The organism is Nonomuraea sp. NPDC026600 (assembly GCF_040638335.1).
Lineage (GTDB): Bacteria > Actinomycetota > Actinomycetes > Streptosporangiales > Streptosporangiaceae > Nonomuraea.
In genome coordinates, this window is record NZ_JBEZYD010000001.1 from 735768 (window position 1) to 793122 (window position 57355).

A 57355-nucleotide genomic window follows, 5' to 3' on the forward strand; every position below is an offset into this window, starting at 1 on the left:
ACCTCGAGCCCGCCGACCTGGAGGAAGCTGTCCAGCTCGACGAACTTCTCGATGGTGTAGCGGGCCATCTCGGTCATGGTCTTCGATCCGTTGATCTGGAACACCAGGCCTGGGGCATGGGAGGAGGAGCCGCCGGTGGCGGGCACGTCTCCCTGATCGACGACCGTGACGCCGGTCCAACCGCGGGCGGACAGCTCGTCGGCCAGAGCCGCGCCGACCACACCCGCGCCGATGATGACGACGCTCGGGCCCGTCATAGCCACCTCCGTTGTTGCCTAATATGCAACCAAACGCACTTTCCGCAACAAGCGTCGCTCGCCGCGTTCCGGGTGTCAAGAGTGCGTTGTGTCTTATTCCCTATGGTTTGTACGGCCGCGACGAACCGCCTCCAGACGCGCATGCGCCCGGCCCGATCGACGAGCGTCGACCGGGCCGGGCGCATGCGGATCTCAGCCGGCGGGCAGCCAGGCCTTGACCTTGTCGGGGTTGTCGGCCACCCACTTGGCGGCCGCCTCATCGGCGGTCATCTTGTCCTCGGCGATGTACTTGGCCACGAGGTTCTGGTCGTCGTTCGTCCAGGTGAAGTTCTTGACCAGGGTGTACGCGGGACTGCCGGAGTCCGCGAACTTCTTGCTCACGATCTTGTCCAGCTCGTACGGCGGGTAGTCGCACGCCACCTTGGCCGCGTCGGCGTCGCAGCCCTCGGTGTAGGCAGGCAGGTTGACCTTGACCAGCCTGAGCTCCGAGAGGAACCACTGCGGCTCGTAGAAGTAGCCGAGGATCGGCTGCTGCTGCTTCTCGGACTGGCGGAAGGCGGTGATGAGCGCGGTCTCGCTGCCGGCGTACACGACCTTGTAGTCGAGCTTGAGGTTCTTCACCAGGGCGGCGTCGTTGGTGACGAACGACGGGTCGCCGTCGAGGAACTGGCCCTTGCCGTCGGACTCGGAGGTCTTGAACAGCGAGGCGTACTTGTTGAGGTTCTTCCAGTCGGTGATGTCCGGGTACTTCTTGGCCATCCACGGCGCCACGTACCAGCCGATGACGCCCTTGTTGCCGGTCGGCCCGGCGGACACGGCGACCTTCTGGTCCTCGATGTACTTCTTCTTGAGGTCGTCGTGGGCCCAGTTCTCCACGACCGCGTCGACCTCACCGGTGGCGAAGCCCTGCCAGGCCACCTCCTCCTTCAGGTTCTTCTTGACCACCTTGCAGCCGAGCTGCTTCTCGGCCACCTGCGCGATCACCGCCGCGTTGGCCTCGTAGCCCACCCACGGGTTGACCGCGAGATTGACGGTGCCGCAGCTCTTCGCGCCACCGGCGCTGCTGCTCGTGGCGCTCTCGACCTGCCCGACCTTCGCCCCTCCGCACGCGCTGAGCAGGAGGCCGGCGCCGGTCACGAGCACGACGGCCCGGACCTTTCCACTCCTGGTTACTGCCACCTGGTCCTCCTGTAGTTCCTCCGGCCGGAACCGGCCGGTGTCGTTCACCTTTGATGAAGCCCGCCGTGCGCGGCGGCGTCCGCCCGCTCGGTGGCGGCCCGCGTGACGCGGTCGAGCACGATGCCGAGCACGACGATCGCCAGCCCGGCGGCCAGCCCCTTACCTCGCAGCTGGTGCTGCGAGAACCCGGCGACGACGTCGTAGCCGAGCGCTCCCGCGCCGACCAGACCGCCGACGACCACCATGGAGAGCACGTAGATCAGCCCCTGGCTCGTCGCCAGAGTCACGGCGCTGCGTGCCATCGGCAGCTGCACCTTGGAGATGAGCTGCCAGACGCTCGCCCCCGCCGAGGTCGCGGCCTCGACGGTGGTGGCCGAAACCCCCCTGATGCCCTCCGCGACCAGCTTGATCGCGACCGGCGCGGCGAACACCACGGCCGCGATGATCGCGGTGAACCGCGTCGGCCCGAACAGGCCGAGGATGGGCACCAGGTAGACGAAGGCCGGCATGGTCTGGCCGGCGTCCAGCACGGGGCGGAGCAGGGTGTCGACCCGGTCGCTGCGGCCCATCCACACCCCGACGACCATGCCCAGCAGCATGACCAGGACCGTCGCGACGAGCGTCGAGGCCAGCGTGACCATGCTGTCCTGCCAGAGCCCGAGCAGCACCAGCACCAGCAGCCCGATCGTGGCGATCAGCGCGGCCCGCACGCTGCCCACCAGCAGGACGACGAGCACGGCCACGGCGGTGACCAACCACCAGGGCGAGCCCGTCAGCAGCGTCTCGAAGGGGTTGAGCAGCGCGTTGGTGAGCAGGTTCTTCAGCGCGTCCGTGTAGGTGACCAGGCTGTCCTGCACCCACATGCTCGCGGCGTCGGCCGCGCGGCGTACGTATGAGCCGAGGTTGGCGTCGGCGGGGAACTCCGCCGCCCAGAGATAGGTGTAGGACAGGTAGGCGAGCACGGCGGCGATCCCGAGAACGCCCGCCACCTCGACGCGGCGCCCCCGCGGGGTGCGCAGCCGCCCGGCCCGGCGGGCGACCTCCACGCGGCGGCTGGCCGCCGAGGTCACCCGGTCGAGCACCACGGCCATGATGACGATGGCCAGCCCGGCGTTGAACGCGGTGCCCACGTCGAGCGTCTGCAGCGCCTTCAGAACCGTCTGGCCCAGGCCGGGGGCGTCGATGAGCGCCGCGATGGTGGCCATGGACAGGGCCGCCATGATGGTCTGGTTCACCCCGACGATGATCGTCTGCTTGGCCATGGGGAGCCGCACGTGCCTCAGCGCCTGCGCGGGCGTGGCACCCAGCGAGGTGCCGGCCTCCAGTGTCTCGGACGAGACCTGCCGGATGCCGAGCGCGGTGATCCGGATGGCGGGCGGGATCGCGTAGATCATCGTGGCGACCGTCGCGCTGGCCGGGCCGATCAGGAAGAACAGCGTGAGCGGCGCCAGGTAGACGAAGGTCGGCATGGTCTGCATGAAGTCCAGCACCGGGGTCACCAGCCGGTGGAACCGGTCGCTCAGCCCGGCCCACACCCCGAGCGGGATGCCCACGGCCAGCGACAGCACCACGGCGGTCAGCGTGAGCGCCAGCGTGTCCATGCTCTCCTGCCAGAGGCCCAGGACGCCGAAGGAGAGGAACCCGGCGGCGGTGAGCAACGCCACTTTCCTGTTGCCGTACAGCAGGGCGATGGCGGTGGCCAGGCCGGCCACGCCGAGCCAGCCGAGCACCGGCACCGGCCGGTCGAAGGACGGCTGGCTGATCAGGGCCTGGACGAACCGCACGGCCTCGTCGATGAAGAGCCGGATGTAGTTGATGAAGTAGAGGAAGAACGGGTTGCTGTTGCGGCTGTCGTCGATGGCGTCCATGCCGGTGTTCAGGCCGCCGTGCAGCGGGGTGAGCTCCGCGCCGCCGAGCGCCAGCGTGTCCCGTCCGCGCAGCAACGCCCAGCCCAGCACCCACACCGCGAGCGTGGCCGCGACCAGGTAGCCGCGGGCCGGCAGCCTGGCGGCCACCCGCGCCGCCACCACGGACAGCGTGCTCTCCTTCGCCGGTTTCCTGGCCACGGTGCCGTGGCTCTTGATGACGTCACCGCGTCCGGTCATGCCTGCGGCCCTCCGGCGATCACTTCGAGGATCTCCGCGCTGGTGACCACACCGAGCAGCGTCTCCCCGTCCATCACGCGCACCGGCCGCTCGGCCGAGAGCACGGCGTGCACGGCGTCCCTGATGACCACGTCGGGGCCGAGCGCGGGACCGTCGAGCGGGTCGCCGGGCTGGGCCGGGCGCATGATCCAGCGGAGCGTCAGCACGTGCGAGCGCGGGACGTCACTGACGAAGTCTCTGACGTAGTCGTCGGCCGGCGCGCCCACCACCTGGTCGGGCGTGCCCATCTGGACGAGCTCGCCGTCGCGCATGATGAGGATCCGGTCGCCCAGCTTGAGTGCCTCGCTGAGGTCGTGGGTGATGAAGACCATGGTCTTGCCGACCTCGTGGTGCAGCCGGATGACCTCGTTCTGCATCTCGCGCCGGATCAGCGGGTCCAGCGCGGAGAACGGCTCGTCGAACAGGAGCACCTCGGGGTCGGCCGCGAGCGCCCGCGCCAGGCCCACACGCTGCTGCATGCCGCCGGAGAGCTGGTCGGGGTAGGAGTTCTCGAAGCCGTTGAGGCCGACGAGCTCGATCACCTCGCGGGCCCGCGTGTGGCGCTCCCGCTTGGAGACGCCGCGGATCTCCAGCCCGAGGGCGACGTTGTGGAGGACGCACCGGTGCGGCAGCAGCCCGAAGTGCTGGAAGACCATGGCCATGCGGTGCCTGCGCAGCTCGCGCAGGCTGCGGTCGTCGGCCTTGAGCACGTCCTCGCCGTCCAGCAGGACCTCGCCCGCCGTGGGTTCGATCAGCCGGGTCAGGCAGCGGACCAGGGTGGACTTGCCCGAACCGGACAGGCCCATGACGACGAACACCTCGCCCCGCCGCACCTCGAAGGAGACGTCGCGGACGGCGGCGACGCAGCCGCTCTGCTGCTTGAGCTCATCGCGGGTGAGCGTGCTGCCGACGACGCTCTCGGCCTTGGGACCGAACACCTTCCACAGGCCGCGCACGGCGAGGATGGGAGGTGCGTCGATGTCGGATGCACTACGTTCGGCCACTGACGGCACAGTCATGACCACCTCTTGGTCGTCGGAGCGTCAGTTCGCTGGGAACCACCGCTGGGGTCGCGGGCGGATGTTCTGCCATACATGTTTGATCTCGCGATATTCGTCCAGGCCGGTCGGTCCGAGCTCGCGACCGATACCCGACTGTTTGAAGCCACCCCATTCGGCCTGGGGGACGTAGGGGTGGTAGTCGTTGATCCATACCGTGCCGTGCCGCAGCCGTCCCGCGACCCGTTGCGCCTTGCCGGCGTCCTGGGTCCACACGGCGCCCGCCAGGCCGTACTCGGTGTCGTTGGCGAGGCTGACGGCCTCGTCCTCGGTGGTGAAGCGCTCGACGGTCAGCACGGGGCCGAACGACTCCTCGCGCACCACCCGCATGCCCTGCTTGCAGGCGTCGAGCACGGTCGGCCGGTAGTAGAAGCCCTCACCGGCCGGCCGGTGGCCACCGCAGCGCAGCACGGCGCCCTCGGCGAGCCCGGCCGCCACGTACTCCTCCACCTTGGCCAGGTGCGCGGCGGAGATGAGCGGGCCGGTCTGGGCCGCCGGGTCGAAGGGGCCGCCGAGACGGATCAGCTCGGCACGCCGTACGACCTCGTCCACGAACGAGTCGTGCAGCGAGTCCTCCACCAGCAGCCGGGCACCGGCCGAGCACACCTGCCCGGAGTGCAGGAAGACGGCCGTGAGCGCGAAGTCCACCGCCGTGTCGAAGTCGGCGTCGGCGAAGACGATGTTGGGGTTCTTGCCGCCGAGCTCCAGCGCGACCCGCTTGACCGTGGCGGCCGCCGCGGCCATGATCCGCCGCCCGGTGGCCGCGCCGCCGGTGAAGGAGACCAGGTCCACGTCGGGGTGCTCGGCGAGCGGCGCGCCCGCGGCCGGTCCGGCGCCCAGCACGAGGTTGGCGACGCCCGCGGGCAGGCCCGCCTCCTCCAGCGCGCGGATCAGCAGGATCGCGGTGCTCGGGGTCAGCTCGCTCGGCTTGAGCACGAAGGTGTTGCCCGCGGCGAGCGCCGGCGCCACCTTCCACGTCGCCTGCAGCAAGGGGTAGTTCCACGGCGTGATCAGGCCGCACACGCCGACCGGCTCATAGACGACCCGGCTGATCGCGTCGTCACGACCGGTGTCGATCACCCGCCCCGCGTCGGTGCCGGCGACGCCGGCGAAGTAACGCAGGCTGGACACGGAGTCGTCGACGTCGTACTCGCTCTCCACCAGCCGCTTGCCGGTGTCGGACGACTCCGCGTGAGCGAAGGCCGCTTTGTCCCGCTCCAGCAGATCGGCCACCCTGTACAGCAGCGCACCGCGCTCGCGGGCCGGCGTGCCGGGCCAGTCGCCCAGGTCGAAGGCGCGCCGTGCGGCCAGGATCGCGGCCACCGTGTCGGCCGCGGTGGCTTCTGCGACCGTGGTAACGAGGCTGCCGTCGGCGGGGCAGCGGATGTCGCGTTGTCCACCGTCGGCCGGCTTGGTCCACGCGCCGCCGATGTAGAGATCGGTCATCGGCACACCCCTGATCGTTGCGTATGGCGCAAGACAATGCTTAGTGGGGAACAGCATTGACGGGCTTGCTCGGATAAGTCAAGGGGTGGCCGAAATCACAGCCGAAATCCTTGCCATGTGATTTCCGCAGGTTCTCTTGACTGAACGGCATCCAGAGATACACCCTGTTGCGCATACATCACCGCTTTGCGCTATACGCAACACTAGGAGGTGTGATGTCTCCCCGGCCCGATCCTGGACGCGAGTTCATCCTCACGGTCTCCTGCTCCGACAAGCCAGGCATCGTGTACGCCGTGACCAGCTTCCTGGTGCAGCACGGCGGCAACATGCTGCAGAGCAAGCAGTTCAACGACCGCCAAGGCGGCGGTTTCTTCATGCGTGTGCACTTCGCGGCCCAGCACGGGCTCGAGGAGCTGCGCGCCGGCTTCACCTACGTCGCCGAGTCCTTCCAGATGACCTGGCAGCTCAAGGACGCCGCGACCCCCACCAGGTCGCTCATCATGGTGTCGAAGTTCGCTCACTGCGTGAACGACCTGCTCTTCCGCCGCCAGGTGGGCGGGCTGAACATCGACATTCCGGCGATCGTCTCCAACCATCCCGACCTCGAACCGCTCGCCGCCTCCTACGGCGTGCCCTTCCACCACGTGCCTGTCACGCCCCAGGGCAAGGCCGAGGCCGAGGCCAGGGTGCTGGAGCTGGTGGCGGAGTACGAGGCGGACCTGGTGGTGCTCGCCCGCTACATGCAGGTCCTGTCGGACGACATGTGCAAGCGGCTCGAGGGCCGTGCCATCAACATCCACCACTCGTTCCTGCCGGGGTTCAAGGGCGCCAAGCCGTACCACCAGGCGCACGAGCGCGGGGTGAAGCTCATCGGCGCGACCGCGCACTACGTCACGGCCGACCTCGACGAAGGGCCGATCATCGAGCAGGACGTGGCCAGGGTGGACCACGAGCTGGACCCCGAGGACCTGATCGCGGCCGGCCGGGACGTCGAGGCGGGGGTGCTCGCCCGGGCCGTGAAGTGGCACAGCGAGCAGCGGGTGCTGCTCAACGGCGACCGCACGGTGGTCTTCCGCTGAGGACCCGCTGAGGATTCAGCCAGAGGCGGTGGGGGCGTGCGGCGGCCCCCACCGCCTCTTTTCAGCTGCCGGTGGGGGCCGTGCCGCATCTCCTCACGCGCGGTGCCGGTAGAACTCGGTCGTCTCGGGCGCCAGCGGGGTGTCGCCGAGGATCAGGTCGGCCGCCTTCTCCGCCAGCATCATGACCGGCGCGTAGATGTTGCCGTTGGTCACGTAGGGCATGGCGGAGGCGTCCACCACGCGCAGCCCGTCCAGGCCGTGTACGCGCATGGTCTCCGGGTCGACCACCGACATCTCGTCGGTGCCCATCCGGGCCGTGCACGAGGGGTGCAGAGCCGTCTCCGCGTCCTTGGCGACCCAGTCCAGGATCTCCTCGTCGGTCTCGACGGACGGCCCGGGTGACAGCTCTCCGGTGCTGAACTCGGCCAGGGCGGGCGCGCCCAGGATGGCGCGGGTCACCCTGATGGCCTCCACCCACTCCCGCCGGTCCTGCTCGGTGGACAGGTAGTTGAAGCGCAGGGCGGGGTGCTGCCGCGGGTCGGTATTCCTGATCTTGACCGAACCGCGGGCGTCGGAGTACATCGGCCCGACGTGCACCTGGTAGCCGTGCCCGGCCGCCGGCGCCGAGCCGTCGTAGCGCACGGCGATGGGCAGGAAGTGGAACATCAGGTTGGGGTAGTCGACGTCGTCGTTGCTTCGGACGAAGCCGCCCGCCTCGAAGTGGTTGGTCGCCCCCGGCCCCCTGCGCGCGAACAGCCACTGCGCGCCGATCCAGGGATGGCGCCACTTCTGCAGGTTCGGCTGCATGGTGACCGGCTTGGCGCAGCCGTGCTGGATGTAGACCTCAAGGTGGTCCTGCAGGTTCTCGCCGACGCCCGGCAGGTCGTGCATCACGTCGACGCCGAGGGCGGCCAGCTCCCCCGCGTTGCCGACGCCCGACAGCTGCAGCAGCTGGGGCGAGTTGATCGCGCCGCCGGAGAGGATGATCTCCTTGGCGCGTACGGTGCCGCCGTCGTACTCCACCCCGACCGCTCGCGTGCCCTCGAAGAGGATTTTCGTCACGAACGCCCGGGTCTTGACCGTGAGGTTCGGGCGCTTCAGGACAGGGTGCAGGTACGCCCGCGCGGCGCTGAGCCGGCGGCCCCGCCGGATGTTGCGGTCGAAGCGGGCGAAGCCCTCCTGGCGGTAGCCGTTGACGTCGTCCGTGAGCGGGTAGCCGGCCTGCTGGACGGCCTCGAAGAACGCCCCGAACAGGGGGCTGCTCGCGGGCCCGCGCTCCAGCGCCAGCGGCCCGTCGTGGCCGCGGAAGGGGGTGCCGGGGTCGGCCAGGCAGTTCTCCATCCGCTTGAAGTAGGGCAGGCAGTGCGCGTAGTCCCAGCTCTTCATGCCCGGGTCGGCGCCCCAGCGCTCGTAGTCGAGGGGGTTGCCGCGCTGGAAGATCATGCCGTTGATGCTGCTGGAGCCGCCGAGCACCTTCCCGCGGGCGTGGTAGATCCGCCTGCCATGCATGTACGGCTCGGGCTCGGACTCGTACCGCCAGTCGTAGAAACGGTTGCCGATGGGGAAGGGCAGGGCCGCGGGCATGTGGATGAACACGTCCCACGGATAGTCCGAACGGCCGGCCTCCAGGACCAGCACCTGCGTGGCGGGGTCCGCGGAGAGCCGGTTGGCCAGGGCGCACCCCGCCGAGCCGCCCCCGACGATGACGAAGTCGTATTGCTGTGGCGTCATAGTGCCTCGTCTCATCACACGTTTCACCAGATCGTAGCGCTATACGCACTGCGTTTCACTAGTCGCAACAAAAGATCTTTTTGTCATGCGGATCGACGGAGTTCCCTGGAGCACTTACAGTTTCGCTATGAGCAACGATTCGGGCAGCGGAGGCGTGCAGTCAGTCGACAGAGCGATCAGTGTGCTGGAGATCCTCTCCCAGCGCGGCGAGGCCGGCGTGAGCGAGGTGGCCGCCGAGATCGACGTGCACAAGTCGACGGCCTTCCGGCTGCTCGGTGCGCTCGAGGCCCGCGGCCTGGTGGAACAGGCCGAGGACCGCGGCAAATACCGTCTGGGCTTCGGCATCATCCGGCTGGCCGGCGGGGTCAGCACGCAGATGGACATCACCGGCCGCGCCCGGCCGATCTGCCACCGGCTGGCCGCGGAGATCGGCGAGACGGTGAACATCGCCGTGCTCCGCTCCGCCCACGCGGTCAACCTCGACCAGGTGCGCGGCCCCTCGGCGATCACCACCTACAACTGGGTCGGCCAGATCACCCCCCTGCACGCCACGTCCAGCGGCAAGGTGCTGCTCGCCTACCTGGACGACGGCGAACGCGCCCGGCTGCTGTCGGACGGCGAGCTGGAGAGCTTCACCCCCAAGACGATGGTCGACACCGACGCCCTGGAGCTGCAGCTCGCGCAGACCAGGCAGACGGGCTACGCCTTCTGCCTGGAGGAGCTCGAAGAGGGACTGAACGCCATGGCCGCGCCCATCCGCTCCTACCACGGCGAGGTCGTCGCCGCGATCAGCGTCTCGGGACCGGCCTACCGCTTCACCGTCGAGCGCATCCACGAACTCGCCCCCGACCTCATCAGCGGAGCCGACGAGATCAGCCGCCGGCTGGGCTACGCGGACCGGTCCTGAGCAGCCGGATCACCACGCTCTTCGAGGTCGGGGTGTTGGACGTCTCGGCCACCGAGTCGAGTGGCACCAGCACGTTCGTCTCCGGGAAGTAGGCCGCGCAGCAGCCTCGGGCCGTGGGGTAGGCGATCACCCTGAACCCCGGGGCCGTGCGCTCGCCGTCGGGCCACTCGCTGACCAGGTCCACCAGGTCGCCGTCGGCCAGCTCGCGCTCGGCCAGGTCGTCCGGGTGAACGAAGATCACCCGGCGGCCCGCCTTGACCCCGCGGTAGCGGTCGTCGAGCCCGTAGATCGTGGTGTTGTACTGGTCGTGGCTGCGGACGGTCTGCAGCAGCAGCCGGCCGGGAGGCACCCGCAGCACCTCCAGCTCGTTGACGGTGAAGTTGGCCTTCCCCGTCGCGGTCGGGAAGCGGCGCTCGTCCCTCGGCGCGTTGGGCAGCGCGAACCCGGCGGGCGCCCGCGCGTTGAAGTCCTCGAAACCGGGGACGACCCGCGCGATGCGGTCCCTGATCACGCCGTAGTCGCGCTCGAACTCCGCCCACGGCACGTGCGGGTCGTCGGCGAAGAGCGCGCGGGCCAGCCGGCTGACCACGGCCACCTCCGGCAGCAGGTCCGGGGAGCCGGGCTTGAGCCTGCCCCGGGAGGCGTGGACGAGCCCCATCGAGTCCTCGACGGTCACGTAGCCGCCGGGATCGCGCTCGGTGCGCCCGAGCACCGGCAGGATCAGCGCCTCCTCGCCGCAGACCGCGTGGGAGCGGTTGAGCTTGGTGGACACCTGCACGGTCAGCCGGGTACGCCGCAGCGCGGCCTCCGTCACGTCACTGTCGGGCGTGGCCCGGACGAAGTTGCCGCCCATGCCGAAGAAGACCTTGGCCGCCCCGTCACGCATGGCACGGATCGCGTCGACCGTGTCGAGGCCGTGGCGGCGGGGCGGCTCGAAACCGAACTCCGCACGCAGCGCGTCGAGAAAGGCCGCGGACGGCTTCTCGTAGATGCCCATCGTCCGGTCGCCCTGCACGTTCGAGTGGCCGCGCACCGGGCACACGCCCGCCCCGCTCCGGCCGACGTTGCCGCGCAGCAGCAGGAAGTTGACCACCTCCCTGATCGTCGCCACGGAGTTGCGGTGCTGGGTGAGGCCCATGGCCCAGCAGACGACCACCGAGCCGGCCGTACGGACCTCGCGCGCCGTCTCCTCCAGCTCCGCCCGGGTCAGGCCCGTCGCCTGGCGGACCTTCTCCCAGTCGAGCGCGCGGAGGTGCTTCTCCCACGCCTCGAACCCGTAGGTGTGCTCGTCGATGAAGGCCCGGTCGGCACTGTCGAGGAGCAGCAGGGACAGCGCCTGGAACAGCGCCATGTCTCCGTTGAGCCGGATCTGCAGGAACCGGTCGGCCAGCGCGGTGCCCGCGGCCAGTCCGGAGGGCTTCTGCGGATTCTTGAAGCGCAGCAGGCCCGCCTCGGGCAGCGGGTTGACCGCGATGATCCGCGCCCCGCCGCGCTTGGCCCGCTCCAGCGCGGTGAGCATGCGGGGGTGGTTGGTGCCGGGGTTCTGGCCCACCACGAAGATGAGCTCGGCCCGGTGCAGGTCCTCCAGCGACACCGTGCCCTTGCCGATTCCCAGCGTCTCGGTCAGGGCCGAGCCGCTGGACTCGTGGCACATGTTGGAGCAGTCCGGCAGGTTGTTGGTGCCGAACCTGCGCACGAGGAGCTGGTAGGCGAAGGCCGCTTCGTTGGAGGTGCGGCCGGAGGTGTAGAAGACGGCCTCGTCGGGGCTTTCGAGGGCGCGCAACTCCCTGGCGATGATCTCGAACGCCCGCGACCAGGTGATCGGCTGGTAGTGCTCCGCGCCGGGCGGCTTGTGCATCGGCTCGGTCAGCCGGCCCTGCTTGCCGAGCCAGTGGTCGCTGCGGACGGCCAGGTCCGCCACCGGATGCGCGGCGAAGAACTCCCGCCCGACCCGGCGCGTGGTGGCCTCCTCGGCGACGGCCTTCGCGCCGTTCTCGCAGAACTCGGCGGTGCTGCGGTGCTCGCCCTCGGGCCAGGCGCAGCCGGGACAGTCGAAGCCGTCCTTCTGGTTCACCCGCAGCAGCGTGCGCGCGGTGCGAGCGGCGCCCATCTCGCGATGGGCGATCTGCAGCGCGTGCCCCACGGCGGGCAGCCCGCCCGCCCACTCCTTGGGCGGGCCGACCCTCAGGTTCTCGTCTTCGTTCTCGCCCGTCATCATCACCCGATCCGGTCCTGGACCCACTCGTGGAAGGCCCCGATGTGGTGCTCGCTCGGCACCAGTACACCGCCCTCGCGGTACGTACGCGAGCTCATGGCAGGCTGGCAGCGCTCGCAGGCGTCGAAGTCCTGCTCGTTGACGCGGTGGAAGAGCTCGACCGACTTGTCCAGATCCTTGCCTCCGGCCACCACGTCGGGCAGGTAGAGCCAGTCGCATTCGACCACCGTGCGATCGACCGCGAGCGGGAACATGCGGTGCAGGATAACGTGATCGGGCACCAGGTTGATGAAGACCTGTGGCTTGATGGTGATGGCGTAGTAGCGCCGGTCCTGGTCCTCGGTCACGCCCGGGATGCGGTTGAGCCCGGCCGAGCCGTCGACGGTGAAGCCCTCGATCCGCTCACCGAACTCCGCGCCGTGGCCGACGAAGTACTGGGCGGCGAACCCGTCGGCGAACTCGGGCAGCACCTCGGTCAGCTCGGGGTGGATCGTGGCGCAGTGGTAGCACTCCATGAAGTTCTCGACGATGAGCTTCCAGTTGGCCTTGACGTCGTAGACGATCCGCCGGCCCACCGACAGTCCGGCCACGTCGTAGTTGTCGATCAGGTCCAGCGAGCCCAGCCGCTCGGCCACCGCGCCCTGCACGTCCCGCTCGAACGGCGGCGGCTCGTCGGCCAGGCAGACCCACACGTAGCCGAGCCACTCGCGCACGTGCGCCTTGACCAGCCCGTACTGCACCCGGTCCAGGTCGGCCATCTTGGTCAGGTTGGGCGCCGCGATCAGCTTGCCGTCGAGGTCGTAGGTCCACGCGTGATATGCGCACTGGAAGGCCCGCTTGACCTCGCCCGACTCCTCGGTGCACAAGGTGGCGCCACGGTGGCGGCAGACGTTGAAGAAGGCGCGGACCGACCCGTCGCGTGCCCGGCTGATGAGCATGCTCTCGGTGCCGACCTGCACCGTCTTGAATGCGCCCGGTTTGGGCAGGTCGGACGAGCGCACCGCGCAGAACCACATCGTCTCGAAGATGTTCCGCTGCTCCAGCGCGAAGATCTCCGGATCGGTGTAGTAGCGGCCCGGGAGGGTGGGGATCACGCTGGAGGTGGTTGAGGTGGTCACGGGACTACTCCTCTGTATGGCGGGCCGGGTCAGTGTCCTCGGCGAATCCAGTCCTCGAGCTGCGGAGCCTCGGCTCCGATGCTGGTGTCGTCGCCGTGCCCCGTGTGCACCACCGTCTCCGGGGGCAGCGTGAGCAGGGACCGGCTGATCGACGCGATGATCGTGGGGAAGTCGCTGTACGACCTGCCCGTGGCCCCCGGGCCGCCGTGGAACAGAGTGTCACCTGAGAACAGCACGCCATGCTCGGGAACGTACAGGCACACCGCTCCCGGGGCATGCCCCGGGGTGTGCAGGACGTGCACGGCCGAGTCGCCGATCGGGATGATCTGCCCGTTCTCCAGCGTCCCGTCCGGCACCACGCCGATGTGCGCCAGCTTCCACAGCGGCTCGTCGTCCGGGTGCAGGAGCACCGGCGCCCCGGTGCGCCCGGCCAGTTCGGGGGCGGCGTTCACGTGGTCGTCGTGGGCGTGCGTGCACACGATCCCGGCCACCCGGCGATCGCCCACGGCCCGCGCGATCGCCTCGGCGTCGTGCGCCGCGTCGATCACGAGGACCTGGTCGTCGTCACCCAGCAGCCAGACGTTGTTGTCGACCTCCCACGTCCCGCCGTCCAGGCTGAACGTGCCCGAGGTGACCAGGCGCTCGATCCGCATCACAACACCACCACAGAGCGGAGCACCTCGCCGTGGTGCATCTTGGTGAAGGCGTCCTCGACGTCGCCCAGCCCGATGGTCTCGGTGACGAACGCGTCGAGGTCGAAGCGGCCCTGCAGGTAGAGGGAGATGAGCGTGGGGAAGTCGCGGCTCGGCAGGCAGTCGCCGTACCAGCTCGACTTCAGCGCGCCGCCGCGGCCGAAGACGTCGAGCAGCGGCAGCTCCAGCGTCATCTCCGGGGTGGGCACGCCCACGAGGACGGCGGTCCCGGCCAGGTCGCGGGCGTAGAACGCCTGCTTGAACGTCTCCGGCCGGCCCACGGCGTCGATCACGACGTCGGCGCCGAAGCCGCCGGTGAGCTCCCTGATCCGCTCGACGGGGTCGGCCTGCCCGGCGTTCACGGTGTGGGTCGCGCCGATGCCCCGCGCCCAGTCGAGCTTCCTGTCGTCCACGTCGACGGCGATGATCGTCGTGGCGCCGGCCAGCCGCGCTCCGGCGATCGCCGCGTTGCCGACGCCACCGCAGCCGATGACCGCGACCGAGTCGCCGCGGCCGACCGCACCGGTGTTCACGGCGGCGCCCAGCCCGGCCATCACGCCGCAGCCGAGCAGCCCTGCGGCGGCCGGGGAGGCGGCCGGGTCCACCTTGGTGCACTGCCCCGCGGCCACCAGCGTCTTCTCGGCGAACGCGCCGATACCGAGCGCCGGGCTGAGCGGCGTGCCGTCCGCCAGCGTCATCTTCTGGGTGGCGTTGTGGGTGGCGAAGCAGTACTGCGGGCGCCCCCTCAAGCAGGACCGGCAGGACCCGCACACCGCCCGCCAGTTGAGGATCACGAAATCGCCGGGCGCCACGTCGCTGACATCGGGGCCGACGGCCTCGACCACTCCGGCGGCCTCGTGGCCGAGCAGGAACGGGAAGTCGTCGTTGATGCCGCCCTCGCGGTAGTGCAGATCGGTGTGGCAGACGCCGCAGGCCTGCACCTTGACCAGCGCCTCGCCGGGACCTGGGTCCGGCACGAGGATCGTCTCCAGGCTGACCGGCTTGCCCTTGCCCATCGCGACCACGCCGCGTACTTCATGAGCCATGATTCACTCCTGTTTCAGCCGGTCTGGACCGGCGCGGTCTCCAAATGGCGGCGCCAGCGGGTGAACAGCCGGACCTGGTTGACGCCCAGCACCGCCACGAGCCGCTCCCCCTGCCGGTAGGCGGCGAGGAAACTGTGGTCCGCCGGGTCGCCCTCCTCCACGGTCACCGTGTCCGCGTCGCCGGCGTGCCCGATGAACTGGATCTTCACGTCGAACTGGTCGGACCAGAAGTAGGCCGGGCGCGCGGGCTCGGGGCGGGCGGTACCGGCGGACAGCAGCGTCGCCGCCGCGACCGCGGCCCGCTGGCGGGCGCCGGTCCAGTGTTCGACCCGGTGGTGCCTGCCCCACGCCGGGTCGTACCAGGCCGCGCAGTCGCCGACCGCGACGATGCCCGGCACCGAGGTGCCGCCGCCCTCGTCGCAGAGCACCCCGTCGCCCAGTTCGACACCGCTTCCGTGGAGCCAGCCGGTGCTGGGCACCGCGCCGATCCCGACGACCACGACATCGGCGGGCAGGTGCGTGCCGTCGGCCAGCCGTACGCCGTCGGCCCGGTCCGTTCCGGTCACCTCGGTGACGTAGGCGTGGCGTACCAGCCGGACGCCGCGCCGCTCGTGCAGGCCGGCGATGACGCGCCCCATCGTGAGGCCGACGACGGCGGCCAGCGGCGCCTCCCCCGACTCGACGAGGGTCACGTCGAGGCCGAGTTCGCGGGCGGTGGCGGCGACCTCGGCGCCGATGAAGCCGCCGCCGATCACCACCAGCCTCCTGGCGGTCGCCAGGTCGGCGCGCAGCGCGCGAGCGTCGTCGAGGGTGCGCAGCGTGTGCACCCCGCGCAACCCCTCCGTCCCCGGCAGCGTGCGCGCGGCCGCGCCGGTGGCGATCACGATGCCGTCCGCCACGAGCGACGTGCCGTCGCTCAGCGTGATCCGGCGGGCGCTCGCGTCCAGGCCGGTGGCGGCCACGCCCAGCCGCCAGTCGATGTCCTGCTGCTCACCCTCGCCCTCCAGCGCCAGGTCGGACTCGCCGATCACGCCCTTGAGGAAGTCCTTGGACAGGGGTGGCCGGTCGTAGGGCCGGTGCTCCTCGGCGCCGACGACGACGAGCCGCCCCTCGTAGCCCTGGCTCCGCAGGGCCCGCGCCGTCAGCAGCCCGGCCAGCGAGGCGCCGACCACGCAGACCGTCTTCACGCCTGCCCCTTCAGGGTGACGCCCGGGGGCAGGTTGGGCGGCGCGTCCGACGGCACGACGTGGATGATGTCGTTCTCGACGACGACCTGGTGGATGCGGACCGGCCGCTTCGCGGGAGGGGCGTCCACCTCTCCGGTGCGCAGGTTGAACCGTGAGGCGTGCAACGGGCACTCGATCTCGCAGCCCTCCAGCCAGCCGTCGGCCAGCGAGGCGTCTTGATGGGTGCACGTGTCATCGATCGCCAGGATGTCGCCCTCGTCGGTGTGGAAGACCGCGATAGGCGGATCGACATCGAGACGGAGGGCCTCACCTCGCGGTAGTGACGCGAGAGGGCACACTGGGATCATTGTCACACCCCGGTTTCACAACGAGCAACGTCTAGCGCTATACGCAACAGATTGAGGGCCCGAAATGCGGATGTCAAGACTGTTTGCGATGACTTCCGACAGGGTTTCCGATTAGCCCGATGGCGACGAGTCCGGCCCAGGAACCGGCCCACCGTCATACCACGCCGGCCGGCGGTCCGCGCGCACGGCAAAAGGCCGGCCCCGACAAGGGACCGGCCGTCACCAGAAGCTGTTACGAGGCGATCAACGAACCGGTAGGCCAGTGACGGCACGGCCGATGATCAACCGCTGGATCTCCGATGTCCCTTCAAAAATGGTGTAGATCTTGGGTGCCCCAAAGGCCCACCTGCGGCTAATACTCCGAAAGCTGCGTTGACCTGGGCAGACTCTTGTCTTCGTTTGCCATCGTTTGTCATCGCTAGCCACCGTCGGACAGAACTGGAACAGAACCAGACGAAGGGCAGCGACCGCTAGAAACGCCACGGCCCCAGATCACAGAGAGTGATCCAGGGTCGTGGAGGTAGCCAGATCAGCCGACTTGCTCCGCATACAACGACTCCTCCCAAGCGTTCACATCCACGACCTTGTAGCGGACATACCTGCCGATCCTCATGAAGCGCGGTCCACCGCCACGAGAGTTCCACTGGTACACCGTCGAGACGGGTACACCCACCCGGTCCGCCAGATCCTCTGGAGTCAGGTGCTTCTCCGCCACCGTTGTCCCTCCGCCAGTCGGCCGCCGCCCTTGAGCATCAGCCGAGGCCGGTGGCCATGCCGGTGCTGGTGAGGGAGATATCGAGGCCGACAATGTGGGGAGGAGTCACTGTCTCCACTCTTTCGGGGTTTTGAGGACCTTGTGCAGGCCGTGGTCGAGGAAGAAGTCGGACCAGATACGCACCAGCAAGCCTACGCCGTGCCGCCTCTCACCAGCTCGGCAGCGGTGTTGTCACCCATAACACGCTCCCGTACTGGCTGTCGATCCGCTCCCAGACGGCCGCGCCGACCTTGACCAGGTCATCCTCGTTCTCGAAGTGGTGAAGAGCCCACCACAGCGAGTTGAACTCCTCCAGCTTCATCTCCGCCAGCGACCGAATGTAGCCGAGCGCCTGGTCGACAGCCCACCGGGTGACGCGTCGCAACTGGACGACCCCCGACAGGTGGTGGACCAGTGCCCACCGGTCCGCGTCCGCCGCCTCCGGGTCGGCCAGGAACTCCGTTATCAGCACGTCCATCACAGCGCGCACCATCTCGTCGCCGCCGGCGTCGGTGTTGCTCGGCACGTACATGGTCTCACCGCAGCCGCTGTGCCGGTACGCCCAGTGCCCCATCGGCGCGGTGACCTGGTCACCCTGCTCCCATGCGGGGCTGTTCTCCAGGTGGACGAACGCCACGTAGGCCCTCGACCTATCTGTGATCAAACTACCCGGCGCGACCGCAACACCGACGTGCCCGCACTTGTGACCAGCGCGAACGTCTGTCATACCCCCAAGATCATACGACTTCGAAGACGCCCTGCTGTTCCGCCTCTGACCTCAAATCACCCCCACATGGGGCATATCTTCAACATGCCGGGACCGTGGCCGATGCGGTTTCCCAAGAAGCCATATCAATATCTTGTCAATCTTCTGTCGATACTGGGCCGATAGAATTTCCATCACATCCAGGCACAATTTTATTCATCCGTGCCATCCCGCGACCGAGAGGGTTAGGTGTGAACAAAAGAGGACTCATCGCCATCGTCCTGAGCATACTCGGGAGTTTCGTGATCTCGGAGCCGGCATACGCAGTCAACACCTATTCCGACGTTTCGACCTGGCAATGTTCGGGGACCACCAACACCACCGGCCATAGAGAGCGGGTGTGCCTTCGGGTCGGCGTTGACTACAACAGTTTTGATGCCACGTTCGACCATGCCTGGCTCGACATAGCCGTTCAGGGCACGCTAACCCGGGGCCACTTCACGATAGGCGAGAACACTACCTCGACGCGGATTACGGGCGACGATTTCTTTACGAATCCTGACCGTCAAAACTCGTGGGCCAGGGAGGTTATTTTGCCCCGGGGAAATCCGACCGGATGGAGGACTGCAACTTTTTACGGCTACTTCTGGGATGTCGACGCTCAGCATGCATTCGGGTGGAATCCCCGCGACCCCAACAACTTCAATGTGCAGGCAGATTTTCTCGCGTCATGCTCAACATCCCAAGCTGCAAGCGATAGCTGCCTCAAACTGCGCGGTTAGCCAACAACGCGAGTGTCCCAGGAATTCATGCCTAATACTCCAGCGTTAGTTCGCAATCTGGCTGGTTGGGCGGACATGGGTACGGCCACCGCGTGATCATCGGGTGTTGTATGGACAGCCAAAGATCGTGCGGTGGCCGCGAGGCGGGCGGGTCGGTTAGGTCCAGATGATGGAGCACGTCACGTGGCGCTCCTCCGGCGGCGCGTCCCTGCGCGCTGAACAGTCGCCGCACTGGTCGTGCAGTTCCACGAGGAAGGCGTCGGTGACGCTCTCCCGCTCCTGCGGCATGTCGTCGAGGTAGCCGCAATCGACGATAACGCCGGGGCACCCGACAGCAGCGCACCACCAGAGGTCGCGCCACGGCCGGGGTCCTTCCTGAGCCGGTCAGGGACGCACGAGGCCGGCGTCAGTACCTCACCAATCGCCAGGAGGGCACACACCAGCTTCGCCACTACTTCGCCAGCGTCACTCTGGCGGGTGGTGTGACGATCAAGGACTTGTCCGAGTACCTGGGGCACTCCGATCCGGCGCTTACTCTCCGTGTCTACGCTCACATGCTGCCTTCGTCGCACAATCGAGTCCGCGAAGCTATCGATCGGCAACTCCGGCAACTCGAAGCCGGTGAGACAGAACTGAGACAGAACTGAGGTCTGTTCCATCGGCAAGGCATCAGGCAGGGTGATGTGCTGCGGTGAATCTACCCGCGTCACGTCACCCCTGCTGACGTGCGAAGTTCTTAGCGAACCTGGAGGCCGGTGACGGCACGGCCGATGATCAACCGCTGGATCTCCGACGTCCCTTCGAAAATGGTGTAGATCTTGGCGTCTCGGTGGAAGCGCTCCACCGGGTGCTCCCTCGTATACCCCGCCCCGCCCAGGATCTGGATCGCCTGCTCCGTCACCCAGACCGCCGCCTCGCCCGCCACCAGTTTCGACATCGAGCCCTCCGCCTGTTCGAACTGCTTGCCCGTCCTGGCCATCCAGGCCGCACGCCAGGTGAGCAGGCGGGCCATGTCCACGCGGGTCGCCATGTCGGCGAGGAGGAAGGCGATCGCCTGGTTCTCGCCGATCTTGCGGCCGAACTGCTCGCGTTCGCGCGCGTAGTCCCTGGCGTACTCGAAGCCGGCCCGCGCGATGCCGACCGCCATGGCGGCCACCGAGGGGCGGGTGGTCTCGAACGTACGCATCGCCCCCTGCTCACCGGCACGTCCGCCGTTGCGTACGCGGGCCAGGCGGGCGTCGAGCTTGTCCTTGCCGCCCAGGAGGCAGGAGCCGGGGATGCGGACGTTGTCCAGGACGACCTCGGCGGTGTGGGAGGCGCGGATGCCGTGTTTGCGGAACTTCTGCCCCATCGACAGGCCGGGAGTGCCGGGCGGGATGACGAAGGTGGCCTGGCCTCGGGTGCCCAGCGACGGTTCCACCGAGGCGACCACGACGTGGACGTTCGCGATGCCGCCGTTGGTGGCCCAGGTCTTGACGCCGTTCAGGACCCAGTCGCCGCCGGAGTACACGGCGCGGGTACGGATCGAGCCGATGTCGGAGCCCGCGTCCGGCTCCGAGGCGCAGAAGGCGCCGAGCTTGACGTCGTTCTCCGTGCCGAACATCTGCGGCAGCCACTCCCCCATCTGCTCCGGAGTGCCGTTCGAGGACAGGGCTGCGGCGGCCAGGCCGGTGCCGACGATGGACAGGCCGATGCCCGCGTCACCCCAGAAGATCTCCTCGAACGCCACCGGCAGCGCCAGGCCGCTCTCCTCGAACCACTGGGTGGCGAAGAAGTCGAGCGAGTACAGACCGATCTTGGCGGCCTCCTGGATGACGGGCCAGGGGGTCTCCTCGCGTTCGTCCCACTCTGCGCCTGCTGGGCGGATCACGTCGCGGGCGAACTCGTGCACCCAGTCGCGCACCTCGGCGACGTCATCGCTTAACTCCGGACAGAAGCCGCCCATAGTGTTACTCCCTGAAACATCCCGTTAAAACAGTTACGGCACGCAGGCTCCCGGCCGTTACCACCGGTAACACCCTACCGGCCAGTAGTCCTCACCGGAAGCCAGCCCGCCCAAACCTTCGGCGCAGTCCGCACCCCCCACTACCCGCAGTCACCGTCAGTGACCGTGCGGGGCCGCCGCCGCCTCCGCTGCGGCCGGGCGTCTGGGCAGGGTCGAGGCCAGTACGGCGACGGCGGCCAGAACCATCGCGATCGACAGGCCGTACATGAGCGGGCCGAACCCGCCGAACGCGGCGGCGACCTGGGGACCGACCCCGTTCGCCGGTGCCGGCCGTCACGGAACGCACAAAGGAAAGAGTCATGTGCCGGGACGGTAGCCAACCAACCAGTTGGATGTCAACCATTCAGTTGGGTTACAACCAACCAGTTGGTTGTGGCAAGATGGACACCATGGCACCCAAGGTCTCGACCGCCGCCACCCGGGCCGCTCTCCTGGAGGCCGCGCGGGAGGAGTTCGCCGCGTACGGCGTCGCGGGCGCCCGCGTGGATCGCATCGCCGAGCGCGCAGGCGTCAACAAGGAGCGCATCTACGGCCATTTCGGCAGCAAGAAGAAGCTGTTCGACACGGTCATCACCGAGGCGCTCGACGACCTGACCGCGCAGATCGCGCTACCGGGCGCCGACCCGGCCGACTACGTGGCCAAGCTGACCGACTACTACCGCGAGCACCCCGACTTGGTGCGCCTGCTGATGTGGGAGGCGCTCAACTACCGCGGCCAGGACCTGCTCCCCGGCCAGGAGGCCCGGGTCGAGCGCTGCGCGCGCAAGACGCGCTCGCTCGCCGAGGGCCGGGGCGAAGAGCCGGACGCGGCGACGGCGCGCACGTTGTTCCTGCTGACGGGGCTGGCGTTGTTCCAGTCGATGATGCCGCAGCTCGCGCGCATCATCCTGGGCGACGAGGCAGACTCCCCGGAGAGCCGCCACGCCCTCCGCGACCAAGCCGCCGCCCTCGCCCGCTCTTGACGGACCGCCCCGTTCTTGAGCCCGCGCGTTCTCAAGAACCGCGTTTTTTAACGACACTTCTCGTGTACGGCAAGCCCGGGAAGACCCACCCGCCGACCATGGCTGAGGGCCTCCAGGAATCCGGCCGCTGAGCCCGCACAAGGCCGGGCGCCGCAACAAGACGGCGGAAAAGCCGAAGTGGCCGGAGGCGAACACCCCCGGCCCCCTTCGACCGTCGTTACCTGAACCGGCGCAGTCGCAGGCTGTTGCTGACCACGAAGACGCTGGAGAACGCCATGGCGGCTCCGGCGATCATCGGGTTGAGCAGGCCGAGCGCGGCCAGTGGCAGGGCGGCCACGTTATAGGCGAAGGCCCAGAACAGGTTGCTCTTGATCGTGCTGAGCGTCCTGCGCGACAGCCTGATGGCATCGGCGGCCACCCGCAGGTCGCCGCGGACCAGCGTCAGGTCGGCGGCCTCGATGGCCGCGTCGGTGCCGGTGCCCATGGCGAGGCCGAGATCGGCCTGGGCCAGCGCGGCGGCGTCGTTGACGCCGTCGCCGACCATGGCCACGACCTTGCCCTCGCCCTGCAGCCGCTTGACCACGTCCACCTTGTCGGCGGGCAGCACCTCCGCGATCACCTCGTCGATGCCGACCTCGGCCGCGACCGTCCTGGCCACCGCCTCGTTGTCACCGGTCAGCAGCACCGGGGTCAGGCCCAGGCCGCGCAGTTGCCCGATGGCCTCCTTGCTGGTCGGCTTGATCACGTCGGCCACCACGAGCACCGCGCGCGCCTGGCCGTCCCAGCCCACCGCCACCGCCGTGCGGCCGGCGGTCTGCTCCTCGGCCAGCTTGCGTTCCAGGTCCGCGGGCAGGTTCTGCGACCGTTCCGTGAGCAGCTTCGGGCGGCCGACCAGCACCGCGTGCCCGTCGACGATGCCCTGGACGCCGAGGCCCTCGATGTTGGCGAAGTCCTCGGCCACGGCGTCGGAGCCGGCCGCCCTGGCGATGGCCTGGGCGATCGGGTGCTCGGAGGCGTGTTCCAGCGCGCCGGCAAGTCTGAGGACCTCGTCGCGGTTCTCGCCGTCGGCCAGGTGCACGCCGGTGAGGGTCATCTTGCCCTCGGTGATCGTGCCGGTCTTGTCCAGCACGATCGTGTCGACCTTGCGGGTCGACTCCAGCACTTCCGGCCCCTTGATCAGGATGCCGAGCTGGGCGCCCCGGCCGGTGCCGACCAGCAGTGCGGTGGGCGTGGCCAGGCCGAGCGCGCACGGGCAGGCGATGATCAGTACGGCCACCGCCGCGGTGAACGCCGCCCCGGCCCCGCCGCCGGTGCCGAGCCAGAAGCCCAGGGTGGCGACCGCGAGGCCGATCACGATCGGCACGAAGATGCCGGAGATGCGGTCGGCCAGCCGCTGGACCTGTGCCTTGCCGGTCTGGGCTTCCTCCACGAGCCTGGCCATCTGGGCGAGCTGGGTGTCGGCGCCGACCCTGGTCGCGCGGACGACGAGCCGGCCGCCCGCGTTGACGGTGGCGCCGGTGACGGCGTCGCCGGGTCGTACCTCCACGGGCACCGACTCGCCGGTCAGCATCGAGGCATCGATGGCCGAGGCGCCCTCCTCGATCACGCCGTCGGTGGCGATCTTCTCGCCGGGCCGCACGACGAACGTGTCGCCCGCCTTGAGCTGGTCGGCGGGGATGCGGGTCTCGACGCTGTCGCGCAGCACCGAGACCTCCTTGGCACCCAGCTCCAGCAGGGCGCGCAGGGCCGCTCCGGCGCGGCGCTTGGAGCGCGCCTCGAAGTAGCGGCCGGCCAGGATGAACGCGGTCACCCCCGCCGCGGCCTCCAGGTAGATGTTGCCGGCGCCGTCGGTGCGCTGGATCGTGAACTCGAACGGGTGCGTCATGCCGGGAGTCCCGGCCGTACCGAAGAACAGGGCCCACAGCGACCAGCCGAGCGCGGCGATGGTGCCGAGCGAGATCAGTGTGTCCATCGTCGCCGCGCCGTGGCGCAGGTTGGTCCAGGCGGCCTTGTGGAACGGCCAGCCCGCGTAGGCGACCACCGGCGCGGCCAGCGTCAGCGACAGCCACTGCCAGTTCGTGAACTGCAACGGCGGGATCATCGCCATCGCGATCACCGGCACGGCCAGCACCACTGAGGTGATCAGGCGGTCGCGCAGCGGCCGGAGCTCGTCCTGCGGCTCCTGCTCAGCGGCCTTGGGCGGTGCGGGCAGCGCGGCCGTGTAACCGGCCTTCTCCACTTCCGAGATGAGCTGCTGCGGGTCGATGCCTTCGGGGAAGGTGACCTTCGCCTTCTCGGTCGCGTAGTTGACCGTGGCGGTCACGCCGTCCATCTTGTTGAGCTTGCGCTCGATCCGGTTGGCGCAGGACGCGCAGGTCATGCCACCGATCATGAGCTCGACCGCGTTGTGTGGCCGGTCATCGGTGAGGGGAGACATCACCGCTCCTTTCTCGCGTCGCGTCCTGGTCAGTGTTCGCCGTGCGTGGTCGCCGAGGTGGGGGCCGGCGTGCCCGCCGGTGCGGGGGCCGCCTGGGCGGTGAAGTCGGCGGTCCGTACGGTGCCCGCGTGCTGGAAGTCGAGGAACAGCCGGTAGTCGCCGCCGCTGGGCACCTCGGCATAGAAGGTTATCTCCGGACCCGCGGCCGTCTTGCCGTCGCCGGGGGCGCCGTCGGGGTGTACGTGCAGGTAGGCCAGGTCTCCGGCGCGCAGCGCGACCAGATGGCCGTAGGCGCCGAGGTAGGGCTGCAGGTCGGTGACGGGCTTGCCGTCCTTGCTGACCTTGAGGGTGAGCTTGCTCGACTGGCCGGGGATCAGGTCGCCGTCGAGGGTGACGGTGTAGCCGTCCACGGTGGACGTACGGCCGACCGGCGGGAGCGCCTTGGGCGCGTAGTCACCGGCGACGAGCACGTCCGTGCCCAGTGTCAGCCCATCGGCGCCCGTGGGGGCGAAGTCGGCGAAGGCCCGGTAGGCGCCCGGCTCGGGCAGGGTCAGCTTGATCGTCCAGACGCCGCCGGCCTCGGCCGGGTGCACGTGCTGGAAGGTCGTCAGGTCGCGGGAGACCACGATGAAGTGCAGCTTCTTGTCATGCTGCACCTGGTAGTCGGTCACCGGCCCGCCGCCGGGGCCGGTCACCTTGAACTGGAAATCGGTGGGCTCGCCGGGGCGGATCGTGGAGGTGAGAGGGGTGAGGGTGTAGCCGTTCTCGGACACCTGAAGCCCTCCGGGGGTATCCTCTGGCGCCACGGCCGCCGCCTCGGTGGAGTGGGCGGCACCGTGGCTCTCCTCCGCCGGAGCCGGGGCCACTTCGCCGACCGCGCTGCCCACGCCCAGGGCGCCGCCGAAGATGACGGCCAGCCCCAGGACGTAGGTGCCAAGCTTGGCTGCGGCGTTCACGAGGGAATCGCCACTTCGTATCCGGCCTCCTCGACCGCGGCGACGATCTTCGCCTCGTCGATCGGGCTCTCACTACCGACGGTCAGCAGGCCGCTGGCCAGATCGACCTCGACGCCCGTGACGCCGGCGACCTCGCCGACCTCTTCCTTGACCGAGCTGACGCAGTGGCCGCAGGTCATGCCCTTGACGGTGTAGGTGGCGGTGCTCATATCGATCAACCTTTCAAGTCAGGAACGAACAAGACGGGCGATGGCGTCACTGGCCTCTTCGACCTTGGCTTGGGCCTCGGCGACGCAGTGACTCAGGTGCGCTTCGAGCAGGGAGAGGGTGAACGGGCGTAGCCGGCCATCCGCTTCTCCTCCCCCGCGTTCTTCGATGGACGCTACCATACCCCCCTACCCTATACAAAAGGCACGGCTCATGCGCCTCCGTCTGCGGGATGCTGGGGACGAGTCGGCAACCTGGCCCGGACGACCCGCAGGTCGGCGGCCTCACCAGCTCAAGGGGGAGCATCGCCGAATGCATACCGGCACGCCGCTGCCGGGGGGCGAACTGATCACGGCGGCTCAAGGCGAACGGCGTCGGCCGCGCGGCGAGGCAGCGCCGCGCAGCTTCTCAGCCCTACGGGACGACCTCAGGAAGAGGCGTCTAGAACGCGGCCGCGTGCCGTTCCAGGAAGGTGTAGACGTCGGCCTCGTCCACCCCCGGGAACGACCCCGGCGGCAGGGCGGCCAGGACGTGCGAGTTGGCGCGGGCCGACGGCCAGGCGTAGCCCTCCCAGCGTTCGGCCAGCTCAGTGGGCGGGCGGCGGCAGCAGTCGCCGGTCGGGCAGTTGGATTTGGTGCGGTTGGTGGTCTCCCTGCCCCGGAACCACCGCGACTCCCTGAACGGCACCCCGAGCGTGATCGCGAAGTCCCGCTCCCGCGACGGGTCCACGTGCGCGACGCAGAAATAGGTGCCCGTGGGCGAGTCCGAGTACTGGTAGAACACCGAGAACCGGTCCGGCGAGGAGAACACCTGGCGTCCCGACCACTGCAGGCACATCCGCTGCCCCTCGATCGCCCCCTGCTCGTCGGCGGGGAACACGATCCCGTCGTTCTCGTACGCCTTGTAGATCGTGCCGCCCGCGTCGTTGCGGACGAAGTGGCAGACCAGGTCGAGGTGGTGGGTGGCCAGGTTCGTGAAGCGGTGGGCGGCCATCTCATAGGACACGGCGAACACGTCACGCAGGTCCTCCACCGACAGCGCCCGGTCCGACTTGGCCTCCTGCAGGTAGAGGGAGGCGGCCTTCTCAGGGACGAGCACGGCGGCGGCGAAGTAGTTGGCCTCGGTGCGCTGCCGCAGGAAGTCGGCGAAGTCGCGTGGCTTGCCGTGGCCGAGCGCGAGGTGGCCGAGGGTCTGCAGCAGGATCGTCCGGGGGGTATGCATGCCGAGCTGCTCGTGCTTGACGTAGATGCGGCGGTTGCGGAGGTCCGTGATGGAGCGTACGGACCTGGGGAGGTCCTGGGCGGTGTGCACCGTGAAGCCGAAATGGGTGACCAGGCCCTGGATCGTGCTCTGCGACAGGGCGCCGGTGCGGTAGCCGACCGAGGTCAGCGCCTCGGCGGCGGCCTTCTCGATCTCGGGGAAGTAGTTGCCGACCTCGCGCTGGCGGCGCCTCAGCTCGGCGTTCGCGGCTCTGGCCTCTTCCGGGGTGGCGGTGCCGCGTGCCTGCCTCGCCCGCAGCTCCCCGTACAGGCCGAGGAGGTGTTCGAGTACGTCGTTCGGCACGCGCGCGGAGACCTTGAGCCGGGGCAGGCCGAGGCTCGCGTAGATCGGGTCGCGCTGGGCCTCTTCCAGCGCGATCTCGAGCTGGGCGCGGCGGTTCGGCGGCTGGCGGCGCAGCAGCTCCTCGACGGGGACGCCCAGCGCGGCCGCCAGGGACTTGAGCAGCGTGAGCTTCGGTTCGCGCTTGCCGTTCTCCAGCAGCGACAGCTGGCTGGGCGCCCTGCTGACCCGCGACCCCAGGTCGGAAAGGGTCAGACCACGCTGTTTACGCAGGTGGCGAAGGCGTTGCCCAAACGCGATGAGATCAAGCTCCTGCGTCAAAGACAGCGGTTCTTCGCGTAGCAAGGACGCCATGTGAGCATCTTAGACAGAAATTCCAGCTATTTTCTAGCTATCGCAGTTGGGGCGCCCAGGGGTGCTCATGTAAGTGTTCTGGCTGTTTCGCTGCGATACTTCGGGCATGCCAGGCAACGCTCCGTTATTGGATGTTCACGTACTGGGGCCGGTCGTGCTCCTCGTCTCGGGGACACCCGTCGCCGTGGACCGGCCGCTGGAGCGGGCGCTGCTGGTGCGGCTGGCGCTGGCGGGGGGCATCGCGGTGCCGGACGAACGACTCGCGGCAGATCTTTGGGGCGATGCCGCGCCGGCCCGGCCGGCGAAACGCCTCCGTGTGCTCGCTTCCCGGCTCCGCGCCGCCCTCACCCCGGGCTCACGTACGGCAGCCGCTGCCGTACGGCTGGGATCTGCCGGGCCGGATCCGGACCGCGCCTCGGAGCGGTCGTCCGGGCCGCTGGTACGGACTCCGGGCGGCTATGCCCTCGCCGCTCGCGCTGCCGACCTGGACCAGGCCAGAGCCGCAGCCGGACGGTTACACTCGGCCGCCCGTACCGGTGACCAGGCCACGGCGAGGGCAGCGGCTGCCGAGGCGCTGGCGCTGTGGCGCGGTCCGGCACTCGGTGATCTGCGCCCGTTCCCGTTCGCCGGCGCGGAAGGCGAGCGCCTCGACGCGTGGCGGCTCGAGCTCCTGGTCGAACGACTGACCGCAGACCTGGAGCTGGGCCGGGCGGCTGAGGTGGGAGAGGAGCTGGAACGGCTGGCGGCCGAGCATCCGCTGCACGAGCGCCTCTACTGCCTGCTGGCGGTGTCGCTCTATCGCACGGGCCGTCAGGCGGACGCGCTCGACCGGCTGGCCGCTCTCCGGCGCACCCTCGCCGACGAACTGGGCGTCGACCCCTCTCCGCATACCGCCGAGACAGAGCTCCGTCTCCTCCGCCAAGATCCCTCCCTCCTCCACCGCGACACCCCGGCCCCCTTCACCACCGCCCCGCCCGAGGCCGGTGACGGAGGGGGCGTCGGATCCGGGGTGCCTGCCCTGCCGGGCCTGGGCCTCGGAGCTGAGGCGGAGGAATCCGCGTGGTTGCCCGCGCCCGCCACCAGTTTCGTCGGGCGAGACAGCGAACTGGCCGAACTGGTGGCACGGCTCAGGCGCCCCGGGCTGGTCACGTTGACGGGTGGGCCGGGCAGCGGGAAGTCGCGGCTGGCGCTCGAGGTGGCCAGAGCCTTGGCGACCTCCCGGAGCCGCTCGGCGGCCGTCGAGACACCCGGGAGCGCCATGGAGCCGCTCGTGAGGAAGGTGACGCTGGTCGAGTTGGCCCCGTTGCGACGGGAAGGGGCCGTCGCCGTCGCCGTCGCGGACGCCGTCGGGGTGGTGTCCGACGGCGTCGACCCGGTGCCCGATTGCGCGGCCGAGCTGGAGGGGACGCTGCTGGTGCTGGACAACGCCGAGCACCTGATCGACCAGGTGGCGGCGCTGGTCGTGGCGCTGTTCCGCCGTACCACCGCGTTGACCGTGCTCGTCACCTCCCAGCGCCCGCTGCTGACGGCCGCGGAGGAGGTGCACCGGGTCGGGCCGCTCAGCCCGGCGGCGGCCGCGGGGCTGTTCCGGCAGCGATGTGCGGCCGATCAGGCGGGGGTCGACGGCGAGGCGGTGGCCGCGATCTGCGCCGCCGTGGATCGGCTGCCGCTCGGGATCGAGCTCGCCGCCGGTCTGACCAGGGCGCTCACGGTGTCGCAGCTGGCCGGACGGGTGAACGACCGGCTACGGCTGCTGGTCGGCGGCGGCCGGGACCGTGGCCCGCGCCACACCAGCCTGCGCGCGGCCCTCGACTGGAGCCACGACCTGCTGGGTGAACGCGAACGGGTGGTGCTGCGCAGGCTGGCGGTGTTCAACGGCGGCTTCGACCTGGAAGCGGCGGAACAAGTCGTCCCAGACGACCGTCTGACGGCGATCGCCACCGCGGACCACGCGACCCGCACCGCAGCCGGTACGCACCCGACCGAGACCAGCGCCAGTGGCGAGCGCGTCGCGGGCGTCGGGGGGAGTATCGGTCTTGAGGCCCGCCGCTTGGCCCCGGACGACGTGGCCGAGGTGGAGTGTGGTGATGTGGCACCGGCTGTGGCCGAGTTGGTCGATCGGAGTCTGGTCAGTGTGGAGGCCGACGGCGAGCGGCGGCGGTTCGGGTTGCTGGAGACCGTCAGGGACTATGCGCGGGACCGTCTGAAGATCTCCGGCGACGGCGACGCCGTCCAGAGTGCTCACCTGGCATGGTGCCTCGACCTGGTACGTAAGGCGGGCGAGCCTGACGATTTCGCCACGGCGGAGGCGGTGGCGGCCGTGTTCGCCGAGTGGCCGAACCTCCTCGACGCCCTCGAACGCGCCCCCGGCACCGCGCGAGCCGCCGACGGGCTGCGGCTGGCGCTCGCCCTGCATACCCCGTGGCTGATCAGAGGCTGGTACGGCGAGGCACGACGGCACTTCTCGGCCCTGGCGGACGCGCCCGGCAGCACCGCGCAGGAGCGGCTGGTCGCGCTGAGCTACCACGGGTTCGTGACCACCATGGTGGGGCGCTTCGATGAGGCGGCCGGACTGCTGACCAAGGCCGCCGAGCTCGCCGGGTCGGTGGGTGAGGACGCGCTGACCATGACCGTCCTGTACTACCGGGGCATCGTCGAGATCGAACGCGGCCGGTTGCGTGACGCCTTCGCACCGCTGTTCGAGGGGCAGCGGCTGGCGGTGACGTTGGCGCACACTCAGCGGCAGTCGGCGTTCGCGGATGCGCTGGGCACGTTGTACCTGTACACCGGCGACCCCGAATCCGCGCTGGACCGATATGTTGCCGCCCTCGCCTTCGATCGGGCTGCCGGGGATGAGCACGGGCTGGCCAGAGGGCTGAGCAACCAGGGGCAGGCCCTGCTGGCCATGGGTCGCACGTCCGAGGCGGTGGCGCGGGCCGACGAGTCCGACCACTACGCCGGGCGACTGGACGACCGGCAGATCCTGCCGCTGAACCAGCAGATCAGGGCTGGTGCCGCGTTGGCGTCCGGAGACCTGGCCGGGGCGGAGTCGCACCTGCGGGCGGCGGTGGCGTACGCGGTGACCGACGGGACCGGGGCGAGCATGGCGCACATCGATCTGGCGGACGTTCTCGTCATGGCGGGACGTCTGGAGGAGGCAGGGGCGCTGCTGGACGCCGTCTACACGGAGGCGCCTGAGCACAGCACCCCGTGGCTGGCGGCCCGCGCGGTATCGGTAGCACTGGCCTGCGCCTCGGGCCGTGACCGTTCGGGCGTCAGCACCTCGGACGGTGACCATTCGGGCGTCAGCACCTCGGACGGTGACCATTCGGGCGTCAGCACCTCGGACGGCAGCCCGAGTGGCGCGGGTCCGCGGCTGGCGGAGGAGGTCGCGGCCGAGTACGCGGTGTCGGGGTTCGGGTGGCCTCGCTACGCCGGCCGGCTTGCCGAGGTCCGCCGCCGCCTGCCGGCGCCCTGACCCCGGGCCCCTGACCCTGGACCTCGGACCTCGGACCTCGGACCAAGCCTGCCTCGCCGCATCGGTCCTGTTCGTCAGGACGTGATCTCGGCGGGAAGGCGGTCGGCGTACCCGGCGAGTTCGACCTCGACCGCCCCCGCGTCCGGCGCCGGGAACAGGCTCCACAGCGTCACCTCCGCCCCCGCCGGGATGACGCTGAGCTTGCCGGGCGCGAACCGCTGGCTGAGGTTGCCGATGAAGTCGAAGTACGTCGGCTCGGCGAAGCCGCACACGTCGTACCGGGTACTCTGCCCGGCGAGCGACAGTTGGCCGGTGGTGAGCTCCTTGGGCGTGAAGTGGTTGTCGAAGTCGAGCGGCACCGTGTCCTGCCCCGGGTTGGTCACCTTGACGGTGGCCAGCGCGTACCCGGACAGCCGCTGGACACTGCCCGCTTGGGCGCGTAGTCCGGCGTCCGAGAGGACCGTGTCCGTCGCGCGTGACTGGAGTGTGGTGCCGCTGTCGACGTGGACCTCTACCCGGCGGTTCTGGGCGCGGCCGTCGGGGTTGTCGGTGCCGTCCGGGAGGGTGTTGGGGGCGATGGGTTTGATCTCGCCGTGGCCCTTGGCGGCGTAGTCGAAATCGTCACCGAGGTCGCTGCTGAGTGCCCGGTCGACGGCCGCCGCGCGTTCCTCGGAGAGTCGCTGGTTGGCGGGCTTGTCACCGACGGCGTCCGTGTGGCCGTCGACGGTCACCGTGCCGGAGCCCGCCGTGATGCGGTCGCGCAACCCGGACAAAGCCGATTTGGCGGCCGGGGACAGCTTGGAGCTGCCGAACTCGAACAGCACGTCACTCGGCAGCTTGAACTCCTCGCGCCCGCCTGCTTGCGCCTTGCAGACGAGCGGGCCGACCTGAGGCTTGCCCGGAGAGCCGTGCAGGACGGGTACGTCCGTCAGGCCCTCATCCTTGATCGGAACCACGACGGGGAGCAGGCCATCGATGGCGACGAGCATCTTGGTCGCCTCCTTGGGCGGTGCCGTGAACACCGCCGTCACCATGACGGACCCATCAGGCTCGATCTCCTCCTCGGAGGCCGCGGCGACCCGGCCATCGGGGCCTGAGCCACCGATCGGGCCGTATGCGGTGCCGCGGGGCAGATCGACCAGGGCCAGGAGCTGTTCGCGGCTGTCGATGCCGAAGCTGTCGAGCGAGAGGCGGTCGCCGGTGCCGTTGTGGAAGTCGAACTGCAGGGCCAGCTCGCCGCCGCCCGTTCTGGCCAGGCGGAGGTTCCGGCCTTCGACCTGGTACGCGCTCGAAACCGGCCCCGCCACCACGCCGTCCCCTGCCTGGTTCTCGACGGCGCTCACCGGCTTGCTCACCTGCGGATCCGCCGAAGGACTGTCCGCAGCGCTCTCCAGAGGGCTCGCCGAAGCCTGAGCTTCATCCGAGGCCGGAGCGCTTTCCGGAGCCGGAGGAGCGGCCGCCTGCCGTACCAGCCCGCAGCCGGAAAGCCCGAGCACAAGTGCCGCTCCCCAGGCGAGACGCGTGCTTCTACTTCTCATCGTCACCCGGCCAGCCTGAAGCGCGCCCATTACACCGACGTCTCACCGGCGTCTCATGACATTGGTCTAGTCCATAGGGAAAACTCTCCTTTTCTTCTCTACTGAATACCAGCAAGTATTCATCTGAGAAGAATTTTCGCTCTTCTTCTGCACGGCAACGGCTATTGCCCCCCACCCGCCCGGGCACAGACTCGGCATAGGCCCCAGGGGACGACAAAGGAGTGCAAAATGAACGATCGCCTCAAGGGAGCTGCTGAGCAGCTGCAGGACGAATGGGACAGCGACCCTCGCTGGGCGGGCGTCGAACGGACTTACCGCGCCGAGGACGTGATCAGACTGCGCGGAAGCGTCCAGGAGGAGCACACGCTGGCCCGGCGCGGCGCCGAGCGGTTGTGGAACCTCCTGCAGACCGAGGACTACGTGCACGCCCTCGGCGCGCTCACCGGAAACCAGGCGGTCCAGCAGGTGAAGGCCGGGCTGCAGGCCATCTACCTGTCCGGCTGGCAGGTCGCGGCCGACGCGAACCTGGGCGGCCAGACGTACCCGGACCAGAGCCTCTATCCGGCGAACTCCGTGCCCGCCGTCGTGCGCCGGATCAACAACGCGTTGCTGCGTGCCGACCAGATCACCTGGTCGGAGGGCATCCAGGACGGGCCGCACTGGCTGGCGCCGATCGTGGCGGACGCCGAGGCCGGGTTCGGCGGCGTGCTGAACGCGTACGAGCTCATGAAGGGCATGATCGCCGCGGGTGCGGCGGGCGTGCACTGGGAGGACCAGCTCGCCTCCGAGAAGAAGTGCGGCCACCTGGGCGGCAAGGTGCTGATCCCGACCGGCCAGCACGTCAAGACGCTGAACGCCGCCCGGCTGGCCGCCGACGTGGCCGGTGTCCCGGCTCTGATCATCGCGCGGACCGACGCCCAGGCCGCGACGCTCCTGACCAGCGACGTGGACCCCCGCGACCAGGCGTTCGCCACTGGCGAGCGGACCGCTGAGGGCTTCTACCGGGTCCGCAACGGCGTCAAGTCGTGCATCGCGCGCGGCCTGGCCTACTCACCGCACTCCGACCTGCTCTGGATGGAGACCGGCACACCCGACCTCGACGTGGCCCGCGAGTTCGCCGAGGCGATCAAGTCTGAGTACCCGGACCAGATGCTGGCCTACAACTGCTCGCCGTCGTTCAACTGGAAGAAGCACCTGGACGACTCCACGATCGCCAAGTTCCAGCGGGAGCTGGGACACATGGGGTACAAGTTCCAGTTCATCACGCTGGCCGGATTCCACTCGCTGAACTACTCGATGTTCAGCCTGGCGCAGGGTTACGCCAACGACGGCATGACCGCGTACGTCGACCTCCAGGAGGCCGAGTTCGCGGCCGAGTCGCGCGGCTACACCGCCACCCGCCACCAGCGCGAGGTCGGCACCGGCTACTTCGACCTGATCAGCACCGCCGTCGCCCCCGACTCCTCGACGACCGCGCTGCGCGGCTCCACCGAGGAAGAGCAGTTCGCCCACTAGACCCTCTGATCTCGCCGGCCACCTCCTGGGCATGGGATGGTTCCCCGGCGATGGGCCGCGCCAGCCTCCCCCCGGCCTGGCGCGGCCCACTTTCGTGCGCGCCACCCGCTCTGGAAACCGCACGAACCCCGGCACCGGAAGATCCGCATGATCGCCTGACGTCCAGCCGTTCGGCCATCAAAATGGAGCGGCACGATGCCCGCCGAGGCGAGGACGTCCGCCAAGCGCATGGCGACTTCTTACACCTGCTCAGCCAGCGTCTCCGTGAGCGCGGCCGTACGCGACGGTTTCGACGTACCGGATGTCCGCGCTTCGGTTACGTCACACGTCGTGATCACAGGTTGGCTTGATCGTGAGCTTGCCGGTGTCCAGCCTTGGTAAGACCCGTTTTTTCCTTGGGACACGCCAATGTCAAACTTGCGCGAAAACGGGGGCGCGTACGGTAAGGCACCGTATCGTGCGAGGTAGAGGGCCTTCTCCTACTGGATCCACCCCGGACGGCGTCCACTGCGCATCGCGCGCATGGAGCCTGCTTCGGATGGGGTTCTTCGTCGGATAGGAGTTGGTTCGTATGGACACGCAACGCGCGCTTCTTATCGCGCTCGCGATAGTCGCCTCAACCAGCATCGCGACCGCTCTCATGCTCGCGGACGGCTCCACGTGGCCCGCCGCACTCCTGACTGGGCTCGCCGCCGGCGGTGCCGTTCTGTGGGGGCTGCTCGGTGCTTTCAACCGCCACCCATAGACGCAAGGAAGAGGCCCAGCTCTTCTCTAGGCTGGGCCCTTCCTCGTCACCCAGCGCGGTTGGTGCGCCGGCGATATGCGGGGGCTCTTGGTGGTGGATGCGCGCCCACTCGACCCGGTGACCGACGCGGACGCGATCGAGCCAGGAGACCGATGGAGACCTTCCGCTACTCCGGCCCGCTCGATATCGAGGTGCGGCGGGCCCGCGGTTTGGGCGAAGATGGCCGCGCCTGGCTATGGGAGCCGGCACCCCCGGAAGAGGAGTGTGCCATGAGCGCCATCGGATCCGCGGACCCGGAGGTCCGGGTGACCACGGGAAGGCTGCGCGGGCGGATCGAGGATGGCGTGAACGTCTTCCGCGGCGTGCCGTTCGCGCGCCCGCCGGTGGGCGCCCTGCGGCTGGCCGCACCGGTGTCGGCCGAGCCGTGGGACGGGGTGCGCGAGGCGGGCACGTTCGGTCCGCCGCCGCCGCAGTCCAGGTTGCTGGGCGCGTCCGCCGCGGACGGCGCGGACGGCGACTGGTTGACCGTCAATGTCTGGTCCCCCGACCTGGGCGCCGCCCGGCTGCCGGTGATGGTGTGGATCCAGGGCGGGGGTTACATGTACGGGCGGTCCGGCGACCCGGTCTTCGACGGCGGCGTGCTCGCCCGGGACGGCGTCATCGTGGTCACCTTCAACTACCGGGTCTCCGCCGAGGGCTTCGGGCACTTCCAGGGGGCGCCGGCCAACCGCGGGTTACTGGACCAGGTGGCCGCCTTGCGCTGGGTGCGCGACAACATCCCGGCTTTCGGCGGAGATCCGGACCAGGTCACCGTTTTCGGGGAGTCCGCCGGAGCCGGGAGCATCGCGGCGCTGATGGTGATGCCCCAAGCCGCCGGTCTGTTCCGCAGGGCGATCGCGCAGAGCGTGCCAAGCGTGTTCTTCTCCGCTGAGCTGGCCGCCGACATCGCCGCCGCCGTAGCCGGTGAGCTGGGCCTGGCCCCGCTCGCGGGCGAACTCGCCCGCCTGTCGCCGGATCGGCTGATCGACGCCGGGGACGCGGTGGCGGGCAAGGCGGGCGACTGCCCGCGGTGGGGCCTGGCCGCGTACATCCAGTCGCCGTTCGCGCCGGTCGTGGACGGCGAGGTGCTGCCCGCGGTGCCGTGGCGGTCACTGGCGGACGGGGCCGCGCGCGATGTGGAGCTGATCGTGGGGCACACCCGCGACGAGTATCGGCTGTTCATGGCCCTCAAGGGCGAAACCGGCCAGATCACCGCCGAGCGGGCGGCCACCGCGCTGCGGGAGCTCGCCCCGGACCCGCAGGCCTACCGGGCCGCCTACCCCGGGGCCGACGACGAGCGGCTGTACGAGCTGGTGCACTCCGACTGGATATTCCGGATGCCTTCCGTCCGGCTGGCCGAGACCCACCAAAGCCACGGCCGGGCCTACCTGTACGAGCTGACCTGGCCGGCCCCCGGCATGGGCGGCGATGCCCTCGGCGCCTGCCACGGGCTCGGCCTGCCGCTGACGTTCGGCAACCTGACCGCTGGAGTGGGAGGACTGCTGCTCGGACAGGAGCCGCCACCGGCCGCGGCCGAGCTGTCGGCCCGGGTCCGCGCGGCATGGATCGCCTTCGCCACGACCGGGGATCCGGGCTGGCCGGCGTACGAGCCGCACAACAGGCATACCTGGGTCATCGACACCGAGCCGGGCATAACGGCGTATCCGGAGGAGACCTCCCGTGAGTTGTGGGCCGGGCACGCCTTCGACCCCCTCACGTTGCGATAACCGGTCCAGCCCGGCCGTGCGCCCGTAGCGCGCACGGCCGGGCCCCTGGCTAGCGGATGGTGACGCGGTCGCCCGGCGGCGCCGGCACCGGCGAGTGGGCGACCAGGTACGTCGCGAGCGCCCCGGTGTCGTCGGGACCGCTCGTGTACGTGGTCGTCCCCTCCCAGCGCGGCCAGCCGTCGAATCCGGCGATGAGGCTCCAGGCGCCCGCGACCCTGATCTCTTGCGTGGCGGTCACCGGAGCCCCGTCGAGCGTCATCGACAGGACCTTCCCACTGCCGAGGGTGTAGCGCAGCCCGGCCGACGGGGTCAGCACCCAGCCCGCCGAGTTGGGTGTGGCCAGCAGCTTCTTGAGCTGGCCGCCGGTCATTGTCTGCACGTTGATGGCCAGCCCTGCGGGCTGCGCGTTCCACAGCTGCTCGAAGCCGATCGGTCCGGCAGGCAGGTCCGCCTTGACGTCGTACCGGTTGACGAGCGCGACCTGCGCGCCGGACCGGGCCCGCACCGACGCGAGCTGCGCGTCGGCCGCCAGTTCGGCCAGCGGGCCGCCGCTCGCCGTGCGGGTGATGTCCTCGGCGGCGACGCCGAACGTCTCACCGGGTGGCGGAGTGCCGCACTTGAAGTAGTAAAGGGAGTTGGACCGCAGGCCGTCGGGCTGGTTGACCTCGATTTGGACCGCGTAGTCACGCGAGTCCGGCGCCCATTCCCACGAGAGGGTCTCCAGCACGGCCTGGTAGACGACGCCGCGTTCGGCGGGCACGGTGAGCGTCTTCCATTCCTGGGCGCCGACCAGGCGGTACTCGATCGTCTGCGCGCCCGCGGGCAGCCCCTCGAAGTAGCCGTGAACGTCGAAGGTGACCGGGCATTTCGACGCGGTGGTGCGCTCGAAGGCGATGTCCAGCTTGCCCACGACGTTCGTCGCGGCGGCCGGGGCGGCCTGCGCCCCGGTGGCGAGGACGCCGAGAGCCAGGGCCACGACGGCTATCAGTCCCCCAAGGCGACGTCCTGCCGAAGTCGATAAACGCACAAGTATTCCTTTCCCGTGATCTTCGAAGCGGACAGAGTCGGTTCGTTCTGCGGGCTTGATCGTTCCCGCCTTCGGCGGAAATGGCGGCCTGGTCACGAACGCATGGCCGGGCGCCGGCACGCGAAGGAGTTGCCAGAGGAGGAAACGAGCACACGTTCTAAATTTGATACGAAGTCGACAAGATTAAGAGTGCGCTCAGCCATCGAGTCGAACACTATATCGAGATCATTCTTGCGCGCCAGCCCCAAACGGGTTGTCCCGATGAGCGCCGGGAGCGCCCGTTCGTGACCGCGCCCGGATTTCGCTTTTGGGGTGCTACCCGTCGGTGGTGATGGCAAGTTGGAGACGACGGCCGGTGGGATGTCGGCGGGGAAGCTGTTATCTGCGGTCATGACGGCCTGCCGGTTGGATTGTCGGCGAGCACGCAGGCGACGGGCGGGTCGAGCTCGAGGGTCTCGACCCGGAGGTGGGTGAAGCCGGCCTGGGTGAGCAGGTCCTGGAGTTCTTGGGCGGCTCGGGTCGTGGTGTCCCGGGTGGCGCCGGGGGAGCGGGGCTGGCTGACGAGCGCGATGCGTCCTGCGGGGCGGAGCAGGCGGCGCAGCTCGAGAAGCCGCTCCACCGGGTCGGGCCAGAACCCCGCGGAGTTGACGGCGAGGATGGCGTCGAGCGGATCGCCGAAGCTCGGCAACTGCTCCACGGAGGCTTGCGTGAGGTGCACGCGGTGAGCGCGGACGGCGGCGGCGTTGCGGCGGGTGGCTCGCCGGACCATGGCCCGCGAGTGGTCGACGCCGTAGACGTGGCCCCGGGTGGCGCGGGCGGCGAACTCGGCGATGGCGACGCCGGGACCGAAGCCGATCTCGAGCACCCGGTCGGTCGGCCGCACGTCCAGCAACGACACCGCCCAGATGTTGCGCTGCCGGTTGGAGGGGCGGTGGGCGAACATCCAGCCGTTCGCCCACCCGACGATGCCCCGGGGGTGACGAGCCTGGCCCACCAAGTATCTGATCACGCGTTGCTTGAGAGATGTACCTGCTGTCTGCATGATCGCCAGTCAACGGCTTCAAGTACGCTTGAAGTCAAATGGATGAGCAGCTGACGATCGGCGAGCTGGCGAGCCGCACCGGTATCGCCACCTCCGCTCTGCGCTACTGGGAGGAGCTCGGCCTGCTCCCGGCACCGGCCCGGGTCTCAGGCCAACGGCGTTATCCGCCGTCGGCGGTCGGGCTGGTCGGTGTGGTGGTGTTGCTGCGAGATGTCGGTTTCACGTTGCGGGAGATCAAAGCGTTCATCGCGTCTCGTTCGCCGGCCGGCGACGGCTGGCGGGAGCTGTACCAACGCAAGCTCACCGAGCTGGATCAACGGATCGCCCAGGCCCAGGTGGCACGCACTGCCATCGCCCATGGCCTGGCCTGCCCGCACAAGGACATCTTCGAGTGCTCCACCTTCGTCGGCGGGGTCGCGGCGCTCCTGGCGGGCTCTTCTCTCGAAGAGGCTCACGAAGCGGCTCATTCGCACTGATCGGCGGCCCGTGCCGGGCCGGACGATCACTTCCAGCTGTACCAGAGGCTGATCGCCTTGAGCTGCTTCGCGGGTCCCTCGGCCAGGAGGCGCTTGATCTTGCCATCGAGGCCGACCAGGACCACACGGGTGGTGCCGCCCTTGGTGACCAGGGCGAGAATGTGCTCGCTGTCCAGCCAGCCGCTGAACGTCGTGTTCTCGTCCCCCGGTACGACCGCCTTCCTGGTGCCGGTGACCACGTCCCACAGGCAGACGTCCCTGGGCTTGCCCGGGCAGGCGGTGGAGAACACCGTGGCGGTCTCCGTCCCGATGCGCAGCGTGGCGGCGCTCCTGTGCATGAGGTCGCCCATGCCGCGGAACGAGCGGATCACCGTGCCGTCCAGCCCGACGAAGCTGATCGCGCCGTCCCTTTCCTGACGCATCAGGGTTGAGGCGTCCGGGCCCCAGGAGTAGCCGCCCTTGTACCCTCCGGCCGTCAGGCGTGAGCGGACGGTCTTGGTCGCGGCGTCCACGATCACGAACCCTGCCATGGTCCGCAGGTCCGTCTTGCCGGTGTAGATCGTCATGAGCAGGTGACGGCCATCCGCGTTCCACGTCGTGCCGATCGTGTCGCCGGGTTTGTCGGCGGTGCGGAGTTCCACGTCCTCGCCGGTGGCCGTGGTGACCAACCTGATCGTGTTGTAGTCGGTACGGTTCAGCGTCGTGGTGGACAGGGCGGCCACGTAGGTACCGTGCGGTGAGACCGTCGGCTGCTGGAAATTTCCGAAGTACTCGAATGTGCCGGTCTTGGCGTCGCGGACGTAGGCGGGAGCGCCCTCACCCAGCAGCAGGGCTCCGTAGGCGGAGCTGACCCAGACGGGGTCGGCGGGGTTCTCGTGCAAGGTGATCTTCGTTTCGGGGATCTTCGCCGTGGTCGTCGCGGTCGTGGGGATCACTTCGTCGACCGAGACCGTCGGCGCGCCGGATGGCGCCGAGGATGGGCCGCCACTCTGGCCGGTGCCGGCAGTGGTGGCGGCGGTCCCCGGTGTGCTCGTCACGGTCGTCGTACGGGCGAGCTTGATCGTGACGGGCACCGCCACGGCTGCCACCAGCACCGCGGCGGCGGCCACCCCGATCAGCGCGAGCCGCCGCCGTCCGAGGCGCCGCCCGGGGACTGACGTCGAAGGGGACGGCTCCGGGGGTGTCTCATCAGTTCGCGCTCCGTCAGAGGGCGGCGAGGCGGATCTGGTGCCCTCGGTGAGCAGGCCCTGCGGCGGGACCGGGTGGCCGAGCAGGGTGAGCAGCGCCCGGGCGGCCGTCGGGCGGGCTGCGGGGTCCTTGGCCAGGCAGCGGGCCACCAGGTCACGCAGGTCGCCCCGCAGGTCGCCGAGGTCCGGTTCCGCGGTCAGGATCCGGTTGAGCACGGACGGCAGGTCTCCCGAGCCGAAGGGCGGCTTGCCCGTCGCGGCGCACACCACCGTGGCCGCCCAGGCGAACAGGTCCGCCGGCGGCCCGGATCCGGCGCCGCCGAACTGTTCGGGAGCCATGTACGGCGGGGTGCCCACCAAGTGGTCGCCGGTCAGCTCGCTGGAGTCCAGCGCCCGCGAGATGCCGAAGTCGATCACCCGGGGGCCGTCCCTGCCGAGCAGCACGTTGCCCGGTTTGAGGTCCCGGTGCACCACGCCGGCCTGGTGGATGGCGGCCAGCGCGGTCAGGCTGCCGATGGCCAGGCGGCGCAGTTCGGCCTGCCGCAGCGGCCCCCGCTCGGCGAGGACCCTGGCGAGTGAGGGCCCGTCGACGTACTCGCTGACGACGTACGGGACGCCGTTCAGCTCTCCGGTCGCCAGCACGGTCGCCGTGCAGAACGCTTTGACCCGCCGCGCGAGCTCGATCTCCTTGGCGAACCCGGCCCGGTCCTCCTCCCCGGCCGCGCGCGTCAGCAGCTTGATCGCGACCCGCCCCCCGTCGGCCGACTCGCCGAGGTAGACGACCCCCTGGCCGCCCTGGCCGAGCCGGCCCGCGACCCGGTACGACCCCACCTGAGCGGGATCGCCCGTGAGCAAGGGACGCGGTTCCATGGTCACGGAGCCTTGGGCGCGAACTGCCGGGCGCTGTTGTTCGGGGCGAGGTCCGCGAGCACCCGCCCGACCTTGCCCAGGAAGTCGACGATCTTGACCTGGGCCCGGCCCTTCTTGGCGGTCTCCTGCACCAGGATGTGGTCCTCGTCGAACCAGCCGAGCAAGTAGGACTCGTCCTTGATGCCGGGCACGGTGGCCTTGCGGTCACCGGTCGTGGCGTCCCAGATGCAGACCTCCTTGTCATCGGGGCAGACCGTCATGAACTGCTTGCCCGACGGGGAGTACCAGGAGACGTCACGGGGCCTGCCCACCCAGTGCATGCTGTGCGTGACTTTTCCTGACATGTCGTACGTCTCGATGCCGTTGCTCTTGGGGCTCCTGTAGCCTCTGGCGATCTTGCCGTCCGGAGTGAACGCGAACGGCAGGCTGCTGGTGTCGCTGTACTGCGTCTTCACGGCGGTGGCCGTCCGCGCCCGCACGTCGACGACCACGAAGCCGGTGATCCGGTCCCGCTTGGCGTTCATGGTCGACAGCAGCAGCCGCCCACCGTCCCGCGACCAGGCGGGGTTCATGGTCTGCGCGGGTTTCTGCACCGTGTTGACGGTGAAGGACTCCTTGGTGTCCAGGTTGGTGAACCGCACGTGATCCATGTCCGAGCTCTGGAACTTGACCCACGGGTTGAGCGCCACCCAGTCGCCCATCGGCGACACGCGCGGCTCCTCGGCCAGGCCGACCTCCTTGAACTGGCCGGCCCGGTCCCTGGCGAACGCCTTGAACGGCCTCTTGACCTGGAGGTAGGCGGCCAGCCGTACGGGGTCGGCGGAGTTCTCGTGCAGGGTGGCGTCGATGTCGGCGAGCTTGACGTCCTTGTCGGCCTTGGGCGCGACGCTGGCGACCGGCGCGCTGGTCACGCTCGGGGTGATCGGGGGCGCGGTGGTGATGACCGAGGTGGGCACGCTCGTGGCGGCCTCGGATCGGACGAGCCCGGACGGACGGGGCGCGGACGGGCCGGACGCCACCACGATCGGCCGGCGGGTCAGCGCGTAGACGCCGACGCCGGACACCAGGGTCCCCGCGAGGAACGCCACCACGGCGATCAGCACCCCGCGGCCCCGCCGTACCGGCAGAGTGGCCGCGACGCCGGCCGAATCCTGCCCGGTCGACGGGGAATCCCGCCCGGCCGACGGCGGCAGTGACCGCGGTGGCGAATCCGGCGACAAAGGCGGCTGCGAGTCCGGCGCTAATCGCGGCGGCGGCAGGCTGTACGGCTGCCCGGACGGCGGCGGCAGCCGCGCGGTCAGGAAGTTGGTCTCCCCCACCAGCCGCAGCAGCACGTCGCTCGACGTGGGACGCAGCGCGGGATCCTTCGCCAGGCAGGCCAGCACCAGCTCACGCAGGTCCCCGAGGTCGGGCAGGTCCGGCTCGCCGTTGGTGATCCGGTTGACCGTGCCCGCCATCGAGCCGCCGTCGAAGGGCGAGCGGCCGGACGCCGCGGCCACCAACGTCGCCGCCCAGGAGAACAGGTCGGCCGGCGGTTCCGCCGTGGCCCCGCCGAGCCGTTCGGGCGCGGTGAAGGCGGGAACGTCCACCTTGCGGGTCGTGGCGGACGCCGTGCCCGCCATCGCCCGGCCGATGCCGAAATTGATCAACCGGGGCCCGTCAGGACCGAGCACCACGTTGCCGGGCCGGATGTCGCCGTGCACGACGTTCGCCTGGTGGATGGCCACCAGCGCGGTCGCGGTCCCGACCGCGAGCCGGTGCAGCGCCGAGTTCCGCAGCCGCGTGCCGGCCGCGGTCGCCTGCTCCAGCGTGGGGCCGTCGATGTACTCGCTCACCACGTACGGCCGGTCGTCCAGCAGCCCCGACCCGAGCACCTGGGCCGTGCAGAAGGCGGAGACCTCCTGGAAGGGCTCGATCATGCGCAGGAAGCGCTCCTGATCGACCTCCGGGTCCAGCAGCTTCACCACGACGAGCTCCGCGGCACCGCTGGGCGGCTCCGGAGCGTCCTCCCCCGGCTCGGGGCTCACCCCTCCGACGAATCCGACGAACACGTCCGGGCTCAGCCGTCCGATCAGCCGGTACTCACCCACCTGAATGGGGTCTTCCTCGCGCAGCGCTGCGAATTCCGGCATGCGGATTTCTCCTCCCGGCACAACCAGGCCGTAGATCACCAATTATGGTGACTTGTCACCGGGAATTGCAGGGGTTGCCCGTTATCCAGGGATCACGTGACGGTCGCGCTGGGCGTTTCCGACACCGATGGTGTGATCGACGGGCCCGGTGACTCACCGGGGCCATCCTGCGGGATCGTGGTGATGGACGCCGACGGCAGCGGGCAGCCGCGCCCGGCCGCGTTCCCGCGTCTCTTCGCCGCGGGACTGGCGCAGTCACCCGGGTCTGCATCGCCAGTCTCGTCCGGTTCGTACGTGGCCGGCGGATGCCAGCCGGTCTTCTGGTCGATCTTCCGGTCGGGCGACGGGTCGAGCAGGATGATCGGGGCGGTCGTCCGGGCCCTGGTGGCGGACATCGGGGGCGGCGAGGTGATCGCCGTGCCCGCGACGGTGCCCCCGGCCGTGACCGGGAGGCCGCTCGTCGGAACGGCCTCGGGGCGCATCGTGGAGTCGACGGTCTCGTACGGCTGGACGGCGGGCCGGTTCTCCGGCACCGGGGAGGTGCCGCCAAGGTTCAGGTCGCCACCACCCGACGCGGCGATCACGGTGACGGCCGCGATGGAGACCGTGGCCAGCGCCGCGAAGGTGGCGTGTGACAGGTGCGCCCCCGCCCTGGCCCGGCGCCGGCGCTTCGGCGCGGTCACCTCCTGCTGTTCGCCGGGCTCGGGCGCGAGCCGTACTCTGCCCGCTCCCGGCGGGTAGGGCACGGCCGTCCAGATCTCCGCGAGTACGCCCGCCACCGAGGCGCGCAGGTCCCACGGGTCGCCCACTCCCCCGGCGGCGAGCAGGACGCGCAGCAGGTCGGCGGCCTTGGGCCGGTCGGCGGGCGCCTTGGCCAGGGCCGCCTCGACCGCGGGCCGCAGCAGGGCGGGCACGCCCTCGACGCGCGGCGCCTCGAACAGGATCCGGCGGGTCAGCACGTCGTCCTCGCCGCCGCCGAACGGGTGGTGCCCCGTGGCGGCGAACGCCACCAGGCAGCCCCACGCGAACACATCCGACGCGGGCACGGCGGCCCCGCCGGTCAGCCGCTCGGGCGCCACCCAGCCCGGGCTGCCCATGATCTGCCCCGCCTGGGTGTGCGCGGCCAGCGTGTCGACGTCGCGGGCGATACCGAAGTCGATCACCCGTGGTCCGTCCGCGGACAGCAGTACGTTGCCCGGCTTGAGGTCGCGGTGGACCAGCCCCGCGTCGTGCACGGCGACCAGCGCCGCCGCCACGCCGAGCCCGGCCCCGTAGGCCAGGTCGGGTGTGAGCGGTCCGCGCGCCATCACGACCTGGGACAGCGCGGGGCCCGGGATGTACTCGGTGACCAGGTACGGGCGGTCGCGATCGGTGCCGTCCTCGATCACGGCGGCCGTGCAGAACGGCACAATTCTCCGCGAGAATGCGACTTCCTCCGCGAAACGGGCGCGCAACGTGGGATCGTTCAGGTGTACCGCGTGCGGCGTCTTCAGCGCCACCAGACCGCCCCGCGGATGTTCGGCCAGATACACGACCCCCATGCCGCCGGTGCCGAGGCGGCCCAGGAGGAGGTATCGGCCGATGATGACCGGGTCGCCCACCGTAAGCGGTCGCACGCCTGAAGGCATGTCGCTCGCACCACGCGCCATCCGGTTCGCCCTTCGCTGTCTGGGACACAGCCAAGGCACACTGTTGTCCCATTCGAGAAGGGTTTCCGCATGGTTTTCAGAAGGGGTATGGGAGGTAAGGCGGTCGTGCCCCTGAGGTGAGTAAGCGGTGTGACTCGATGGCCTGAAGTGGCGTTTTACCACCTGCCACCGAGGCCTCCTAGCCGAGCACCGCAGCCTCCTCGGCTTCGACCTGGCGGTTCCAGTCGCGCTTCACGGCTCGCCAGCCCTCGTCGTCGGCCCCGAGTCGCCAGTAGCCGGAGATCGACAGCCGCTCCATCGGCACCTGGCGATCGACCCGAAGGTGCCGCCGCAACTCCTTGACGAACCCCGCCTCACCGTGGACGAACGCGTGCACGTCACCCTCGGGGAACTCCAGCTCACGCACCGCCTTCACCAGCGCCTCGCCGACGGGCGCGCCGTCGCGGTGCAGCCAGACCAGCCGCGTGTCACCGGCGACCCGCAGCTTCTGCTCCTCCTCCGGCCCGTCCACCTCGATGAAGGCGTGGGCGGGGGCGCCGTCGGGCAGCGCCTCCAGCGAGGCCGCGATCGCCGGGAGCGCGCTCTCGTCACCGACGAGCAGGTGCCAGCCGGCCTCCGGGCTCGGCACATAGCCGCCGCCGGGGCCCAGCATGAACAGCTCGTCGCCGGGCACGGCCCGCGCGGCCCACGGCCCGGCGATGCCCTCGTCGCCGTGGTAGACGAAGTCGAGCGTCATCTCCTGGGTGTCGGGGTCCCAGGCCCGCACGGTGTAGGTGCGCAGCCGCGGCCAGACCTCCCGCGGCATGGTCTCGCGTACGTGCTGGACGTTGAAGGGAGCCGGGTAGTCGACACCCTCATGCGGGAAGACGAGCTTGACGTAGTGGTCGGTGAGACCCGAGGTGGCGAAGTCACGCAGATCATCACCACCGACCACGACGCGGATCATGTGGGGCGAGATCCGCTCCGTACGTACCACGACGCCGCGATGGTGATCTCTGGGCTTGTCAGCCATCGGACACTCCTCGAAATATTAGGTATGCCTAACCTACACTGTAATACTCCCGTGCGCAGGTCAGCGGCCACGGCGACGCGAGGCACCATTCAGGTGATATCAGCACACCCTTCACTCGCCGCGATCTCTCCAGCATGGCATCACCAAGAGAGCCTCGGCCATCAAGGGGCGGCTCAGGCCGCGTCCTCCAGCGAGGACGACCGGGTGGCCGCGACGGCGGCGAAGAAGCTCGCCATGTGCCGGAAGGCCAGCCGGCCCTCGGGCAGCACGTCCGCCAGGATCGGGAACACGTGCGGCATCCGCGGCCACTCCTCGTAGGTCACCGGCACCCCCGCCCGCCTGGCCTTGACCGCCACGCGCCGCGCCTCGTCCCGGAGCACCTCCGTCGAGCCGGTGACGATCATGAGCGGCGGCAGGCCGGTGAAGTCGCCGTGCACGGGCGACACGAGGGGGTCGCGCGGGTCCAGGCCGGAGGTCCAGCGCCGGGCCAGCCAACGGACGCGGCCGGCCGCCAGCATGGGGTCCTGCCAGCGGTTCGCGCGCTTGGGCAGGTCCGTCAGGTCGGCCCAGGGCGACAGGCAGACGGCCGCGGCCGGCAGCGGCAGGCCCCGGTCGCGCAGGGCGAGCAGAGTCGCCAGCGTGAGATGCCCGCCCGCCGAGTCGCCGCCGAACAGGACGTCCTCGGGCGCGTACCCGCGATTCAGTAAGCAGTCGTAGGCGTCCAGCGCGTCGCTCAGGGAGTCGGCCAGCTTGTGGACCGGCCCCTGGCGGTAGTCGAGGGCGAGCACCGGGCGGCGGGCCGCGACGGACAGGCGCCAGGTGATCGGCCGGTGGGTCCTGGGCGAGCAGGAGAAGTAGCCGCCGCCGTGAAAGTACAGCAGCACCTTGCCCTCGTCGGGAGCGGCGCCCGCGCGCACCCACTCCCCGCCGCACGCGGAGAAGGCGGCCGGCTCGACGTCCACGTGGCCGGGCGGGCGCAGCGGCAGCAGCCGGGCCAGGTCGCCGACCCGGGCGGCGCAGTCGATCGTGAGGGGATGGCGCATCAGGAGGTGGGAGGCCGGCTTGAGGGTCCCGCGCATCAGACCGGTGAGCGCGCGAGCCTGCCAGCTCAAGGGGTAGTCGGGAGCATCATCCCTATCAAGGTCCATGTGTCCTCCGATGAATATCCTTCCCCTAGAACATCGCTCTACTCGCAAGTAAGTATCTCCTCGCTTACGGGATTATTTCGGCAAGGTGTCGCATGGGGGCGGCGCTGGATTTATCGCGTTGCGGACCGCCGACCGGGGAGCAGATAATTCAAGGCTTCCATCGGCCGACCCGCGTGCGGGTCCAGGCACGGTTGGTCACCGTGCCATCACTCTCCGGAGGTGCAGCACCATACCCCTCTATGCCCGGCTGGTCCGGTACGGCTTCCGCAAGCACGCCACCTACGTCTGGGCGACGGTCGCGGGCGCCTTCACCAACAGCGTCTTCGGCATCCTTCGCGCCTACATCCTCATCGCCCTCTGGCAGGCCAGGCCCGGTCTGGCCGGCTACGACGTCACCCAGGCCGTCACGTTCTGCTTCATCACCCAGGCCTGCATCGGCCCGATGCAGTTGTTCGGCACCGGTCTCACGATTCCCGAGCGGATCCGCAGCGGCGACATCGCGCTCGATCTCGTCCGCCCCGCCTCGCTCCAGCTCTGGTCCCTCGCCGAGGACCTGGGCAGGGCCGCCTACCTGTTCTTCGCTCGTGGCATCCCGCCGATGCTGCTGGGCGCCGCGCTGTTCGGCATCGCCCACCCCGCGGAGCCGGGGCAGTGGCTCGCCTTCCTCGCCGGCTTCCTGGCCGGGGTGATCGTCAGCTTCGCCTGGCGCTACCTGGTCGCGCTGTCGGTCTGCTGGCTGATCGACGACCGTGGCGTGGGGGCGTTCTCGCTGGTGCTCACCACGCTCTTCAGCGGGATGCTGCTGCCGCTCAGCCTGTTCCCGGGCCTCCTCGGTGAGCTGGCCAGGGCGCTGCCGTGGGCCGCGATGGTCCAGGCCCCCACCGACCTCTACCTCGGCAAGGCGCCCGTCCTGGAGACCCTGGCGTTCCAGGGCTGCTGGGCGGTGGCGCTGCTCGCCGCCGGTGCGCTCGGCACGCGGGCCATCCGCCACAAGGTGGTGATCCAGGGTGGTTAGCGCTTATTTCCGGCTGGCCTGGACCTGGACCCGCGCCGCGATGGCCTACCCGGCCTCGTTCATCCTGACGTCCGTGCTCGGTCTCATCGTGGCGGGCACCGACGTGGCGGTGATCCTCATCATCTTCGCCAACACCACCTCTCTGGCCGGCTTCTCCCGCGCGGAGACGCTCTTCCTGTACGGCACGGCGAACGTGGCCTTCTGCCTCTGCGACATGTTCGTCAGCAACATCGACCGGATCAGCCAGCACATCAAGGCGGGCACCTTCGACACCATGCTGATCAGGCCCGTGAGCACCTGGATCCAGATGGCGGCCGACCGTTTCCTGCCGACCCGCGTCGGCCGCGTCCTGCAGGCGGCGCTCGTGCTCGGCTACTCGATCAGCGCCCTCGACCTCGACTCCGGGCGGCTCTGGATGATCCCCGTCATGATCGCGACGGGGGTGGTCATCTTCGCGGCACTGTGGACGCTGGCCGGGGCGGTGCAGTTCGTGCTGACCGACGCGTCCGAGGTGACCAACGCCTTCACCTACGGCTCCGGCCAGCTCACTCAATACCCGTTCGCCATCTACGGCCGCGATCTGGTGCGCGGGGTGACCTACGGGCTTCCGCTGGCCTTCGTCAACTGGCAGCCCGCCCTCTACGTGCTGGACAGGGACGACCCGTTCGGCACTCCGGGCTTCATGCGTTTCCTCGGGCCGGTCGCGGCCCTGGTCCTCGCTCTGCTCGCCGGGTTCGCCTGGCGTCTGGGCATCCGGCACTACCGATCCACGGGGAGTTAGGGATGATCGAGCTCGACCGGGCCGGGCGCTCGTTCAAGGTGAAGCGGAGCCTCAAGCTCCAAGGGAACCTCTTCCATGCCGTACGCGATCTGTCGTTCACCGTGGCGCCGGGAGAGTTCGTCGGCTACCTCGGCCCCAACGGCGCCGGCAAGTCCACCACGATCAAGATGCTGTGCGGCATCCTGACGCCCACCTCCGGCCGGGTGCGGGTGGCCGGGCTCGACCCCTCGCGCAAGCGCACGACGCTGGCGCGGCGCATCGGCGTGGTGTTCGGGCAGCGGACGACGCTGTGGTGGGACCTGCCGCTGCGGGACAGCTTCGAACTGATCCGGCACCTTTACAAAGTAGATCGCAATGTCTTCAAGACCCGGCTCGACGAGCTGACCGAGACGCTCGACCTGGGCGGCTTCACCCGCACGCCGGTGCGCCAGCTCAGCCTGGGCCAGCGCATGCGCGGCGACCTGGCCGCCGCGCTGCTGCACGCGCCCGACGTGCTGGTGCTCGACGAGCCGACGATCGGGCTCGACGTGGTCAGCAAGTCGAGCATCCGGGCGTTCCTGCGCCGGCTCAACACCGAGCAGGGCACGACCGTGCTGCTGACCACGCACGACCTGGGCGACATCGAACGGCTCTGCCGCCGGGTCATGCTGATCGACCACGGGCGGCTGGCCTTCGACGGCACGCTCGACGAGCTGATGGCCACGGCGCCCGAGCAGTCCACGATCGAGGACGTGGTCACCCGCCTCTACACCGGCAGCCGCTGAGCGCGCGGCCTCCCCCGCCCAGACGGCGATCAGTAATAGCCGCCCTGGGGGCTCTCCTCGTAGTCCTCGTCCTCCTCCTCGTGCCGCCGCGCCCAGCGGGACGGCGTCAGCACGGGGATGAACATCGCCACGCCGAGCAGGGCGAAGAAGCCCGTGGTCAGCATGGTCTTGTCACCGAACCCGATGTCCCTGATGATCTGGTTCACCGACGGCTCATCAGGGATGAGGGAGATCGCCCGGTTCACATCGAGGGAGTAGACCACCGTCCAGGCGAGGAGCACCATCGAGGGCACGAACGTGGCCAGCGGAGACACCCGTCCCGCCACCACGAGTCCGACGACCAGTCCCACCGCCGCCATCGCGCCGAGCGCGATCCACATCTTCTGCCCGCCCGCCGGATTGGCCGCCGCGCTGGTTAACGCCTGCTGCACGGCCCATCCGCCGCCGCCCAGTACTGCTGCGGTCACCACAACTCCGATGAGCAATCCTGCAAAGTGCCGCAACGTTCTCACCTCAATGTCTACGTGGTTCGGCACGACCCTAGCGACAATTGCCGCAAATCGACCAGGCATTGCACAGCTTGAGAGTAGAGGTCACCCGGCACTCTGCCCTCGTGAGAGCATGTGACACACTCATGCGCGCGGAACTTCCCCTCAGGCTCGCGCGGACGGCCGCCTTCACCGCCGTCTGCGTGGGACTCGCCGCGCTCGCGCACGCGATGGGCGGCGGCTCGGTTCCCGCGCCGCACACGGCCGCGCTCGGCCTCGGCGCCGTGCTGCTGGCGGCCCTGGCGCTGGGCGGCCGGGAGCGCTCGGCCCCGACGATCAACGTCGCGCTGGTGTGCGCCCAGTTCGGGCTGCACGAGTTGTTCGGCACCGACGGCACCGCCTACGTCACCGCGCACCCGCACGGCCGCGGGCTCAGTGAGGGCGCCGGCATGCTGCTGGCCCACCTGACGGCCACGCTGATCACGGGGTGGTGGCTGGCGCGCGGCGAGACCGCGCTCTGGGCGCTGCTGCACCGCCTCGGCCACCGTCTGGTGCTGCTGCGCCCGGTCGCCGTCGCGGCCGTGCGACAGGCCGTCCCGATCGTGATCGTCCGGATCGTCCCGGTCGATCCGGTCCTCCTGCACTGTGTCGCCAGGCGTGGTCCTCCACTGCCCGCCTGAACCTCTGACACCTCATTCATTCCCCTGAACATCCCAGTGGAGATTCACCATGTCTTTCACGCGTCTGTCCTTCACGCGTCGTGCCGCGACCGTTCTCGCCGCCGCCACCGCGATCACCGCCGGCCTCGCCCTTCCCGCGCTGGCCCATGTCTCGATCAACCCGGGCACCGCCGAGCAGGGCGGCTTCTCCAAGGTCGCCTTCCGGGTGCCGAACGAGCGTGACGACGCCTCGACCGTCAAGGTCGAGGTCGCCTTCCCCACCGATCACCCGCTGGCGTTCGTCTCGGTCAAGCCGGTGCCGGGATGGAGCGTCAAAGTCACCGAGGGCAAGCTGCCCAAGCCGGTCAAGACCGAGTACGGCGAGCTGAAGGAGGCCGTCACCAAGGTCGTCTGGTCGGGCGGGAAGATCGGCAAGGGTGAGTTCCAGGAGTTCGAGGTGTCCATGGGGCAGTTGCCCGAGGACACCGATCAGCTCACGTTCCCGACCACGCAGACGTACACCGGCGGCGAGGTGGTCAAGTGGGCCGACGCTCCCAAGGCGGACGGCAGCGAGGCGGAACACCCGGTTCCGACGCTCAAGCTGACGCCCGCGACCGGGTCGGACTCGCACCACGCCGACGCGTCGACCCCCGCGGCCTCGGCCTCCGCCTCCGCCGGCAAGGTGGCGGCCCCGTCGGTCACCCAGGTGGCGTCGGCGTCGTCCGGCTCGTCCTCGGACGGCACCGCGCGCCTGCTGGGTGGCGCGGGGCTCGTGGTGGGCGTCATCGGCATCGTGGTCGCCATCCTGGCCCTCCGCCGCCGCCCGTCCTGACGTCCGGGAGAGCGACGCCAACCTGACGTCCGGGAGAGCGACGCCGACCTGACGTCCGGGAGGGTGACGCCGACCTGACGTCCGGGAGGGTGACGCCGACCTGATCAAGGGGCGGACCGCCGTCGTGGCCCGGGTCGGATCTCACCGGCCCGGGCCGGTCAGGAAGTGATGTCCTTGCCCGAGAAGCGGGCCCACGCGATGGAGCCGAACAGCAGGATGTAGGCCCCGAAGACCAGCAGCCCCTGACCGAGGTCCGCGAAGTCGACCGGGCTGCGCAGCACCGCGTCGAACCGGGTCCACCAGGTGGGCAGCAGGTAGGGCATGATCTCGGCGAGCTGCGGGATGGCCCGGAGCACCTGGGTGACGATGACCAGGACCATCGTCGCCGCGATGGCGCCGATGGACACCTCGGTGAACGTCGACAGGGCCACCGCCACGGCCGCCAGCGCCGCCATGCCCGCGCCCACGTACCCCATGCTGATCAGGATCCGCAGCAGGCCGTCGGCCACCGAGACCGTGTTGCCCGACAGCAGCGTCACCGGCCCCACCGGGAACAGGATCAGCCCGGTGATGAGCGCCGACAGCGCCACCACCGCGGTGACCGCGTAAGCGAAGATCACCACGTTGAGGTACTTCACGACCAGCAGCCTCGTCCGGCCGGCCGGCGCGGCGAGCAGGTACCGCAGTGTCCCCGCGCCCGCCTCGCCGGCGATCGAGTCGCCGCCGACCACGCTCACCGCGATCGGCATCAGCAGCAGCACCAGGAAGGAGAACGAGACGAAGGTCAGCATGAGGCTGTTGCCCGCCACGGCGCCGATGAGCCCGCCGACGGCCTCGTCGCCGCTGGCGATGCGCAGCCCGATGCCGATCAGCACCGGCACGCTCGCCAGTACGGCCAGCATCACCTGGTTGCGCGGACGCCGGAACGTCAGGCCCAGCTCGGAGCCGAGCAGCCGCCAGAACGCCGACGGCAGGCGGGCCGGCGGCTGCGCGGGCCCGGGCGGCTCGGGCGGGCGCCGCTCGGCGGTGCGCATCGTCTCGGTCACCGGCACCAGCCCCGGCGTCCGGCGCTCCTGTGTCCCCGCCCCGCTCGATGGCTCGCCCGGCGTCTGACGGGTCTGCGTCTCAGCCGTCGACATCGAATCCCTCCCCTGTCAGTCCGACGAACACGTCCTCCAGGCTCGGCCGGACGACGGCCAGCCCGCGTACGGCGACGCCTTCGCCTACCAGCGCCGCGTTGATGTCCTCGGGCGCCTGCGCGCCCAGCTCCGCCGTCACCGAGGCGGCGCCCTCGTCAGGGGTGCGCACGTCGGCCAGCCCGAGCGTGCCGAGCACCCGCGCGGCGTCGGCGACGTCCGGCGTCTCGACCCTGACGCGGGTGGCCAGGCCGCCGTTGAGCGAGGCGATCGTGCCCTGGGCGACCAGGTTGCCGGTACGCATGATCGCGGCGTGCGTGCACATCTGCTCGACCTCGGTCAGCAGGTGCGAGGAGACGAAGACCGTGGTGCCGTCGGCGGCGATCTCCTTGACCAGCGCGCGCACCTCGCGGGTGCCCTGCGGGTCGAGCCCGTTGGTGGGCTCGTCGAGGATGAGCAGTTCACGCGGCCCGAGCAGGGCGGCGGCGATGGCCAGGCGCTGGCGCATGCCGAGCGAGTAGTTGCGGAACCGCTTCCCCGCCGCCGCGGACAGGCCGACCCGCTCCAGCGCCTCGCCGACCCGCTGTTTGGCGGTGCCGCCGGGAGCGGTGGGGTCGGCGGCGTCGAAGCGGAACAGGTTCGCCTCGCCGGACAGGTACGGGTAGAACGCCGGCCCCTCGACCAGCGCCCCGACGCGGGGCAGCGCGTCCGCCAGGGACAGGCCGAGCACCGAGTACTCGCCGGCCGTGGGCGTCACCAGGCCGAGCAGCATGCGGATCGTGGTGGTCTTGCCCGAGCCGTTGGGCCCGAGGAAGCCGAAGACCGATCCGCGCGGCACGGTCAGGTCCAGTGCGTCGACCGCGACCTGGCCCCCGCGAAAGCGCTTGGTCAGGCCCCGGGTGACGATCGCCGAGTCCCCGGAGGGCGGGGCCGCCCCGAAGGGCGCCCCCGCTTCCTGTGTGACGACGGTCACTTGGTGCCCGCCGCTTTGGTGATCTCCTCCGGTGTGACCGCGCCGACCAGCAGCCGGCCGTCGTCGGTCAGCAGCGCGGTGACGAGCTTGGTCTTGATCAGCTTGCCCGAGCCCCACGTGCCGCTGACCGGGGTGGCCGACTTGAGCACGTTCTCGACCAGCGCGCTCGTGTCGGTGCCGTCCGCGCCGCCCTTCCACGGCTTGTGGGACTGGCCGTCCGCCGGGGTCTGCTCCGGCTTGGCCGTCAGATCCTCCAGCGAGGCGGGCAGGACGGCGACGCTGGTCCAGCCGGAGCCGACGACCTTCACGCCCTCGGCCCTCTTTTCGGCGCTCTCCTTGGCCTTGTCCGCCTGCTGTTCGGTGTTGTCGCCGCCGATCGTCTGCTCCTTCACCTTCGCCCCCGCGGGCGGGGTGAAGGTGAAGTTCTCGGCCGCCGGCGGCGTGAACGTCACCTGGGTGAAGCCGACCTGGAAGGCCGGTTCGGCCGAGCCCTTGGCGTAGACCTGGACCTGCAACGGCACGTACGTCTCACCGTCGAGCGCCAGCCGCACCTCCTGGACCAGCGAGCCCTCGTCCTTGGGGGCGAGCACGAGCTGGTAGGCGGCCCGGCCGGCCACCTGGGCGTTGTTGGTCACCCGGATGGCGGTGTGCTCATCGGCCTTGGCCAGCAGCTTCTCCGCCACCTGCTGCGGGGTCACGTCGGCCGGCCCCGGCGTGGGCATGGCGTGCCGGGCCGTGGCGTCACCCGCCATCTTGATCTTGGTGGCGGTGTTGTCGCCGCTGTCCCAGTACCAGATCTGGTCGCCGTTGACGATCAGGTTGGACTCGTCGAACTGCGTCGGCATGGCGACCCGCATCTTGTCGCCGCCGCCGTACCAGAGCTTCACCTCGTGCGAGCCGGACAGCAGGCTCAGCGGTGACGCGCCGCCCATGTCCGGCAGTGCGGGCAGACCCAGCGACGCGGTCTGCTGCACGGTGCCGGACATGGGCGGCGGCGCCTTGTCCTTGGTGGCCGCGGCGGCGTCGGCGAGCAACTGCTGCGCCGTACGCTCCGGTAGCACGGGATCGCCGCTCACCGCGGCGATGACCGGGCCGGCCCCCATGGCTCCGGCGATCACAGCCGCGGCCGCGATCGGAACTCCCCATCTCACGAACGTGCCTCTGCGCATCTCACTCCTTAACGGTATGTCGATGACCAGAGCCTGCGTCATGCATGCTTAGGCGAGCCTGAGACCGGCTGAGACGGCTCTCAGCCTTCTCAGCGTGGTCTCAGGGCAGGAAATGGAGAATCGCCACATGAGAGTACTTGTCGTCGAGGACGAGCGGCGGATGGCGGCCGCGCTGCAGCGGGGGCTGCAGGCCGAGGGTTTCGCCGTGGACCTCGCCCACGACGGCGAGCAGGGGTTGCACGAGGCCAGGCACGGTGACTACGACATCGTGGTGCTCGACATCATGCTGCCCCGCCTGTCGGGCTACAACGTGTGCAAGCAGTTGCGCGCCGAGGAGAACTGGGTGCCGATCCTGATGCTCTCCGCCAAGGACGGCGAGTACGACATGGCCGACGGGCTCGACCTGGGCGCCGACGACTATCTGACGAAGCCCTTCTCGTACGTGGTGCTGGTGGCCAGGCTGCGCGCGCTGCTGCGGCGCGACTCCGGGCGGCGGCCCGCCGTGCTGGCGGCGGGCGACCTGTCGCTGGACCCGGCGCGGCGCAGGGTGCAGCGCGGCGAGACGGGGATCGAGCTGACGCCCAGGGAGTTCGCGCTGCTGGAATACCTGATGCGCCGGCGCGACGAGGTGGTGTCGAAGTCGGAGATCCTGGAGCACGTGTGGGACACCTTCGACACCGACCCGAACGTGGTGGAGGTGTACGTGGGCTACCTGCGGCGCAAGGTCGACTCCCCGTTCGGCAGGAACGCGATCCAGACCGTGCGGGGCGCGGGCTACCGGCTGGCGGGCGACGGTGGCTGACTCGCCGCTGACCTGGTGGCGGCGCCAGGGGCTGCGCTTCCGGCTGACGGTCGTGGCCGCCGCGGTGCTCGCGCTGGCGCTGGCGATCTCGGCGTCGGTGCTGGTGACCGTGCTCGACCGGGCGCTGATCGGCACCGTGGACGACTCGACGCGGCAGCAGGCCCAGACCGTCCGGGTACAGGCCGACGCGGGCACGCTGACCAGCCCGATCGCCACCCACGACGGCACGATCGTGCAGGTGATCGACGCGCGGGGCCGCATCACGGACGTCACCTACGGCGCCGACCGGCTGGTCCCGCTGCTGGACGCGCGGGCGCGGGCCGAGGTGCTGCGCGACGGCCAGGCCACGTTCCTGGACGGCCGTCCGTACGCGATCTCGGGGCCGCTGCGCGTGGTGGTCATCAGCGCCGACCACGGCAGGACCGTGATCGCGGCCCGGCCCATCGGCGAGATCCAGACCAGCCTCGGTACAGCCGGCCGGATTCTGCTGGTCGGCACGCCGATGCTCATCGTGCTGCTGGCCGTGGCCAGTTGGCTGATCATCGGCCGGACGCTGCGGCCGATCGCCGCGCTGCGCAGGGGCGCCGCCGAGATCACGCACACCGCCAGGTCGCGCCGGCTGCCGGTGCCCGAGTCGCGCGACGAGGTGCACTCGCTGGCCACCACGCTCAACGACATGCTGGCCCGGCTGGAGGAGGCCGAGCAGCGGCAGCGGGCGCTGGTCTCCGACGCCGCGCACGAGCTGCGCAGCCCGCTGGCCAGCATCCGGCTGCAGCTGGAGGTGGCGCTCGGCCATCCGGAGGGCCAGGACTGGCCCGAGACGGCCGAGGGCGTGATGGAGGACGCGATGCGGCTGTCCCGGCTGGCCGAGGACCTGCTGGCGCTGGCCCGCCTGGACGAGCGCGGTGGCGTGCCCGCCAGGAGCGAGCCGGTCGATCTCGACGAGGTGGTGCGCCAGACCGTCGACAGGTACGGCGAGGCGCGGCTGACCGTGTGCGATCCCGTCGTGGTCCGCGGCGACGCGCTGGACCTGAGCCGGGTGCTGACCAACCTGGTGGACAACGCCGTCCGGCACACCTCGTCGAAGGTGGAGGTGGCGCTGACCGCGGACGGGGTGCTGACGGTGACCGACGACGGGCCCGGCATTCCCGAGCAGGATCGCGAGCGGGTGTTCAACCGGTTCACCCGGCTCGACTCGGGTCGCAGCCGCGATGAGGGCGGCGCGGGGCTGGGCCTGGCCATCGTGCGGGAGACCGTGCGGGCGCACGGGGGCGGGGTGCATCTGGAGGACGCCTCGCCGGGGCTGCGCGCGGTCGTGCGGCTGCCGGTGGCGAGGTGAGTTGAGGGGGAGGGTCTCGCGTCCGGCCGGGCGCGGTAGCGGCCGAAAGCGATGTGCTCAGGACAGGGGTTAGGCCGCCGTACCTTTCTCGGCGGTGGCCAGGAAGTCCTGGGCGATCAGCGGCAGGCGGCGACGGGCGTGCACGACGGCGATGACCCGGCGGACCGCGGGTTCCAGCGAACGGACCACGAGGCCCGCCCGGCCGGCCTGTTCGGCCATGCCGCGATACCACAGTAGTGACGCCTGGCCGGTGCGTACGGCGTTGAGCCAGCCGTTGCGCTCGTCGGTTTCGAGCACCACGACCGGGCTGACGGCGTACTTGCCGAACATCGCGTCGAGCTCTCTTCGCCGGACGCTGCCCCGTGCGGGCAGGGCCAGGCGCATCCCGTCGAGCTTGCCCATGGGCACGGGATTGGGCAGTTCGAGGCCGGGCGGGGAGATCAGCACGATCTCCTGGCGTTCGAGTGGATGGGTGATCAGATCGGTGGGTACGGGGAGATCGGTCAGGCCGAGGTCGGCCCGCTGATCCCTGATGGCGTTGACGACGGCGTCACGGCCGTCGCAACGGACGATGTGCACGCGGACACCCGGGTGCTCGGCGGTGTAGGCGGGCAGCAGCCGGCCGGCCAGGCCGGGTTCGAGGCTGGGTGTGGAGGCGATGCGGAGCTCCGCCTCCCCTGTGC

General features: G+C 69.9%; 48 protein-coding genes and 2 pseudogenes (2 of these 50 only partly in view). 16 read left to right on the forward strand and 34 right to left on the reverse strand.

The features are described from left to right. The 5 genes from AB0F17_RS03345 to AB0F17_RS03365 all read right to left on the reverse strand — a co-directional run. On the reverse strand, positions 1-257 hold the 5' portion of the coding sequence (locus AB0F17_RS03345; RefSeq protein ID WP_358015423.1) for an FAD-dependent oxidoreductase. The gene continues 2146 nt to the left of window position 1, outside the view; 257 of the gene's 2403 nt are visible here — the first part of the coding sequence; the start codon lies at positions 255-257; its stop codon lies off the left edge, out of view. Between the two features lie 192 nt (positions 258-449). Next, positions 450-1436, reverse strand: a complete 987-nt coding sequence (locus AB0F17_RS03350; RefSeq protein WP_358015426.1) for an ABC transporter substrate-binding protein — start codon at positions 1434-1436, stop codon at positions 450-452. A 44-nt stretch (positions 1437-1480) separates the two neighbouring features. Continuing rightward, positions 1481-3541, reverse strand: a complete 2061-nt coding sequence (locus tag AB0F17_RS03355; RefSeq protein WP_358015429.1) for an ABC transporter permease subunit — start codon at positions 3539-3541, stop codon at positions 1481-1483. Then, positions 3538-4599, reverse strand: coding sequence for a glycine betaine/L-proline ABC transporter ATP-binding protein (locus AB0F17_RS03360; protein WP_358015431.1), 1062 nt, complete (start codon positions 4597-4599; stop codon positions 3538-3540). Before AB0F17_RS03360 ends, AB0F17_RS03355 begins: the two co-directional genes overlap by 4 nt. Positions 4600-4623: 24 nt before the next feature. Next, a complete protein-coding gene (locus tag AB0F17_RS03365; protein ID WP_358015433.1) occupies positions 4624-6084 on the reverse strand; it encodes an aldehyde dehydrogenase family protein in 1461 nt (486 codons plus the stop codon). A gap of 215 nt (positions 6085-6299) precedes the next feature. On the opposite strand from AB0F17_RS03365, the gene purU reads away from it, so the two are divergent. Next, positions 6300-7163 (forward strand): formyltetrahydrofolate deformylase, encoded by an 864-nt coding sequence (gene purU, locus AB0F17_RS03370; protein WP_358015436.1) that lies wholly within the window; start codon positions 6300-6302, stop codon positions 7161-7163. Positions 7164-7256: 93 nt separating this feature from the next. Here the strand turns inward: purU and betA are convergent, their stop codons facing one another. After that, positions 7257-8894 (reverse strand): choline dehydrogenase, encoded by a 1638-nt coding sequence (gene betA, locus AB0F17_RS03375; RefSeq protein WP_358015439.1) that lies wholly within the window; start codon positions 8892-8894, stop codon positions 7257-7259. A gap of 127 nt (positions 8895-9021) precedes the next feature. On the opposite strand from betA, the gene AB0F17_RS03380 reads away from it, so the two are divergent. Next, positions 9022-9801, forward strand: a complete 780-nt coding sequence (locus AB0F17_RS03380; RefSeq protein WP_358015442.1) for an IclR family transcriptional regulator — start codon at positions 9022-9024, stop codon at positions 9799-9801. On the opposite strand, the gene AB0F17_RS03385 is transcribed toward AB0F17_RS03380, so the two are convergent. The 8 genes from AB0F17_RS03385 to AB0F17_RS03420 form a co-directional block, all read right to left on the reverse strand. Further along, on the reverse strand, positions 9767-12019 hold the full coding sequence (locus tag AB0F17_RS03385) for an FdhF/YdeP family oxidoreductase (protein WP_358015445.1): 2253 nt from the start codon (positions 12017-12019) through the stop codon (positions 9767-9769). The two genes, AB0F17_RS03380 and AB0F17_RS03385, sit on opposite strands and share 35 nt — an antisense overlap. After that, on the reverse strand, positions 12019-13134 hold the full coding sequence (locus AB0F17_RS03390; RefSeq protein ID WP_358015448.1) for an aromatic ring-hydroxylating dioxygenase subunit alpha: 1116 nt from the start codon (positions 13132-13134) through the stop codon (positions 12019-12021). The genes AB0F17_RS03385 and AB0F17_RS03390 overlap by 1 nt, the downstream gene beginning before the upstream one ends. A 29-nt stretch (positions 13135-13163) precedes the next feature. Continuing rightward, positions 13164-13787, reverse strand: coding sequence for an MBL fold metallo-hydrolase (locus AB0F17_RS03395; protein ID WP_358015451.1), 624 nt, complete (start codon positions 13785-13787; stop codon positions 13164-13166). Continuing rightward, entirely contained in the window at positions 13787-14872 is a 1086-nt protein-coding gene (locus AB0F17_RS03400; protein WP_358015454.1) for an S-(hydroxymethyl)mycothiol dehydrogenase, read from the reverse strand. Before AB0F17_RS03400 ends, AB0F17_RS03395 begins: the two co-directional genes overlap by 1 nt. 14 nt (positions 14873-14886) lie before the next feature. Next, entirely contained in the window at positions 14887-16059 is a 1173-nt protein-coding gene (locus AB0F17_RS03405; protein ID WP_358015457.1) for an FAD-dependent oxidoreductase, read from the reverse strand. Then, positions 16056-16406 (reverse strand): bifunctional 3-phenylpropionate/cinnamic acid dioxygenase ferredoxin subunit, encoded by a 351-nt coding sequence (locus AB0F17_RS03410; RefSeq protein WP_358015460.1) that lies wholly within the window; start codon positions 16404-16406, stop codon positions 16056-16058. The genes AB0F17_RS03405 and AB0F17_RS03410 overlap by 4 nt, the downstream gene beginning before the upstream one ends. Before the next feature lie 529 nt (positions 16407-16935). Then, positions 16936-17121, reverse strand: a complete 186-nt coding sequence (locus tag AB0F17_RS03415; protein WP_214643621.1) for a helix-turn-helix domain-containing protein — start codon at positions 17119-17121, stop codon at positions 16936-16938. 208 nt (positions 17122-17329) lie between these two features. Next, positions 17330-17797, reverse strand: coding sequence for a hypothetical protein (locus AB0F17_RS03420; protein ID WP_358015463.1), 468 nt, complete (start codon positions 17795-17797; stop codon positions 17330-17332). 320 nt (positions 17798-18117) lie between these two features. Here AB0F17_RS03420 and AB0F17_RS03425 point away from each other — a divergent pair, with 320 nt between their 5' ends. Then, on the forward strand, positions 18118-18648 hold the full coding sequence (locus AB0F17_RS03425; RefSeq protein WP_358015466.1) for a hypothetical protein: 531 nt from the start codon (positions 18118-18120) through the stop codon (positions 18646-18648). A gap of 156 nt (positions 18649-18804) precedes the next feature. On the opposite strand, the gene AB0F17_RS03430 is transcribed toward AB0F17_RS03425, so the two are convergent. Then, entirely contained in the window at positions 18805-18936 is a 132-nt protein-coding gene (locus AB0F17_RS03430; protein ID WP_358015469.1) for a hypothetical protein, read from the reverse strand. Between the two features lie 155 nt (positions 18937-19091). Between AB0F17_RS03430 and AB0F17_RS03435 the strand changes: the two are divergent. Next, positions 19092-19295, forward strand: a pseudogene (locus AB0F17_RS03435) (hypothetical protein); the annotation flags it as partial. 89 nt (positions 19296-19384) lie between these two features. On the opposite strand, the gene AB0F17_RS03440 reads toward AB0F17_RS03435, so the two are convergent. Continuing rightward, positions 19385-20593 carry an acyl-CoA dehydrogenase family protein gene (locus tag AB0F17_RS03440; protein ID WP_358015472.1) on the reverse strand — a complete coding sequence of 403 codons (1209 nt, stop codon included), beginning with the start codon at positions 20591-20593 and terminating at the stop codon, positions 19385-19387. A 449-nt stretch (positions 20594-21042) separates the two neighbouring features. On the opposite strand from AB0F17_RS03440, the gene AB0F17_RS03445 reads away from it, so the two are divergent. Next, the gene (locus AB0F17_RS03445; protein WP_358015475.1) at positions 21043-21615 is read left to right on the forward strand and encodes a TetR family transcriptional regulator; all 573 of its coding nucleotides are present in this window, start codon (positions 21043-21045) and stop codon (positions 21613-21615) included. Positions 21616-21832: 217 nt separating this feature from the next. Here AB0F17_RS03445 and AB0F17_RS03450 read toward each other — a convergent pair whose 3' ends face one another. The 5 genes and pseudogenes from AB0F17_RS03450 to AB0F17_RS03470 all read right to left on the reverse strand — a co-directional run bounded on the left by AB0F17_RS03450 (position 21833) and on the right by AB0F17_RS03470 (position 27096). After that, complete coding sequence (locus AB0F17_RS03450) at positions 21833-24052, reverse strand: heavy metal translocating P-type ATPase (protein ID WP_358015478.1); 2220 nt, start codon at positions 24050-24052, stop codon at positions 21833-21835. A 29-nt stretch (positions 24053-24081) separates the two neighbouring features. Continuing rightward, entirely contained in the window at positions 24082-25008 is a 927-nt protein-coding gene (locus tag AB0F17_RS03455) for a hypothetical protein (protein WP_358015481.1), read from the reverse strand. After that, entirely contained in the window at positions 25005-25217 is a 213-nt protein-coding gene (locus AB0F17_RS03460) for a cation transporter (RefSeq protein WP_358015484.1), read from the reverse strand. Before AB0F17_RS03460 ends, AB0F17_RS03455 begins: the two co-directional genes overlap by 4 nt. A gap of 18 nt (positions 25218-25235) precedes the next feature. Beyond that, positions 25236-25349 (reverse strand): annotated as a pseudogene (locus AB0F17_RS03465) (transcriptional regulator); the annotation flags it as partial. A gap of 307 nt (positions 25350-25656) precedes the next feature. After that, positions 25657-27096 carry a helix-turn-helix domain-containing protein gene (locus AB0F17_RS03470; RefSeq protein ID WP_358015674.1) on the reverse strand — a complete coding sequence of 480 codons (1440 nt, stop codon included), beginning with the start codon at positions 27094-27096 and terminating at the stop codon, positions 25657-25659. Between the two features lie 139 nt (positions 27097-27235). On the opposite strand from AB0F17_RS03470, the gene AB0F17_RS03475 reads away from it, so the two are divergent. Next, positions 27236-30607, forward strand: coding sequence for a BTAD domain-containing putative transcriptional regulator (locus AB0F17_RS03475; RefSeq protein ID WP_358015487.1), 3372 nt, complete (start codon positions 27236-27238; stop codon positions 30605-30607). Positions 30608-30681: 74 nt separating this feature from the next. Here the strand turns inward: AB0F17_RS03475 and AB0F17_RS03480 are convergent, their stop codons facing one another. Further along, on the reverse strand, positions 30682-31962 hold the full coding sequence (locus tag AB0F17_RS03480; RefSeq protein ID WP_358015489.1) for an OmpA family protein: 1281 nt from the start codon (positions 31960-31962) through the stop codon (positions 30682-30684). Between the two features lie 411 nt (positions 31963-32373). On the opposite strand from AB0F17_RS03480, the gene aceA reads away from it, so the two are divergent. Together aceA and AB0F17_RS03490 are read left to right on the forward strand one after the other, a co-directional pair. Beyond that, on the forward strand, positions 32374-33660 hold the full coding sequence (gene aceA, locus AB0F17_RS03485) for an isocitrate lyase (protein WP_358015492.1): 1287 nt from the start codon (positions 32374-32376) through the stop codon (positions 33658-33660). Positions 33661-34674: 1014 nt separating this feature from the next. Then, positions 34675-36171: a carboxylesterase family protein gene (locus AB0F17_RS03490; RefSeq protein WP_358015495.1), complete on the forward strand. Its 1497-nt coding sequence runs from the start codon at positions 34675-34677 to the stop codon at positions 36169-36171. A gap of 49 nt (positions 36172-36220) precedes the next feature. On the opposite strand, the gene AB0F17_RS03495 is transcribed toward AB0F17_RS03490, so the two are convergent. Continuing rightward, positions 36221-37147 carry a 5'-nucleotidase gene (locus AB0F17_RS03495; RefSeq protein WP_358015498.1) on the reverse strand — a complete coding sequence of 309 codons (927 nt, stop codon included), beginning with the start codon at positions 37145-37147 and terminating at the stop codon, positions 36221-36223. A gap of 439 nt (positions 37148-37586) precedes the next feature. Next, a complete protein-coding gene (locus AB0F17_RS03500) occupies positions 37587-38207 on the reverse strand; it encodes a methyltransferase domain-containing protein (protein WP_358015501.1) in 621 nt (206 codons plus the stop codon). Between the two features lie 71 nt (positions 38208-38278). Here AB0F17_RS03500 and AB0F17_RS03505 point away from each other — a divergent pair, with 71 nt between their 5' ends. Further along, the gene (locus tag AB0F17_RS03505) at positions 38279-38716 is read left to right on the forward strand and encodes a MerR family transcriptional regulator (RefSeq protein WP_358015504.1); all 438 of its coding nucleotides are present in this window, start codon (positions 38279-38281) and stop codon (positions 38714-38716) included. Positions 38717-38742: 26 nt separating this feature from the next. Here AB0F17_RS03505 and AB0F17_RS03510 read toward each other — a convergent pair whose 3' ends face one another. The 5 genes from AB0F17_RS03510 to AB0F17_RS03530 form a co-directional block, all read right to left on the reverse strand. Then, positions 38743-40773: a serine/threonine-protein kinase gene (locus AB0F17_RS03510; protein WP_358015507.1), complete on the reverse strand. Its 2031-nt coding sequence runs from the start codon at positions 40771-40773 to the stop codon at positions 38743-38745. Between the two features lie 2 nt (positions 40774-40775). Next, the gene (locus AB0F17_RS03515; protein ID WP_358015510.1) at positions 40776-42905 is read right to left on the reverse strand and encodes a protein kinase; all 2130 of its coding nucleotides are present in this window, start codon (positions 42903-42905) and stop codon (positions 40776-40778) included. Between the two features lie 92 nt (positions 42906-42997). After that, positions 42998-44521 carry a serine/threonine-protein kinase gene (locus tag AB0F17_RS03520; protein ID WP_358015513.1) on the reverse strand — a complete coding sequence of 508 codons (1524 nt, stop codon included), beginning with the start codon at positions 44519-44521 and terminating at the stop codon, positions 42998-43000. A gap of 211 nt (positions 44522-44732) precedes the next feature. After that, the gene (locus tag AB0F17_RS03525) at positions 44733-45566 is read right to left on the reverse strand and encodes a siderophore-interacting protein (RefSeq protein WP_358015516.1); all 834 of its coding nucleotides are present in this window, start codon (positions 45564-45566) and stop codon (positions 44733-44735) included. Between the two features lie 173 nt (positions 45567-45739). Then, positions 45740-46714 carry an alpha/beta hydrolase gene (locus AB0F17_RS03530; RefSeq protein WP_358015519.1) on the reverse strand — a complete coding sequence of 325 codons (975 nt, stop codon included), beginning with the start codon at positions 46712-46714 and terminating at the stop codon, positions 45740-45742. Positions 46715-46832: 118 nt separating this feature from the next. Between AB0F17_RS03530 and AB0F17_RS03535 the strand changes: the two genes are divergently transcribed. The 3 genes from AB0F17_RS03535 to AB0F17_RS03545 are packed head-to-tail and all read left to right on the forward strand — an operon-like array spanning position 46833 to position 49274. Continuing rightward, positions 46833-47729: an ABC-2 family transporter protein gene (locus AB0F17_RS03535; protein WP_358015522.1), complete on the forward strand. Its 897-nt coding sequence runs from the start codon at positions 46833-46835 to the stop codon at positions 47727-47729. Beyond that, complete coding sequence (locus tag AB0F17_RS03540; RefSeq protein ID WP_358015525.1) at positions 47722-48510, forward strand: ABC-2 family transporter protein; 789 nt, start codon at positions 47722-47724, stop codon at positions 48508-48510. The genes AB0F17_RS03535 and AB0F17_RS03540 overlap by 8 nt, the downstream gene beginning before the upstream one ends. 2 nt (positions 48511-48512) lie before the next feature. Further along, complete coding sequence (locus tag AB0F17_RS03545) at positions 48513-49274, forward strand: ATP-binding cassette domain-containing protein (RefSeq protein ID WP_358015528.1); 762 nt, start codon at positions 48513-48515, stop codon at positions 49272-49274. A 29-nt stretch (positions 49275-49303) separates the two neighbouring features. On the opposite strand, the gene AB0F17_RS03550 is transcribed toward AB0F17_RS03545, so the two are convergent. After that, a complete protein-coding gene (locus AB0F17_RS03550) occupies positions 49304-49741 on the reverse strand; it encodes a hypothetical protein (RefSeq protein WP_358015531.1) in 438 nt (145 codons plus the stop codon). A gap of 167 nt (positions 49742-49908) precedes the next feature. On the opposite strand from AB0F17_RS03550, the gene AB0F17_RS03555 reads away from it, so the two are divergent. Together AB0F17_RS03555 and AB0F17_RS03560 are read left to right on the forward strand one after the other, a co-directional pair. After that, on the forward strand, positions 49909-50442 hold the full coding sequence (locus AB0F17_RS03555) for an MFS transporter (RefSeq protein ID WP_358015534.1): 534 nt from the start codon (positions 49909-49911) through the stop codon (positions 50440-50442). Positions 50443-50491: 49 nt separating this feature from the next. Next, on the forward strand, positions 50492-51253 hold the full coding sequence (locus AB0F17_RS03560; protein WP_358015537.1) for a YcnI family protein: 762 nt from the start codon (positions 50492-50494) through the stop codon (positions 51251-51253). Between the two features lie 158 nt (positions 51254-51411). On the opposite strand, the gene AB0F17_RS03565 is transcribed toward AB0F17_RS03560, so the two are convergent. Genes AB0F17_RS03565 through AB0F17_RS03575 form a run of 3 tightly spaced genes read right to left on the reverse strand, consistent with a single transcriptional unit; the run spans position 51412 to position 54531 of the window. Next, positions 51412-52392 (reverse strand): ABC transporter permease, encoded by a 981-nt coding sequence (locus AB0F17_RS03565; protein ID WP_358015539.1) that lies wholly within the window; start codon positions 52390-52392, stop codon positions 51412-51414. Next, on the reverse strand, positions 52379-53362 hold the full coding sequence (locus tag AB0F17_RS03570) for an ABC transporter ATP-binding protein (RefSeq protein WP_358015542.1): 984 nt from the start codon (positions 53360-53362) through the stop codon (positions 52379-52381). The genes AB0F17_RS03565 and AB0F17_RS03570 overlap by 14 nt, the downstream gene beginning before the upstream one ends. After that, a complete protein-coding gene (locus AB0F17_RS03575) occupies positions 53359-54531 on the reverse strand; it encodes a DUF2092 domain-containing protein (RefSeq protein WP_358015545.1) in 1173 nt (390 codons plus the stop codon). Before AB0F17_RS03575 ends, AB0F17_RS03570 begins: the two co-directional genes overlap by 4 nt. A gap of 127 nt (positions 54532-54658) precedes the next feature. On the opposite strand from AB0F17_RS03575, the gene AB0F17_RS03580 reads away from it, so the two are divergent. Then, entirely contained in the window at positions 54659-55333 is a 675-nt protein-coding gene (locus AB0F17_RS03580) for a response regulator transcription factor (RefSeq protein WP_358015548.1), read from the forward strand. Continuing rightward, positions 55326-56672: an ATP-binding protein gene (locus tag AB0F17_RS03585; protein WP_358015551.1), complete on the forward strand. Its 1347-nt coding sequence runs from the start codon at positions 55326-55328 to the stop codon at positions 56670-56672. The genes AB0F17_RS03580 and AB0F17_RS03585 overlap by 8 nt, the downstream gene beginning before the upstream one ends. Positions 56673-56741: 69 nt before the next feature. On the opposite strand, the gene AB0F17_RS03590 is transcribed toward AB0F17_RS03585, so the two are convergent. Further along, positions 56742-57355 carry the 3' portion of a LysR family transcriptional regulator gene (locus AB0F17_RS03590; protein WP_358015554.1) on the reverse strand. The gene runs 256 nt beyond the window's last position, so only the last 614 of its 870 coding nucleotides appear in the window; its start codon lies off the right edge, out of view — the gene reads right to left on this strand; it ends in the stop codon at positions 56742-56744.

Excerpts from the sequence above, each read along its gene's own strand:
- AB0F17_RS03355 (WP_358015429.1), bottom strand. The coding sequence starts at position 3,541 with ATGACCGGACGCGGTGACGTCATCAAGAGCCACGGCACCGTGGCCAGG.
- AB0F17_RS03360 (WP_358015431.1), bottom strand. The coding sequence starts at position 4,599 with ATGACTGTGCCGTCAGTGGCCGAACGTAGTGCATCCGACATCGACGCA.
- AB0F17_RS03365 (WP_358015433.1), bottom strand. The coding sequence starts at position 6,084 with ATGACCGATCTCTACATCGGCGGCGCGTGGACCAAGCCGGCCGACGGT.
- purU (WP_358015436.1), top strand. The coding sequence starts at position 6,300 with ATGTCTCCCCGGCCCGATCCTGGACGCGAGTTCATCCTCACGGTCTCC.
- betA (WP_358015439.1), bottom strand. The coding sequence starts at position 8,894 with ATGACGCCACAGCAATACGACTTCGTCATCGTCGGGGGCGGCTCGGCG.
- AB0F17_RS03380 (WP_358015442.1), top strand. The coding sequence starts at position 9,022 with ATGAGCAACGATTCGGGCAGCGGAGGCGTGCAGTCAGTCGACAGAGCG.
- AB0F17_RS03385 (WP_358015445.1), bottom strand. The coding sequence starts at position 12,019 with ATGATGACGGGCGAGAACGAAGACGAGAACCTGAGGGTCGGCCCGCCC.
- AB0F17_RS03395 (WP_358015451.1), bottom strand. The coding sequence starts at position 13,787 with ATGCGGATCGAGCGCCTGGTCACCTCGGGCACGTTCAGCCTGGACGGC.
- AB0F17_RS03400 (WP_358015454.1), bottom strand. The coding sequence starts at position 14,872 with ATGGCTCATGAAGTACGCGGCGTGGTCGCGATGGGCAAGGGCAAGCCG.
- AB0F17_RS03410 (WP_358015460.1), bottom strand. The coding sequence starts at position 16,406 with ATGATCCCAGTGTGCCCTCTCGCGTCACTACCGCGAGGTGAGGCCCTC.
- AB0F17_RS03430 (WP_358015469.1), bottom strand. The coding sequence starts at position 18,936 with ATGCCGCAGGAGCGGGAGAGCGTCACCGACGCCTTCCTCGTGGAACTG.
- AB0F17_RS03440 (WP_358015472.1), bottom strand. The coding sequence starts at position 20,593 with ATGGGCGGCTTCTGTCCGGAGTTAAGCGATGACGTCGCCGAGGTGCGC.
- AB0F17_RS03445 (WP_358015475.1), top strand. The coding sequence starts at position 21,043 with ATGGCACCCAAGGTCTCGACCGCCGCCACCCGGGCCGCTCTCCTGGAG.
- AB0F17_RS03450 (WP_358015478.1), bottom strand. The coding sequence starts at position 24,052 with ATGTCTCCCCTCACCGATGACCGGCCACACAACGCGGTCGAGCTCATG.
- AB0F17_RS03460 (WP_358015484.1), bottom strand. The coding sequence starts at position 25,217 with ATGAGCACCGCCACCTACACCGTCAAGGGCATGACCTGCGGCCACTGC.
- AB0F17_RS03475 (WP_358015487.1), top strand. The coding sequence starts at position 27,236 with ATGCCAGGCAACGCTCCGTTATTGGATGTTCACGTACTGGGGCCGGTC.
- aceA (WP_358015492.1), top strand. The coding sequence starts at position 32,374 with ATGAACGATCGCCTCAAGGGAGCTGCTGAGCAGCTGCAGGACGAATGG.
- AB0F17_RS03490 (WP_358015495.1), top strand. The coding sequence starts at position 34,675 with ATGAGCGCCATCGGATCCGCGGACCCGGAGGTCCGGGTGACCACGGGA.
- AB0F17_RS03505 (WP_358015504.1), top strand. The coding sequence starts at position 38,279 with ATGGATGAGCAGCTGACGATCGGCGAGCTGGCGAGCCGCACCGGTATC.
- AB0F17_RS03510 (WP_358015507.1), bottom strand. The coding sequence starts at position 40,773 with ATGGAACCGCGTCCCTTGCTCACGGGCGATCCCGCTCAGGTGGGGTCG.
- AB0F17_RS03515 (WP_358015510.1), bottom strand. The coding sequence starts at position 42,905 with ATGCCGGAATTCGCAGCGCTGCGCGAGGAAGACCCCATTCAGGTGGGT.
- AB0F17_RS03525 (WP_358015516.1), bottom strand. The coding sequence starts at position 45,566 with ATGGCTGACAAGCCCAGAGATCACCATCGCGGCGTCGTGGTACGTACG.
- AB0F17_RS03530 (WP_358015519.1), bottom strand. The coding sequence starts at position 46,714 with ATGGACCTTGATAGGGATGATGCTCCCGACTACCCCTTGAGCTGGCAG.
- AB0F17_RS03545 (WP_358015528.1), top strand. The coding sequence starts at position 48,513 with ATGATCGAGCTCGACCGGGCCGGGCGCTCGTTCAAGGTGAAGCGGAGC.
- AB0F17_RS03555 (WP_358015534.1), top strand. The coding sequence starts at position 49,909 with ATGCGCGCGGAACTTCCCCTCAGGCTCGCGCGGACGGCCGCCTTCACC.
- AB0F17_RS03560 (WP_358015537.1), top strand. The coding sequence starts at position 50,492 with ATGTCTTTCACGCGTCTGTCCTTCACGCGTCGTGCCGCGACCGTTCTC.
- AB0F17_RS03565 (WP_358015539.1), bottom strand. The coding sequence starts at position 52,392 with ATGTCGACGGCTGAGACGCAGACCCGTCAGACGCCGGGCGAGCCATCG.
- AB0F17_RS03575 (WP_358015545.1), bottom strand. The coding sequence starts at position 54,531 with ATGCGCAGAGGCACGTTCGTGAGATGGGGAGTTCCGATCGCGGCCGCG.
- AB0F17_RS03580 (WP_358015548.1), top strand. The coding sequence starts at position 54,659 with ATGAGAGTACTTGTCGTCGAGGACGAGCGGCGGATGGCGGCCGCGCTG.